The organism is Gemella sp., assembly GCF_057272915.1.
This window is the reverse complement of the sequence record NZ_DBHIUF010000013.1, coordinates 1-49,567: the sequence shown is the minus strand read 5'-3', so window position 1 is coordinate 49,567 and position 49,567 is coordinate 1. Positions and strand designations below refer to the sequence as shown.

The 49,567-nt window shown below is 28.7% G+C and carries 44 protein-coding genes; 25 read left to right on the top strand and 19 right to left on the bottom strand.

Annotated elements, in window-relative coordinates; all coding sequences use genetic code 11:
- The first annotated feature begins 363 nt into the window (after positions 1 to 363).
- The 16 genes from ACO6OL_RS06365 (at position 364) to ACO6OL_RS06290 (ending at position 23,888) form a co-directional block, all read left to right on the top strand.
- Positions 364 to 897 carry a hypothetical protein gene (locus ACO6OL_RS06365; RefSeq protein ID WP_485502532.1) on the top strand — a complete coding sequence of 178 codons (534 nt, stop codon included), beginning with the start codon at positions 364 to 366 and terminating at the stop codon, positions 895 to 897.
- A 203-nt stretch (positions 898 to 1,100) separates the two neighbouring features.
- Positions 1,101 to 1,604 carry a methylated-DNA--[protein]-cysteine S-methyltransferase gene (locus tag ACO6OL_RS06360; RefSeq protein ID WP_485502531.1) on the top strand — a complete coding sequence of 168 codons (504 nt, stop codon included), beginning with the start codon at positions 1,101 to 1,103 and terminating at the stop codon, positions 1,602 to 1,604.
- Positions 1,605 to 1,692: 88 nt separating this feature from the next.
- Positions 1,693 to 2,661: a methionyl-tRNA formyltransferase gene (fmt, locus tag ACO6OL_RS06355; RefSeq protein WP_485502530.1), complete on the top strand. Its 969-nt coding sequence runs from the start codon at positions 1,693 to 1,695 to the stop codon at positions 2,659 to 2,661.
- Positions 2,648 to 3,973: a 16S rRNA (cytosine(967)-C(5))-methyltransferase RsmB gene (rsmB, locus tag ACO6OL_RS06350; protein WP_485502529.1), complete on the top strand. Its 1,326-nt coding sequence runs from the start codon at positions 2,648 to 2,650 to the stop codon at positions 3,971 to 3,973. The genes fmt and rsmB overlap by 14 nt, the downstream gene beginning before the upstream one ends.
- Complete coding sequence (rlmN, locus tag ACO6OL_RS06345; protein WP_485502528.1) at positions 3,967 to 5,100, top strand: dual-specificity RNA methyltransferase RlmN; 1,134 nt, start codon at positions 3,967 to 3,969, stop codon at positions 5,098 to 5,100. Before rsmB ends, rlmN begins: the two co-directional genes overlap by 7 nt.
- Complete coding sequence (locus tag ACO6OL_RS06340) at positions 5,078 to 5,824, top strand: protein phosphatase 2C domain-containing protein (RefSeq protein WP_485502527.1); 747 nt, start codon at positions 5,078 to 5,080, stop codon at positions 5,822 to 5,824. Before rlmN ends, ACO6OL_RS06340 begins: the two co-directional genes overlap by 23 nt.
- Positions 5,814 to 7,700, top strand: coding sequence for a Stk1 family PASTA domain-containing Ser/Thr kinase (pknB, locus tag ACO6OL_RS06335; protein ID WP_485502526.1), 1,887 nt, complete (start codon positions 5,814 to 5,816; stop codon positions 7,698 to 7,700). Before ACO6OL_RS06340 ends, pknB begins: the two co-directional genes overlap by 11 nt.
- Positions 7,701 to 7,844: 144 nt before the next feature.
- On the top strand, positions 7,845 to 9,593 hold the full coding sequence (gene uvrC, locus ACO6OL_RS06330; RefSeq protein ID WP_485502525.1) for an excinuclease ABC subunit UvrC: 1,749 nt from the start codon (positions 7,845 to 7,847) through the stop codon (positions 9,591 to 9,593).
- Between the two features lie 131 nt (positions 9,594 to 9,724).
- The gene (locus tag ACO6OL_RS06325; protein ID WP_485502524.1) at positions 9,725 to 10,639 is read left to right on the top strand and encodes a fumarylacetoacetate hydrolase family protein; all 915 of its coding nucleotides are present in this window, start codon (positions 9,725 to 9,727) and stop codon (positions 10,637 to 10,639) included.
- Positions 10,640 to 10,655: 16 nt separating this feature from the next.
- Complete coding sequence (gene recA, locus ACO6OL_RS06320) at positions 10,656 to 11,795, top strand: recombinase RecA (protein ID WP_314160464.1); 1,140 nt, start codon at positions 10,656 to 10,658, stop codon at positions 11,793 to 11,795.
- 351 nt (positions 11,796 to 12,146) lie between these two features.
- Positions 12,147 to 14,330, top strand: a complete 2,184-nt coding sequence (locus tag ACO6OL_RS06315; RefSeq protein ID WP_485502523.1) for an ATP-dependent helicase — start codon at positions 12,147 to 12,149, stop codon at positions 14,328 to 14,330.
- 6 nt (positions 14,331 to 14,336) lie between these two features.
- The gene (gene ligA, locus ACO6OL_RS06310; RefSeq protein WP_485502522.1) at positions 14,337 to 16,328 is read left to right on the top strand and encodes an NAD-dependent DNA ligase LigA; all 1,992 of its coding nucleotides are present in this window, start codon (positions 14,337 to 14,339) and stop codon (positions 16,326 to 16,328) included.
- Positions 16,328 to 16,603: a LapA family protein gene (locus tag ACO6OL_RS06305; protein WP_314160468.1), complete on the top strand. Its 276-nt coding sequence runs from the start codon at positions 16,328 to 16,330 to the stop codon at positions 16,601 to 16,603. The genes ligA and ACO6OL_RS06305 overlap by 1 nt, the downstream gene beginning before the upstream one ends.
- Before the next feature lie 32 nt (positions 16,604 to 16,635).
- Positions 16,636 to 18,897, top strand: a complete 2,262-nt coding sequence (recJ, locus tag ACO6OL_RS06300) for a single-stranded-DNA-specific exonuclease RecJ (protein ID WP_485502521.1) — start codon at positions 16,636 to 16,638, stop codon at positions 18,895 to 18,897.
- A 21-nt stretch (positions 18,898 to 18,918) separates the two neighbouring features.
- Positions 18,919 to 19,545, top strand: coding sequence for a DsbA family protein (locus ACO6OL_RS06295; RefSeq protein ID WP_485502520.1), 627 nt, complete (start codon positions 18,919 to 18,921; stop codon positions 19,543 to 19,545).
- A gap of 221 nt (positions 19,546 to 19,766) precedes the next feature.
- Positions 19,767 to 23,888, top strand: a complete 4,122-nt coding sequence (locus tag ACO6OL_RS06290; RefSeq protein WP_485502519.1) for a leucine-rich repeat protein — start codon at positions 19,767 to 19,769, stop codon at positions 23,886 to 23,888.
- A 70-nt stretch (positions 23,889 to 23,958) separates the two neighbouring features.
- Here ACO6OL_RS06290 and ACO6OL_RS06285 read toward each other — a convergent pair whose 3' ends face one another.
- Positions 23,959 to 24,438, bottom strand: a complete 480-nt coding sequence (locus ACO6OL_RS06285; RefSeq protein ID WP_314160975.1) for a VanZ family protein — start codon at positions 24,436 to 24,438, stop codon at positions 23,959 to 23,961.
- Between the two features lie 115 nt (positions 24,439 to 24,553).
- Entirely contained in the window at positions 24,554 to 24,925 is a 372-nt protein-coding gene (locus ACO6OL_RS06280) for an iron-sulfur cluster biosynthesis family protein (protein ID WP_485502518.1), read from the bottom strand.
- Between the two features lie 179 nt (positions 24,926 to 25,104).
- Here ACO6OL_RS06280 and ACO6OL_RS06275 point away from each other — a divergent pair, with 179 nt between their 5' ends.
- The 9 genes from ACO6OL_RS06275 (at position 25,105) to ACO6OL_RS06235 (ending at position 34,058) form a co-directional block, all read left to right on the top strand.
- Entirely contained in the window at positions 25,105 to 25,617 is a 513-nt protein-coding gene (locus tag ACO6OL_RS06275) for an adenine phosphoribosyltransferase (protein ID WP_485502517.1), read from the top strand.
- Positions 25,618 to 25,639: 22 nt separating this feature from the next.
- The gene (locus ACO6OL_RS06270; protein WP_485502516.1) at positions 25,640 to 28,507 is read left to right on the top strand and encodes an insulinase family protein; all 2,868 of its coding nucleotides are present in this window, start codon (positions 25,640 to 25,642) and stop codon (positions 28,505 to 28,507) included.
- 12 nt (positions 28,508 to 28,519) lie between these two features.
- Positions 28,520 to 29,164, top strand: a complete 645-nt coding sequence (trmB, locus tag ACO6OL_RS06265; RefSeq protein WP_314160702.1) for a tRNA (guanosine(46)-N7)-methyltransferase TrmB — start codon at positions 28,520 to 28,522, stop codon at positions 29,162 to 29,164.
- Between the two features lie 149 nt (positions 29,165 to 29,313).
- The gene (efp, locus tag ACO6OL_RS06260; protein WP_314084269.1) at positions 29,314 to 29,871 is read left to right on the top strand and encodes an elongation factor P; all 558 of its coding nucleotides are present in this window, start codon (positions 29,314 to 29,316) and stop codon (positions 29,869 to 29,871) included.
- Positions 29,872 to 29,938: 67 nt separating this feature from the next.
- On the top strand, positions 29,939 to 30,481 hold the full coding sequence (locus tag ACO6OL_RS06255; protein WP_485502515.1) for a DUF1697 domain-containing protein: 543 nt from the start codon (positions 29,939 to 29,941) through the stop codon (positions 30,479 to 30,481).
- A 68-nt stretch (positions 30,482 to 30,549) separates the two neighbouring features.
- Positions 30,550 to 31,950: a GntP family permease gene (locus tag ACO6OL_RS06250; protein WP_485502514.1), complete on the top strand. Its 1,401-nt coding sequence runs from the start codon at positions 30,550 to 30,552 to the stop codon at positions 31,948 to 31,950.
- A 117-nt stretch (positions 31,951 to 32,067) separates the two neighbouring features.
- A complete protein-coding gene (gene rpmB, locus ACO6OL_RS06245; RefSeq protein WP_003144993.1) occupies positions 32,068 to 32,256 on the top strand; it encodes a 50S ribosomal protein L28 in 189 nt (62 codons plus the stop codon).
- Between the two features lie 449 nt (positions 32,257 to 32,705).
- Positions 32,706 to 33,752, top strand: a complete 1,047-nt coding sequence (xerS, locus tag ACO6OL_RS06240; protein WP_485502513.1) for a tyrosine recombinase XerS — start codon at positions 32,706 to 32,708, stop codon at positions 33,750 to 33,752.
- 63 nt (positions 33,753 to 33,815) lie between these two features.
- Positions 33,816 to 34,058, top strand: a complete 243-nt coding sequence (locus ACO6OL_RS06235; protein ID WP_485502512.1) for a CBU_0592 family membrane protein — start codon at positions 33,816 to 33,818, stop codon at positions 34,056 to 34,058.
- Positions 34,059 to 34,077: 19 nt separating this feature from the next.
- Here the strand turns inward: ACO6OL_RS06235 and ACO6OL_RS06230 are convergent, their stop codons facing one another.
- The 17 genes from ACO6OL_RS06230 to ACO6OL_RS06150 form a co-directional block, all read right to left on the bottom strand.
- Positions 34,078 to 34,617, bottom strand: a complete 540-nt coding sequence (locus tag ACO6OL_RS06230) for a GrpB family protein (protein WP_485502511.1) — start codon at positions 34,615 to 34,617, stop codon at positions 34,078 to 34,080.
- A 53-nt stretch (positions 34,618 to 34,670) separates the two neighbouring features.
- Complete coding sequence (gene pgsA / locus ACO6OL_RS06225) at positions 34,671 to 35,240, bottom strand: CDP-diacylglycerol--glycerol-3-phosphate 3-phosphatidyltransferase (RefSeq protein WP_314160697.1); 570 nt, start codon at positions 35,238 to 35,240, stop codon at positions 34,671 to 34,673.
- Positions 35,241 to 35,359: 119 nt separating this feature from the next.
- Entirely contained in the window at positions 35,360 to 36,199 is an 840-nt protein-coding gene (locus ACO6OL_RS06220) for a coiled-coil domain-containing protein (protein WP_485502510.1), read from the bottom strand.
- Between the two features lie 71 nt (positions 36,200 to 36,270).
- The gene (locus ACO6OL_RS06215) at positions 36,271 to 38,394 is read right to left on the bottom strand and encodes a DNA translocase FtsK (RefSeq protein WP_485502534.1); all 2,124 of its coding nucleotides are present in this window, start codon (positions 38,392 to 38,394) and stop codon (positions 36,271 to 36,273) included.
- A 211-nt stretch (positions 38,395 to 38,605) separates the two neighbouring features.
- Positions 38,606 to 38,818, bottom strand: a complete 213-nt coding sequence (locus ACO6OL_RS06210; RefSeq protein ID WP_485502509.1) for a ferredoxin — start codon at positions 38,816 to 38,818, stop codon at positions 38,606 to 38,608.
- Positions 38,808 to 39,392 carry an XTP/dITP diphosphatase gene (locus ACO6OL_RS06205; protein ID WP_314160693.1) on the bottom strand — a complete coding sequence of 195 codons (585 nt, stop codon included), beginning with the start codon at positions 39,390 to 39,392 and terminating at the stop codon, positions 38,808 to 38,810. Before ACO6OL_RS06205 ends, ACO6OL_RS06210 begins: the two co-directional genes overlap by 11 nt.
- A 10-nt stretch (positions 39,393 to 39,402) precedes the next feature.
- A complete protein-coding gene (gene racE, locus ACO6OL_RS06200; RefSeq protein WP_485502508.1) occupies positions 39,403 to 40,197 on the bottom strand; it encodes a glutamate racemase in 795 nt (264 codons plus the stop codon).
- Between the two features lie 14 nt (positions 40,198 to 40,211).
- Positions 40,212 to 40,943, bottom strand: coding sequence for a DNA repair protein RecO (gene recO / locus ACO6OL_RS06195; protein ID WP_314160691.1), 732 nt, complete (start codon positions 40,941 to 40,943; stop codon positions 40,212 to 40,214).
- The gene (gene era, locus ACO6OL_RS06190; protein WP_003145523.1) at positions 40,927 to 41,835 is read right to left on the bottom strand and encodes a GTPase Era; all 909 of its coding nucleotides are present in this window, start codon (positions 41,833 to 41,835) and stop codon (positions 40,927 to 40,929) included. Before era ends, recO begins: the two co-directional genes overlap by 17 nt.
- A 2-nt stretch (positions 41,836 to 41,837) precedes the next feature.
- Positions 41,838 to 42,311: an rRNA maturation RNase YbeY gene (ybeY, locus tag ACO6OL_RS06185; protein WP_485481541.1), complete on the bottom strand. Its 474-nt coding sequence runs from the start codon at positions 42,309 to 42,311 to the stop codon at positions 41,838 to 41,840.
- Between the two features lie 77 nt (positions 42,312 to 42,388).
- Positions 42,389 to 42,865 carry a tRNA (uridine(34)/cytosine(34)/5-carboxymethylaminomethyluridine(34)-2'-O)-methyltransferase TrmL gene (gene trmL / locus ACO6OL_RS06180; RefSeq protein WP_485502533.1) on the bottom strand — a complete coding sequence of 159 codons (477 nt, stop codon included), beginning with the start codon at positions 42,863 to 42,865 and terminating at the stop codon, positions 42,389 to 42,391.
- A gap of 3 nt (positions 42,866 to 42,868) precedes the next feature.
- A complete protein-coding gene (gene ffh, locus ACO6OL_RS06175) occupies positions 42,869 to 44,221 on the bottom strand; it encodes a signal recognition particle protein (protein ID WP_485502507.1) in 1,353 nt (450 codons plus the stop codon).
- 10 nt (positions 44,222 to 44,231) lie between these two features.
- Positions 44,232 to 44,555: a YlxM family DNA-binding protein gene (gene ylxM / locus ACO6OL_RS06170; RefSeq protein ID WP_294682646.1), complete on the bottom strand. Its 324-nt coding sequence runs from the start codon at positions 44,553 to 44,555 to the stop codon at positions 44,232 to 44,234.
- Between the two features lie 186 nt (positions 44,556 to 44,741).
- Complete coding sequence (priA, locus tag ACO6OL_RS06165) at positions 44,742 to 47,105, bottom strand: replication restart helicase PriA (RefSeq protein ID WP_485502506.1); 2,364 nt, start codon at positions 47,103 to 47,105, stop codon at positions 44,742 to 44,744.
- 29 nt (positions 47,106 to 47,134) lie between these two features.
- Positions 47,135 to 48,310 carry a bifunctional phosphopantothenoylcysteine decarboxylase/phosphopantothenate--cysteine ligase CoaBC gene (gene coaBC / locus ACO6OL_RS06160; protein WP_485502505.1) on the bottom strand — a complete coding sequence of 392 codons (1,176 nt, stop codon included), beginning with the start codon at positions 48,308 to 48,310 and terminating at the stop codon, positions 47,135 to 47,137.
- Positions 48,311 to 48,344: 34 nt separating this feature from the next.
- Positions 48,345 to 48,668, bottom strand: coding sequence for a DivIVA domain-containing protein (locus tag ACO6OL_RS06155; protein WP_314160233.1), 324 nt, complete (start codon positions 48,666 to 48,668; stop codon positions 48,345 to 48,347).
- 12 nt (positions 48,669 to 48,680) lie between these two features.
- Positions 48,681 to 49,430 carry an RsmE family RNA methyltransferase gene (locus tag ACO6OL_RS06150; protein WP_485502504.1) on the bottom strand — a complete coding sequence of 250 codons (750 nt, stop codon included), beginning with the start codon at positions 49,428 to 49,430 and terminating at the stop codon, positions 48,681 to 48,683.
- Positions 49,431 to 49,567: the final 137 nt, after the last annotated feature.

The following is a 49,567-nucleotide window of genomic DNA, read 5'->3' as shown; positions in this document are numbered from 1 at the left end:
TAATCAGAATGTCATTTATTATAGGTTCGTGTCACAAATGTTTGACAACTCTAGAGAGTCACATCCTATGAAACAGCAGGAAAAGTTGACAAAAAAGAGAGTTTATATTAGAATAGGTTATGAGATAGAAAGAAGCCTTTTTAATCTCCTTTCCAGTCTCGATTCGTTTAAACGTAAATAATCTATAGTGATATAGAGGTGTAATAGAAGCACGTTACACTGCTTGGCAGAGCTTAAGAACTGTTCCTCGGCGACGAGCCTAAGAAGCACAATGAGGAGTTAGTAGATCACCACTTTGACTAATCGTAAGACCTGGTAGAGTCTTTTTCTAACCCGTGCTTAGTTTTATTTCGTGGAGTGAAAATGGATAATGTTGATTTGAAAAAATTGTATGATGACTATAAAAATAATTTTCATAATAATTCTTGTAAAGTAGAGATTAATTATAAAAAATTAAGTGAATTTATAGTCAAATTCAATATTTTAGATTTACATCATTTATTTGGTATACATAAACTTGAAAAAATCAGTGCTAGTAAAACAATAAAACTTTTAGAGAATAATGAGTTAGATTTAATAAAATATAGAAATTATAAAAAAATTAATGAAGTTGTTGATAGAATTAATAATTACAATTTTATTTCAGAAATTTTTATTGAAAAAAAGTATAATTATTGCGTATTAGATAAAGATTTGAATAAAAATACCATGAACTTATCTATTGTATTTTATAAAGAAGATGAGGATAAATATGTGGTATTTGGATTGAGAAAAATCTATAATAATGTATTTGTTCCTACTACTTTATATGAAGGTAGAGGAACTGCAGTATATAAAAGTCGTAGGCAAACAACGATAAATAATATTAAATGGTTAGGGGATGACCAAAAGTCCTAAAATTTAACAAAGTGTATATGAAAACTCGTAGACACAGTGGTTTATTGATATCTAAATTCGCTTTGTAAAAGCTTTTTAGATATCTAATAAACTGTGCGGGGGTAACTCAAAATCTTGTTTTTTAAGAAATCATGATTTTTGAGTCACTCCCTCTTTTTTTGTTATAATAAAAGTATATTAATATATATACAAAGGAGTTTTAAATGTATTATTGTACATATGAAAGTAAAATAGGACTTTTATATTTAATTTCAGATGGTGAAAGTCTTTGTGGATGTTATTTAGAAAATCAAAAATATTTCCCCAATGACATTGATGACTACCAATTGAATGACGAATTAAATGTATTTATAGAGTCTAAAGTCTGGTTAGAAAAATATTTTAATGGTGAAAATCCAAGTATTGATGAAATTCCTTTGAATTTTAATGAAACTGAATTTAGAAATACAGTATGGAAAGTACTCAAAGAAATTCCCTTCGGTGAAGTAATTACATATAGGGATATTGCAGAAATAATTGCAAAGAATAGAGGTATAAAAACTATGTCAGCTCAAGCAGTCGGAGGAGCGGTTGGGCATAATCCATTGCTAATTTTTATTCCATGTCATAGAGTAATAGGGGCAGACGGAAGTTTAACAGGTTATGCTGCTGGTCTTGAAAATAAGAGATTTCTATTAAATCTAGAATCTGATAATAATCATTATTAATTAAAGGATGAAATACCGTCCAACAATAGAAGAATATACGAAAATATGGTATAATTAAATAGATTAAATTCTTTTTTAGGAGAAATAAATGAACGATAAAAAAATAGTATTTATGGGAACTCCAAAGTTTGCTGTTCCTGTTTTAGAAATGTTAATAGAAAATTACGGTGTGGATTTAGTTATTACTCAGCCTGATAAAAAAGTTGGTAGAAAGAAAGTACTAACACCACCTCCAGTAAAAGTTGTAGCTTTAGAGAATAATATTAAAGTATTACAACCCGAAAAAATATCAACAGATGAAGAGACTTATAATACATTAAAAGAGTTGAATCCGGATATTATTATTACCGCAGCATATGGTCAGCTTGTACCTGAAAAGATATTAGAAATTCCAAAACATAAATGTATTAATGTTCATGGGTCATTACTACCAAAATTACGTGGTGGAGCACCTATCCAGTATTCAATACTTGAAGATCACGGGAAAACTGGGATAACAATTATGTATATGGTTAAAAAACTGGATGCCGGAGATATGATTTCAAAAGTAGAGGTTGATATTCTAGATAGTGATAACTACGAAACTCTACATGATAAACTGTCAATCGCAGGGCGTAATTTATTAAATGAAACTCTTCCAAAAATATTTAGTGGTGATATCAGACCAGAAAAGCAAGATGACGCAGAAGCAACATTTGCTCGCAATATCTTAAGAGAAGACGAGAAGATTGACTGGAATACATCAGCTAGAGATGTATTTAACAAAGTTCGTGCATTAGATCCAACACCTGGAGCATTTACTTATTTAGAAGGTAATGTGCTAAAAATTTGGTCAACTGAAGAAGTTAAGCAAGACTTTGAATTTAATTTTGACAAAGTTGGAACTATTATTAAACAAGATAAGAAGAATATCTATATTCTATGTGGTAATAAAACAGTGTTAAAAGTCAATGAACTTCAAGTTTCTGGTAAAAAACGTATGCCGGTAGTTAATTTCTTATCAAATAAAAAAGACTATGTAGGTACCGTATTAGGTGAAGAAAATGAGTGGCACTAATGCTAGACATATTGCTTATGAGGTTCTATATACAATTATCCAAGAAGATGGTTATAGTAATATTACTTTAAATAAATACTTCAATCAATATAAGGTAGAAGAACAAGATAAGAGGTTTATTAGTGAGGTAGTATATGGAACTATAAAAAATAAACTGTATCTTGAACACATTCTTAAATCTTATTCGAAAGGTAGAGTGAAACCTAAGGTTAAAGTTATTTTATTAATGAGTATTTATCAATTACTTTACATGGATAAGACACCAAATTTTGCTGTTATCGATGAAGCTGTTAAATTAAGTAAGAAAATTGCAGGGAATATCACAGGGAAATTTGTTAATGGTATTCTTAGAAATATTGAGCGAAATGCAAGTGACTTAGGACTTAAGTATAAAGATAAAACGGAGCAGTTCCGTATAGAAAATAGTTGTCCTAGTGAATTATATAATATACTTAAAGAACAATACGGAGTTGAAAAAGCTCAGAAAATAGTTGTATCTTTTAATGAAAAGAGCAAAAATAGTATTAGATATAATCCATTAAAAATTACTAAAAAAGAGTTAATAGAAAAATTAGGGGATGCTGTTAGTGAGAGTGAAATCTGTGAAGACAGCCTAGTTTTAAATAAATTAAACTTAGATAGTAGTTTATTTACAAAAGGATACTATATTATCCAAGATGAGGCTAGTGCTCTAGTTGCATCGTCAATTGGTTTGCCATTAGATAAAAAATATAAAATATTAGATACTTGTGCTGCTCCGGGTGGTAAAAGTTTGCATATAGCTAGTAAGTATTTTAATTCTAGTTTAATTTCATGTGATAAATATATACATAAGCTAAAATTAATTGAAGATAATAAAGAGAAGCTTGGAATTACCAATATTGAGGTTAAAGAACAAGATGCTACTCTAAACAATACTTCATTTAATAATAAGTTTGACATAGTAATCTGTGATGTCCCATGTTCAGGAATAGGGGTTATAAAAAATAAACCTGAAATTAAATATAAGATAACAGATGCATATGTTGAAGATATTGCTAAACTTCAATATGATATTTTAAACAATAGCAAACACTATGTAAAACAAGATGGGATTCTTATGTATTCAACTTGTACGATAGATAAGAGAGAAAATATAGAAAATATAGAGAAGTTTTTAAATGAGAACAAAGATTTTAGTTTAGAGAGTATTTCTCTAAATAATAGTATTGTAAAAACGAGAGAAAATGGTGTATTAGAAATACTACCTGATGAGTATAGTTGCGATGGATTTTTTATCGCAAAACTTAAAAAGACGGAGGTAAAATGTTAATTTCAGATTTTAAAGGCTATAAAAAGTCTAGATGGTTAAAAGATTTTGATAAAATGTCTATATATTCTTTAAGACTTGATCAATTAGAAGAATATATTGTAAGTATCGGTGAGAAAAAATTCAGAGCAAAACAAATTTTTGATTGGTTATACAAAAAAAGAATTACAGATTTTTCAGAAATGAAAAATGTTCCTAAGTCTCTACAAGAAAAACTTGCTGAAGAGTTCGAGATTACAACTTTGAAAACAATTATTAAGCAAGAATCGGCTGATGGAACAATGAAATTCCTATTTGAGCTACAAGATAAGTATACTATTGAGAGTGTACTTATGAAAAATAAATACGGTAACTCATTATGTGTAACTACACAAGTAGGTTGTCGAATTGGATGTACATTCTGTGCTTCTACACTTGGTGGTTTAAAACGTAATTTAGAAGCGGGAGAAATCGTTTCTCAAGTATTAAAAGTTCAACAAGAATTAGATAAAAAAGGTGAACGTATCTCAAGTATTGTAATTATGGGTATCGGGGAACCATTTGAAAACTATGATGAAATGATGGATTTCATTAGAATCGTAAATAGTGATGAAAGTTTTAATATAGGTGCTCGTCACATTACTGTTTCAACTTCTGGTATTGTACCGAAAATTTATGATTTTGCGAATGAAAAAGTTCAAATTAACTTTGCGGTATCATTACACGCACCTACAAATGAGTTACGTAGTAAAATAATGCCTGTAAACAGAGCATATAATATAGATAAACTTATGGAAGCATTGAAATATTACCAAGAAACTACAAATCGTCGTATTACATTCGAATATGGTTTAATGGGTAAAGTAAATGATCAAAGAGAACATGCCGAAAAATTATCGGAAATTATTAAAGGTCTAAACTGTCATGTTAACTTAATTCCGATTAACTATGTGCCTGAACGTAACTATGTTAGAACTAGTAAGAGTGATATTTTCGCTTTTGAAAAAGTTCTTAAGAAAAATAAGGTTAATGTAACAATAAGAAGAACACAAGGTGATGATATTGATGCTGCTTGTGGACAACTTCGTGCTAAAGAACGTAAGGATGAGGTAAAAGGAGGAATTCCAGATGCCACTAGTATATTCGTATAATAGTAATAAAGGTAGAAAAGAAAAAAATGAAGATGCAATTAGTGTATCAAAGAACAAACAAGGAGCAGTAATTGCAATTGTCTGTGATGGAGTAGGAAGCCATAGTAACGCAGCATATTCCAGTAACTATATTGTGGCAACTTTAGAAAAAGAATGGCATGATTTAACATTTGCTAATTTTAACAATATGAAAAATTGGTTATATGAGAAAATTGAGCAGTTGAATAAAGAATTGTTCGAAAAATCACAAAGAAAAAATAAGAAAATGGGAACTACGATTGTTACTGTTGGAATTTTTGATAATCAAGTTGTAGTTTATAACATTGGTGATAGTAGCGCATATGGTCTTACTAGGGATAATGAGATGAATGTATTAACTGTAGAAGATTCTTTTGTTGGTGCTTTAATTAGTGCTGGTGCTATAACTGAAGAAGAAGCTAAAAATCATCCGGAGCGTCATGTACTGACACAGGCAATAGCAACTAAAGAAAATATTGATTTGCATACATTTATAGATGATGTGAATAACTATGATTATTTACTATTATGCTCTGATGGTTTAACGAATATGGTAGAAAATGAAGAAATTCAAAATATCGTTAGAAATAATGAATTGACATTTGCTGTTGATGATTTAATCGATAAGTGTGTTAAACGTGGGGGAGTAGACAATATATCAGTAGCAATAATTAAAAATCTAAGGGGTGACAACCATGATAAATAAAATTATATGTAATAGATATAAAATTTTGGATCATCTAGGAACTGGAGGTATGGCTACAGTTTGGCTAGGTTATGATACTATTTTAGATAGACAGGTAGCGATTAAAACATTTAAAATTGATGCGAATGATGAAGATGCGGTAAAAAGATTTAATAGGGAAGCCAAAGCGGTAACTAGCTTGTCTCACCCTAATATTGTTTCTATTTATGATGTAGAAAATGAAGGTGAATTTTATTATCTTATCTTAGAATATGTAGAAGGTATGACATTAAAGGATTATATGATTAAAAATCCTCGTATTCCAATTGAAACAATAGTTCATATTGCTAAACAAATTGCAGCAGGTCTTAGTCATGCACATCAAAATGGGATAATTCATAGAGATATTAAACCTCAAAATATTTTAATGAATGAAAATCTAACATGTAAGATAACTGATTTTGGTATAGCAAGAGCCTATGGTGATACTACTCTTACACAAACAAATCAGATGTTGGGAACTGTTTACTATTTATCACCAGAGCAAGCGCGTGGGAATGTTGCAACAGCTCAAAGTGATATTTATTCATTAGGGATTTTGATTTTTGAAATGATTACAGGTCAAATTCCTTTTAAAGGAGAGTCAGCTGTAGCGATTGCTTTAAAACACCTGCAAGAGGAACTGCCTGATATAGATAAGTATAGAGAAAATGTTCCTCAAAGTGTGAAAAATATCGTTTTACAGGCGACGATGAAAAATCCTAATGAAAGATATATTAGTTCTAAAGAATTATTTGATGATTTAAGTACAGTTCTTAATCCAGAGCGTTTGTATGAAAATAAATATACTGGATTTAAGATACCTACACAACCTGTTCAAAATTATAATCAAACTCAGTACATTGATAGAAAATATAATGATGCTCAATATGATTATCCTGAGGAAAATACGTATGATGAAGATGATTATTACTATGAAGAAGACAATAGAAATAATAATCAGCGTTATCAATCTAAAAAACTCCCAAAAAATAATTATAATAGTGTAAAAAATAGAGATGAAAAAGAAGAGACATCTAAGGCTAAACATATTTTCCTTGCAATTTTAGCTATGGTTACTATCGTTGTTGGTACATTTTTCGTCTATAATTATGTTGTAGGTTCTAATAGTGTATCTGCACCAGATGTCCGAAATAAAACAGTAGAAGAAGCTAAAGTTCTAATTGTTAAAGCTGGTTTAGAAGTTGGAGATATAACTGAAGTAGCAAGTGATGATGTAAAAGAAAAAACTGTTATTGATAGTGATCCTAAAGCAGGTAAAAAAGTTAAAAAAGGTTCAAAAGTTGATTTACGTGTTTCTTCAGGGAAGAAAACAGTAGATATGCCGAATTTTGTAGGTATGGATGAAGAAACTGTTAAGAAAAATGCTTCAAAATTAGGATTTAAAAATATTACAGTAGAAAAAGTGGAAAGTAATAATTATGATACCGGAAAAGTTGTTTCTCAAAATATAAGAGCGGGTTCAGAAATAGTTCCGAAAGATAAAGAGTTAATTATTCAAGTTTCTACTGGTAAAAAGAAAGTGACTATGCCTAATTTAGTAGGCGAAGATAGTGCAACTGTAGAAAGTACTGTAGAATCTTACGGATTTAAGCATGTTACTTATAAAGAGGAGTACTCAGATAAAGATGCTGGAACTGTTATTTCGCAAAGTATTAGAACCGGTTCTAATATAGTACCGAGCGATGAAACTTTAGAAATAATTATTTCTAAAGGAAAAGAACGTACTTCATCTCGTGATGATTCAAGTACTGATTCGAGATCAAACGATAATAGAAGTTCAAGAAATAACTCAACAAGAAATAGTTCTAGTAATAATAGAACTAATAATAACTAATTATTTTCAATAAAAGCACAGAAGAGATATTTATTGGTTTTACACTAAATTTGAAACATAAAAGTGTTTATTCGAATATGTAAATAACCATTTATTTCAACTGTGCTTTTTACAAAATTATAAATTTATTTTATGGTGATTAATATGAATTTAACATTACAAAAAAAGCTAGAATTACTCCCGGATAATCCAGGATGTTATCTATATAAAGATAACATCGGAGAAATTATCTACGTAGGTAAGGCTAAAAATTTAAAAAATAGAGTTAAAAGTTATTTTACAGGGACGCATAATAAAAAAACTCAGACGTTAGTATCTAAGATAGAAGATCTTGAATATATAATCGTTAATTCTGAAAAAGAAGCGTTATTATTAGAAAATAACCTAATTAAAAAATATAGACCTTACTTTAATATTCGATTAAAAGATGATAAAAGTTATCCGTATTTAATGATAACTAAAGAAGAACATCCTAGATTATTAATGACTAGAAAATATAAAAAAAATAATAAAAATATCTATTTTGGACCTTATGTAGATATAAAATCTGCTACAGAGGTTAAGAAGATATTAGATAAAATATATCCATTAAGGAAATGTAATCCAGTCGAAAAAAGACCATGTATGTATTATCAAATTGGAGAGTGTATAGGTCCGTGTGCTAAGAAAATTACTACGGATGACTATAAGATGCAAATTTCTAAAATTAAATCTTTCTTAACCGGTAATACTAAAGAGATATTATCAGATTTGAGAACAAAGATGCAAGAACATATTAAAAATTTGGAATTCGAAGCTGCAGGTCAGATCCATAGTTATATCAAGTCAATAGAGGTTTCTGTCCAAAATCAAGTTGTAGCGGATAGTACTAATATAGACAGAGATTATATAGGATTTTCATTTAACGACGAATATATTTGTATCCAAATATTTTTATCAAGATTAGGTAATATAATTGAGCGTAAGGTTGAATATTTTAATTTGTATGATAGCCCGGAGGAAATTTTATATTCATATTTATTGCAATATTATGCATTAAATAAACTTCCAAAAGAAATATACATTGACGACGTTGATGAGAATTTACTTTCTGATGTAGTGGATTGTAAGATTATAATTCCAAAAAGAGGAAATCATAGAAAAATTTTAGATACTGTAAAAGAAAATGCAACGTATTACTTAAACAATAATTTAGCCATCGAAGAACTTAAAGAGCGAAAACTACAGGTCACACTTAATAATATTGCTGAAAAATTAGGTGTGCAGTCTATAAACAGTATAGATGCTTTTGACAATTCTAATATAATGGGTGTCGATGCAGTATCTGTAAAAGTAAATTTTACTAATGGTAAAAAGAATACTTACAACTATAGAAAATTCAAAATTGATGAATCGATGGGAATTAATGATGTGCAAACTATGAAGGAAGTTCTTTATAGAAATTATAAAGATAAGAAAACAAATACGGAATTATTAATAGTTGATGGTGGAAAGAATCATCTTAATGTTGCTATTGATGTAGTTCATAAAACTTTAGGTTTATCTCAAATTAAAATCATAGGATTAGCAAAAAATGAAAAGCACATTACAGAATATATTATTACTGATGATTATGAAATTATAGAATTTCCAAAAACTTCGGCAGAATATTTATTCTTAAAACAAATACAAGATGAGGTTCATAGATTCGCTATTACATACCATCGGGCAACAAAAAATAAAAATATGTATAAATCTAGTCTTGATGACATTAAAGGAATTGGTAAGGTAAGGAAAAATCTATTACTAAAATCATTTTCTTCGCTTGAGGAGATAAAAACTGCATCGGAAGATAAGTTGTTGAAACTTGGTATTCCGAAAGACGTTATAAACAACCTAAAAGAAAAATTATAAATTATTAAGTTATCCATATTTTCAAAAATAAAATATACGGATAACTTAATTTTTTTGAATAAATATGTAGTAATATTGCTAAAAGTATGATATAATAACTTAAAGAAATTATAAAAGTCGAGGAGGCAACTATGAAATTTTTATCATTCAGTTATAACGATAAAGAATTATATGGAGTAAAAGTAAAACGCGAAGAAAGTGCATGGGACTTAATTAAAGTACTAGAAGATTTCGATAATAGTGAAACTATACCACAAACTTTAAGAGAAGCAATTGAAGTATATGGTGTATCTTTTATAGAAAAAGTTAGAAAAGTACTAAAATTAGTTGAGGAAAGTAGTAATGCAGACAGCTATAAAGTACCATTTAGTAAAATAATTTGGCGTTCACCTATTACAAGAACACCAAAAAATATTCTTTGTGTTGGGCACAACTATGAAGCGCATGTTAATGAGCTTGGTGATGAGTTGGCAAAAACTCCTAAAGATGTTCTTATCTTTACGAAAGCTACAACAGCTTTAGCTGGAAATAATGAAGTAGTGCCATCTCATAGAAATATTACAGATAGCTTAGATTTCGGAGGAGAACTAGCTGTAGTAATAGCAAAACCAGGTAAAAATATATTAAGACCTCTAGTCTTAGATTATATCTTTGGATATACAATAATGAATGATATAACTGCTACTGACTTACAATATAAACATGGACAATTTTTCTTAGGAAAATCACTAGAAAAATCAGCACCAGTTGGACCGTATCTTGTAACTAAAGATGAAGTTGGTTCTCCTGAGTCTATGAATATTGTAACAAAAGTTAATGGTGAAATTAAACAAAATGCAATGACATCTGAAATGCTATTTAGAATCGATGATATCCTTGCAGAAGTTAGTAAAATCGTTCCTTTAGAAGCTGGGGATATCGTTGCTACAGGTACACCAGCAGGGGTTGGTTCTGCTCAAAACCCACCAAAATTCTTACAACCTGGTGATGAAATTAAAATTACTGTTGAAGGAATTGGTACATTAACTACGGTTATTGGAGACTAAGCAGAAAGGAAAAACAATGGCAAAGAAAGCAAAAGATAAACAAGTTACACATATTGAAAAAGATGATTTAAAGGCACGTCAAGCCGCAATTAATGAAGCTATAAAAGTTATCGAAAAAGAATACGGTAAGGGTGCAATTATGGATATTTCATCAGAAAATCCAATTAAAGTGGAGGCAGTATCGTCTGGATCATTAGCAATTGACTCGGCTTTAGGTATAGGCGGATATCCTAAAGGACGTATTGTTGAAGTTTATGGTCCTGAATCATCAGGGAAAACTACAATCGCACTTCACGCAATTGCAGAAGTTCAAAAAACTGGTGGGATCGCTGCATTTATAGATGCTGAGAATGCCCTAGATATTGAATATGCAAAAGCATTGGGTGTTGATTTTACTCCTGGTAAATTCTTCTTATCGCAACCTGACAGTGGTGAACAAGCACTTGATATTGCTGAAAAACTTATCTTATCTGGTGCGATTGATATAATTGTAATTGACTCAGTAGCTGCATTGGTACCAAAAGCAGAGATTGATGGGGTAATGGGAGCTAATCATATTGGATTACAAGCTCGTCTTATGTCGCAAGCACTTCGTAAATTAACTGGTCAAATAAATAAAGCTAATACTATCGCTTTATTTATTAACCAACTTCGTGAAAAAGTAGGAGTAATGTTTGGAAGCCCTGAAGTAACAACAGGTGGACGTGCATTAAAATTCTACTCTACAGTGCGTATAGATGTACGAAAAGGAGAGGCTATTAAAGGTGCTGATAGTGAAATTTTAGGTAACAGAACTAAAATTAAAATTGTTAAAAACAAAGTAGCTCCACCGTTCAAGATTGCTGAAGTAGATATTATGTTTGGCGAAGGAATTTCAAAAATTGGAGAAACTCTTGATTTTGCAGTTGACTTAGATATTATTAATAAATCTGGATCATGGTTCTCGTATAATGGTGAACGTTTAGGTCAAGGACGTGAAAATGTTAAAAAAGTCTTTGAAGAAAATGAAGAACTATATAATGAAATATATGCTCTTGTAAGGGAAGAGATGATGAATAAAACTGGGAAAAAGACTAACTCAGTTGTAGAAGAAGAGTCAAATGATAATATTGATGAACTTGATTTAGGGATAGAAACTTTAGGTGAGGTTGAATAGTAATATATGAATAAAAAATTATTTAAAATTGTATTATGGTTAATGATTTTTTGTATATTAGCAAGTGGATTTATTTCTGCTATAGCAATATTCTTATAATCTATATACAAAGTAAATAAAAGGGGTTGCCCCAAAAGTCATAAATTTTAAAAAAGTTTATATGAGAACTCATGAGCGCAGTGGTTTATTGATCTCTAAATTCGCTTTATAAAAGCTTTTTAGAGATATAATAGACTTTGCGGGGGTGACTCGACAAAATCGATTTCTCCGAAATCACGATTTTTGAGTCACTCCCTTTTATTTTGAAAATGTGATAAAATATTAATTGAGAAAAAAATAGGAGAAATAATAGTGAATTTAGTACAAAATATGAATGATAATCAGCTAAAGGCTATACTAAAAACAGAAGGAGCTGTAATGGTTATAGCCGGGGCTGGTAGTGGGAAGACACGTGTATTAACAAATAGAATAGCTTATTTAATTTCTGAAAAAAACATCTTAGAAAATAATATCTTGGCTATCACTTTTACGAATAAAGCAGCTAAAGAAATGAAAGAAAGAATATACGCTCTTGTTGGGGAAACTTCAAAATATATTTGGATAAATACATTCCACTCTATGTGTGTAAGAATATTACGTCAACACATTGAACTATTAGGCTATAATAAAAACTTCACGATACTTGATACAAGTGAACAAAAAAGTATTATAAAGAATATTATTAAATCTCTAGATTTATCAGAAGATGCATATCAACCTGCTAACGTATTAAAAATAATTTCAAATGCTAAGAATAGTTTAGTTTCAGTAAAAAAAATGAGAGAACAATCTCGCTTTGGTTTTATGAAAAATGTAGCAGAAATATATGCACACTATCAAAGCTATTTAAAGAAAAATAGCGTATTGGACTTTGATGACTTAATGCTTAAAACAATTGTTTTATTTAAAAAATTCCCTGAAGTTTTAGCGATTTATCAAAATCAATTTCAATATATTCATGTTGATGAGTACCAAGATACAAACGTTATTCAATATAGATTAATTAAAATGTTATCAGAAATACATAAAAATGTATGTGTTGTTGGTGATGATGATCAAAGTATTTATAGCTGGCGTGGTGCGTGTAGTGATAATATAATAAACTTTGAAAAAGATTTTGACAATGTTGAATTAGTGTTCCTCGATCAGAACTACCGTTCTAATTCTACAATTCTTGATGCAGCAAATGCAGTTATTAAAAATAATACCGATAGGAAAGAAAAAGCTCTATGGTCTGAAAACAAAGGCGGAGGGAAAATCTCAGTTTACGCAGCCTCTAATGACAAAGACGAAACTGATGATATAGCTAAAAAGATAGTTGAATTGAAAAAGGAAGGTATATCTTATAAAGATATCGCAATTTTATATCGAGCAAACTACCTTTCTCGTCAAATGGAAAATTCTTGTTTATCTTTCGGTATTCCATATAAATTAATTGGTTCTCTTAAGTTCTTACAACGTCAAGAAGTACGTGATTTACTTGCATACTTAAATGTAATTGTAAATAGAGCTGATGAGTTTAGCTTAAGAAGAATCATCAATGTTCCTAAAAGAGGAATTGGTGCTAGCTCAATGGATAAAATTGATAAATATGCTGAACAATACGGTATTTCCTTATTTGAAGCTTTAAAAAATATTGAAGCAGTAGGCGTGTCTAAAAAAATAGTAACCAACATCCAATTACTAACAAATCTGATTGAGAGATATTCAGAAATAGAAAGATATTCAATAGATGAATTAATTATAGGAATTTATAAAGATTCAGGTTATGAAAGCATGTTAAAAGAATCTAATGATCCTTATGCAGAAAGTAGAATTGAAAATATTTCTGAGTTGGTTTCTTCAGCTAAACAATTCTCTAGTATGAATGATAGTCTTATTGATTTTATCTCGGAAATGTCTCTGACATCTGATGCAGATGATGAAAATCAAGAAGATGCAGTAGTTCTATCTACAGTCCATGCTTCTAAAGGATTAGAGTACAAAGTAGTCTTTATAATGGGATTAGAGGAGAATCTATTCCCATCTATCAGAGATGCTGAAAGTAGTGCTGACGAGAAGAATAAGATGGAAGAAGAGCGTCGCTTAGCATATGTTGCTATTACACGAGCAAAAGAAAGATTATTCATGTCGTACGCAAACAGACGAATGCAATTTGGTTCTATCAAGATGAATAAACGTTCTAGGTTCTTAGATGAAGTCCCTAACAAACTGATGCATTTCGAATCTTCATTTGGAGGAAGTTTTGAAAGCACTGATTCAAATATGGATCAGGCTAATAAGTTTATTAGCAGACTTAGTCCAAAAATTAAGATTTCAGAGAAACCTAAGACTTTAGTTAGTACGAATTATGGTGTAGATGACATTGTACTTCATAAAAAATTCGGAGAAGGGAAAGTCTTAGACATATCTGCTGATAGTGTAAAAGTTGAATTTAGTGAGGTTGGTGTAAAAACTTTATTAATTGAGTATGCCAATCTGACAAGAAAGGATTAATAAATTATGAAACAAATTCAAGAAGAAATTTTCAAGCTAGTTTCTTTATTAAACAAATATTCATATGACTATTATGTTGAAGATAATCCGCAAGTTTCTGATACTGAATATGATACTTTATATAAGCAATTAGAAAAACTAGAAGAGAAATATCCTGAATTAATTTTAGAAAATTCTCCTACACAAAGAGTAGGGGACAGAGTACTTGATGAGTTTGAAAAAATTACCCATAAAGTACCAATGTTAAGTTTATCAAATACATTTTCTACAGAGGATTTAAAAGAATTTGATGCTAGAGTGTCAAAATTGGTTCCTAGGGAAAATATTGAGTACATATGTGAATTAAAAATAGATGGTCTTGCAATTTCTATTAACTATGAGAATGGTAAATTAGTTAGTGCTGCTACTCGTGGGGATGGAACTATTGGTGAAGATGTAACTGAAAATATAAAAACTATTTTTTCTATTCCAAAAGCTTTAAAAGATAATAGATCATTTGAGGTTAGGGGGGAGGTTTATCTTCCAAAGAAATCTTTTAATATTCTTAACAAAGAGCGAGAAGCAAATAATGAAGTATTATTTGCCAATCCTCGTAATGCCGCAGCAGGATCTTTAAGACAATTGGATTCAAAAATAACAGCAAAAAGAAGATTATCAGCGTTTATTTATTCAATAGTAGGCGATGATAGCATTGTTTCACAAGAGAATGCATTAAACACAGCAAAGGAATATGATCTTCCTGTAAATCCTAATTTCAAACTTTGTAAAAATATTGATGAAGTAATTGAGTATATTAATTACTGGACAGAAAACAAACAAGATTTACCGTATGATATTGATGGAATTGTTATTAAAGTGAATTCATATAACCTGCAAGAAGAGATAGGTTATACCCAAAAAAGTCCTAGATGGGCTACGGCATACAAGTTTCCTGAAGAAGAGCTTGCTACTAAATTATTAGATGTAGAACTTAGTGTAGGTAGAACAGGGATAATTACACCTGTTGCTATTTTAGATCCAATTTTAATCTCAGGCTCGACAGTATCTAAAGCATCTTTACATAATAAAGATATTATTGATGAACTAGATATTCATATTGGGGATATGGTAGTAGTTAAGAAAGCTGGTGAGATTATTCCTAAGGTAGTTCGTGTTATTAAAGAGTTAAGAGCTGAGGGAACTACAAAATATCAAATGCCATCTACTTGTCCATCTTGCTATCAGGAAACTTATGTGAAAGAAAATGATCCTTTTACAAGATGTAAAAATCCAGATTGTCCTGAGCAAAATATTAGAAGGATAATCCATTTTGCCTCAAGAGAAGCGTTAAATATCGAAGGACTTGGTGATAAAGTGGTAGCGACTTTATATGATAAAGGTATCATCGAGCATACCATCGATTTATTCTCCTTGGATGGAGCTAGATTAATTTCATTGGAGCGTATGGGAGAAAAGTCTGTAGACAATTTATTAAACGCCATTGAGAAATCAAAAGAAAGCTCACTTGATAAAGTAATCTTTGCACTTGGAATACTAAATGTTGGGAAAAAAGCAGGAAAGATACTTGCAGAAAAATATTTGAACCTTTCTAATTTTATGAATGCAACATTAGAAGAACTTGTTAATCTTGATGATGTAGGACAAATTACAGCAGAATCTATTTTAGATTATTTATCAGATGACAATAATATCCAATTTATAAATGATTTGATTAGCGTTGGAATGAATCCTCAATATGAAGTTACTGCAGTCAACTCTGATAATATTTTTTCAGGAAAAACAGTCGTGTTAACTGGTAAGCTTGTTGAATTAACAAGAAATGAAGCGAAAGAATTTTTAGAAAAAAATGGAGCAAAGGTTACTGGAAGTGTCACTTCAAAAACTGATTTAGTTATTGCTGGAGAGAAAGCAGGTTCGAAACTCGCAAAAGCTGAACAACTAGGTATTGAAGTAATTAACGAAGAACAATTTGCTAACATGGTAAGAGAGGTGGAATAATGGATAATAAATTACCGTATAAAGTTTTTGGTATCGTAATTGTGTTCGTATCAATCATTACATTTTTCATCATGAACTATAATTCAGTACCAGTTTCATTTATATTCTTTACTGTTAAATTACCTTTAACAATACTATTCTTCGTATGTTTCTTTATGGGGATAATCGCAGCTAGTTTTTATTGGTATCAAAAATATAAAAGTTTAGCTAAAAAATATGAAAGAACAGAAAAATTATTATTTACTAAAGAAAAATTAGAAGATAACAAAGAATAAAGTAAACTCACTGAACGAAAAGGGGTGAAAAAATGGGGATAAAATATAATTGGATTTATCCTAGTTATGATGAAAATTTTATAAAAGAGTTAGAGTCATATAGTATTTCTAAAAATATAGCTAAAATATTAAATGCTCGTAGTATTACAGACATGACCGTTGTCAAAAAATACTTTTCTGATGAATATGAAGAAGGTTATGATCCATTTTTAATGCATGACATGCAAAAAGCTGTAGATAGGATTAATGAGGCGATTGAAAATGAGGAGAAAATACTTGTTTATGGCGATTATGACGCAGATGGAATTACATCAACAGTCCTATTAGTCGAAACATTAATATCGATGGGAGCAAATGTATCGTCATACATTCCAAATCGTTTTGAAGAGGGATATGGACCAAATAAAGAAGCTTTTACTAAAATAATTAATTCAGGAATTTCTTTAATTATTACGGTTGACAATGGAATTGCAGGAGTAGAAGAGGTTGATTTAGCAAATGAATTGGGCTGTGATGTGATTGTTACTGATCACCATAAAATTCAAGATACTATGCCTAATGCTTATGCTATAATTCATCCTGAGCATCCAGATGGTGATTATCCTTTCAAGAAATTAGCTGGAGTAGGAGTTGCATTTAAACTAGCCCACGCATTATTGGAAATATTTCCAGATTTCTTATTAGATCTAGTTGCAATTGGTACAATTGCAGATATGGTATCTATTACGGATGAAAATAGAATCTTTGTAAAACAAGGTTTAGAGTTGTTAAATGAAGATCCACGAATAGGTCTTAAGATGCTACTTGAATTATCTAGTATTGATACAAAAATTGATGAACAAACAGTTGGTTTTTATATAGCTCCTAAGTTGAATTCTATAGGTAGAATGGATAGTGCAAAATTAGGATTAACTTTTCTAATGGCAGAAGATCCTGTAACAGCAAAATCATTAGCTGAGCAAATTGAACAATACAATATTGAACGAAAAAAAGTTACCGAAGATATTGTAAAAGATGTTATAAATAAAATTGAAACTTCTGATAAAAAAGAAAAGAATGTAATTATGGTATCAGGTAAATATCATGAAGGAGTTCTAGGTATAGTGGCATCTAATATTGTCGAAAGATATCAAAAACCTGTATTTATTATGAATGAGAAGGATGGTGTCCTTAAAGGATCAGCGCGAAGTATTTTTGATTTTAATATTTACGTAGCTATGAATAAAATCTCTGATTTATTCCTTGCATTTGGAGGTCATACACTAGCTGCTGGATTTTCTTTTGATGTGAGTAATTTTGATAAAATTGAAGGATTTTTAGATAATGAATTTGAAGAATTTAAAAAACATAACGAATTAAAATCAAGTAAGAATATTGATATAGTAACTTCACTTGAAGATATTAGTTATCAGTTTTTAAATTCCTTAGACGTATTAAAACCTTATGGTATGGATTTCGAAAAACCTAATGTATTAATAGAAAATGCAATGGTTCTTAATAAAGCATACTTTGGTTCTGAAAAACAATATTTAAGACTTACTATTGCAGATGAGGTTGGAAATTTAGAATGTATTAGCTTTAAAGATGTAGCAGCGTTTGATAAAGTCGAAAAGAATGACATTGTTGATTTGTTATGTACTTTGGATAAAAATAACTTTAATGGACGATCAAAACTACAGGCTCATATTATTGATATAAATATTAAGGAATTTTTATTTGAAGATTTGAGATTTATGAACTATGATATTTCAAAAATTGACAATACTAGTTTAAAATTGTCAAAATATAAGGATGATAAAGCTAATAATTTTTATTTGTACAAAGATATAGATAAACTAGATACTGAGTTTGAATATATTTATTTGCTTGATATACCTAATTCTAAAGATTATTTAGAAAGAATTACGAATTTAAATCCGAAAAAAGTATTTTTAATATGTGAAGAAAGAGAAATACTTTCTGACTTGTATCTTATTGACAAAGATAGACTTATTAAGTTATTTAATTTAATACTTTCGACAAACAATAAGCAAATAAACGTAGCTCAACAATTAGATAAAATATTATCAGTCTTAAAAACAAATGTAGATAGTTTAAAAATTATGATTCAAATTTTTAAAGAGTTAGAGTTAATAACTTTTGTAAATAATACAATAATACTAAATCCAAATTATAAAACTGTTGATTTGAAAAAATCTCCAAGTTTTGTAAAGATGGAAAGTATATTTGAAATGGAAAACTTGCTTTTAAAAGAGAGTATAGTAAATATCGATAAATTATTCAGTAAGAAGTAACTATATAAAAAGGAGAACAAAATGAAAATTTTATACTTTTGGGATGCATACTGTGGTTGGTGCTATGGATTTGATAAAATATTCACTAAGTTTTATGAAAATCATTCAGATGTAGAAATTGAAATAATTTCGGGTGGATTATTCTTTGGAGATAATAGCAAAAAAATCAAAGAATATGGATATTTCCAAGAAGGAAATAAAAAGATATCTGAAATGTATAATGTAGAATTTGGAGAAGAATATAATAAAGTACTTGAAGAAGGTGAAATGATATTAAACTCTGTTCATCCTGCAATAGCTATGGACGTTGTAAAAGAATTTATACCAAATTCAAAATTGTTAAATTTTGCTTATGATATTCAATGCAAATTTTTTATTGAAGGAAAAAGTCTTAGTGAAGTTAAAACATATGTAGAATTATCTGATAAATATGAAATTGATAGTTCTGATTTTGCCTTAAAATTAACTATTGCTTTTAAAAATGCCAATCCTATTCACTCAGATTTTATAAAAACACTGAACTTAGGGATTGAATCTTATCCAACAGCAGTATTAGAAAAAGAGGGCGAATTTTATGATTTAAGAGGTTATGCAACAGAACCTGAGGATATAGAAATACATTTTAACTTAATAACAAAAAGATTTTAAACGGTTATATTAATTATTTTTTCATTGTGTCAATTTTATGGACAAATTTTCCAGAGGTAATCCCTATGAATTCAATGATTTTTAAATCAAATTCATAGAAATTGCCTCTATTTTTTTTATATTTTTGAAATTTTCACTTGTATCTTATTTACTGTTATAGTATAATATGTTTATAATTAAACGATACTGATTATCAGTATAAAATTTATCGGAGGTATTCTATGACAAAAAAATATAATAGCAAATTCATAGCTGGGTTAGCAGTTCCTATCTGTTTAACAATAACTACTACAGGGATATCTAATCCTATATTAAATACAAAGTTAAATATCGCTTATGCTCAAGATGAACAAAGTAATGGATTTAAAGTATATGAGCCTGAAATTGGAGCAAGTGGTTCATTAGAATTTTATGTCGAAGGAAAAGATTCATCAAATGATTTATTTAATAAATATTGGAAAAATGTTGATAAACTATTAATAGACGGAAAAGATTTCGGTTTTAATAATCAAGCATCTGCTTCTAAAAATTATACATTGTATGGCACTACTGTATATATTAATAATAAAGATATAGAAGCTCATTATAATAAGCAAAAGAAACACAAAATTGAATTTATATTTAAAGATGGTTCAAAAGCTGTATATGAAGATGAAGGGTATGTAGATCCAACTACTAAACCAAAATTAATTAATGAAGGTTTAAAAATAACAGAACCACAATTAGATAATGATTCGCTAATATTCTTCTTAGAAGGAACTGATATTTATAAAAATTATTGGTCAAAAGTTTCTAAACTTACAGTAGATGGCAAAGACTTTGGTTTTGATAAACAAAACACAAATAGTAAATTTTATAAACTATATGATGGTCAAGTAACTGCAATAGATAAGGCTATAACAGATCATTATAAAAAACAAGATAAACACAAAATTGAATTTACATTTGAAGATGGTTCAAAAACAACTTATGAAGATACTGGCTATGTAGAACCAAGTAATGATGCTTCGACACCTACAAAAGATGCTTCAACTGATTCTAACAAACCAGCTTCAAATGCTAAATATACTATTTCTAAATTAGATCAAGGTAAAAACTGGAAAGATGAAAAACACTTAACTTTAGAGTTATCTGACACATCTGTTTATGATAATTTTGTTGATGAAATAGCAAGTGTTACTTTAAATGGTACAACTGTAAATAAAGATATATTTAAAGATAAAGTAGAAACATCTAAATATCTTGGTATTAGAATCTTTAACGAGGATTTAGTAAAAGCATTAAAAGATTCAGACAATAAACTAGAAGTTAAACTTGTTGATGGAACTATAATCTCGTATCCAACAGCAACTGATAAAAAAGAAGATACAAAACCTACAGAACCAAAGCAAGAAACACCTACAACTAGTGTTTCATATGCTCAAAAAGATTTAGTTACTAAAGTAGAGAAGAATAAATATGCTGATGAATTAAACATTACTCTAGCTGATGGATTTAAAGCAGAAGATGTTCTTAAAAACACTAAAGAAGTTATTATCAATGGAAAAACTTTCAACAAATCACTGTTTAGTAAAAACTATAATGATCAAATCGTTACTTTCGATGACGGCGGTGAAAGTCTTAAAGCATTTAAAGCTTGGAATTTTGATGGAGAAAATTCAATCATATTTAAAGCGAACGATGATAGTGAAAGTAAAGCATTTACTACTGGTAATAAAGTAGTCGAAGAAAAACCAGCAGATAATAAAACTACAGAAAAACAAGGAGAAAAAACTTATTCACTTACTGACAAGTTAGAAGATGGTGAATATACTTTAGGTTTTAACGCTTTATATGCTGATGGAAGACAAGGAACTTCTATGTTAGAAGGATTCTTTGATAAAAATGTAAAATTAGTAGTTAAAGATGGAAAAATGAGTATTACAATGTTAAATACATTATTTGCTCATGGTTTATATGATTTTGCAATTCAAAACAAGGGTAAATGGGCATCAGGTGTGAAAGAAAACTTTGGTGAGAAGAACTCTGCAGGTCAATATGATAAAGCGTTATTTACTCTTCCTGTAGAAGATTTAGACCAAATACATTTAGGTGGTGTTATTGTTTCTTATATGGGCTCTCTTGAGAGTGATAAAGGAAACTTTGATAAATATACAACCGTAAAACTAAAATTCAAACCTGAAATTAAAAAAGGATGGAATGGATTCGAGTTAGTTGAGAAAAACAATGAAGAACGTAAAAAAAGTGATGATCTACTTCAGAAAAAATTAATTGCTAATGGGGTAGATACTAACAAAGACGGTAAAGTAACAGAAGATGAATTAAAAAACTTTACAGGTGATATCAATATTGGTTCATTAGAAATTGATGGCAAAGTTGATAAGGGTGCAATTTATAATTTAGATTTATTAAAATATATGGGGCCTGGAGTTAAATCATTCTCTTCAGATAGCAATAACTTTGGTGAATTGCCAGAAGACTTATTTAAAAATGCAGTTAATATTGAGAGTATTAACTTAGGAGGAAATGGTGTTACTAAACTACCTGAAAATCTATTTGCTAATAACAAAAAATTAAAAACTCTGAACTTATCTTCAAACAACTTAGGTAATATCCCAGAAAACTTGTTTGCAAATAACCCAGAATTAGAATCTGTTGAATTCAGTCAATCATGGCTATCTACGTTGCCATCTAATGTATTTGCTAACAATAAGAAGCTAAAAACAGTTAGTTTGTCTAATAATAAAATAGTTTCTCTACCTGATGATTTATTTAAAAATAATTCAGCTTTAACATTCTTATCATTCACAGATAATGAACTAACTAAACTTCCTGCTAGTGTTGCTAATTTAACTTCTTTAACACAGTTATATGCAGCTAATAACAAATTATCATCACTACCAGATAATGGAGTTAATTTCACGAAATTATATACTTTATCATTAAATAACAACCATATCTCTAGCTTATCTGATGAATTATGGAAAACTTTAGCTAAAAATAAAGCAACTGTAAGACTAGTAAATAACCAAATTAGTAATATACCATTAGAATTAATTAAAGCAAATGGTAGTCTGCATATCCTTGATATTGCTAATAACAATTTACCAGCAACATTACCGTATAATGATTCCGATACAAAACTATTAGGAATTTCTCCTGAAGTTACGCAAGGGTATTACCCACAAAAACAAGCTATCGAATTGAATGTTGTAGCAAAAGATAATAAGATTACGATTCAACCAAAAGATGAAAAATTAACAATTCTAAATCTTTTACACTGGTATAGAGGTCGTTCTGAGTTTTATGGTGGGGAAGGTATCTTACAAGGTTTAGATAAATATAAAGAATTCCTAAGTAAACAAACTAAACCTATGGCAGAATTACTTAAGAGTGATGATTATGGTCGTAACTGGTATATTGTTACTAAGGTAGAACGTATCCGTGGTAATGAAGTTAAAGAACTTAGTTCAACAAGTGTTTCTAATGAAGATGATAAAAAATTAGAAATTACTGATAATGATATGAAAGCTGGAGATAAATATAGAATTACTAAAACTTTATTCGAGAAAAATGCTACAAATATCGATGATAAAATAGTTGAACTTGTAACGACAGTTGATGCTGATGTTAAAAAAGAAGAACCTAAGGTAGAAGATAAGAAAGATGAGAAGCCTTCTGAACAACCTAAGGTTGAAGAGAAACCTCAAGTGACGCCTGAACAGCCTAAAGTAGAAAAACCTCAAGAATCTCCTTCTGAACAACCAAGTACACCTTCAGTGGATGATAAAAAGAATGTAACTGATACTCTTATTGCTAAATTACCTGGTAATGAAGAAGTTAAAGTTCAATTTAAAGAAAAAGATGTTACTGGTATGAAATTTGTAGCTCAAAATTCTGATGAACAAAAAGTTGAAAAAGTTAAAGAATTAGTCAAAAATCTTGATGAAAAACTAAAAGTAGTAAAAACTCTTGATTTATTCTTTACAGATGATAAAGGAAATGTAATTAATAATAATGGAGAAGCTAGAACAGTTACTGTAGCAGTAATAGCTAATGATAATGAAACATTAGAAGTATACTATGTAAATGGTGATAAGTTACAAAAAGTTAAAAGTACTTACAGTGATGGAAAACTTACATTCTATACAGATCACTTTAGTACATATACTATTGTTTCAAGAGCCAAAGAAGCTAAGAATAATCCTTCACAAAGTGAAGTAGAACAAAGATTCAACAATATACTTCCTAAAACTGGTTTAACTGAAAATAGTGCAGGTGCTGCATTATTAGGTTTACTAGGTGTGATTTTATCTGTATTAGGATTTAGAAGAAAAAGATAATATAAATTAGTTTACTATTATATAAAATAAAAACGATAGATTTTAATTTTAGAATCTATCGTTTTTCGTATTAAATTATAAGATAAAGAATGTCATGAATAATATATCCAGAAAAGAGTATTAATATAACATTCATGTATATTCTTAATTTTTCTCTAAAGATAACTGAGATAATATTGATAATAATTACTCCAATAATCGCTCCTAGAGTGTTATCAATTAAATCTGTTATGTCAGGAAAACCAATAGTTAGCACATATTGTGTAGATTCATATATACAACTCAATATAAAAGCTAATATTATTGCTCTAAAACCAGAAGACTTAGGGTATAACATCTTTATGTAAAAACTAAATGGTATGAAGAAAAGTATATTTAATAGAACTTCCACAATATCAAAATAACTATATGGTATTAAGTTAACTGTTCTCCATGTTATTCCTGGATGAAGTAGAACTCGTGGATGATTTATCCAAGAAAGATTACTATTTTTTAATAAATTCCAATCCATTTTGGCCACTATTACCCATGAAAGTATGAATAAATACACGAAAAATAGAATAAAGGTTAATTTTCTGCTGTTAAGAAAAGATTTCAAATTATTCTCCTTTCATTTTTATTATTTTAGAATATATAGTAACAAAGTTTATTAAAATTAACTTAAATTATAATTTAATAATTAGCTGAACTTGATCAGCAATTATTCCCGCTTCACTTTTCAAATTAAGAGTAAAATTTTTATAGTCAAAAACATTATTTTTATCAAACATCATTTCGTAATATGAAGGGTAAAATACTGAGCCAAGATTTGATTCAACCTGTTTGTCATATTTACTCCACTTAATATTTACATCATTTTTACTCACTATTAACACTCTATACTTATCGTACACTTGACAGTAACAACCACTTATATTTTCATTGTAAGGACTATTTCCATCTGTATAATCTATTATAATATCATATGTATTTCCATCAAACTTATTAATTTCTTTTAAAATATATTCTATCACTGATTCTGAAAATGTAAATTTCATAATTTTGCCTCCGTGTTTAATAATATATACTCTATTTTATCATACTAATAAATCATAAAGATAGTATTTAGGATTACCTCTTTTCAGAACTTATAATAATGGTATTATAAATTGCTTATTTTCTTATTTTATAGTATAATAATTAGGTTAAGAAAACATTTAGGAGAAAATAAAAATAAATGAATTTAGAAAAATACATTTCAATCGTACCAAATTGGCCAAAAGAAGGAATCAGTTTTAAAGATATTACTACTTTAATGGCAGATGGAGAAGCGTACAAATACGCTACAGATCAAATTGTAAATTATGCAAAAGAGAAAAAAGTTGATGTAGTAGTAGGACCAGAAGCTCGTGGTTTCATTATTGGATGTCCTGTATCTTACTCACTGGGTATAGGGTTCGTTCCTGTAAGAAAACCTAATAAATTACCACGTGAAGTTATTTCATACGAATATGATTTAGAATACGGAAGTAACACATTAACAATGCATAAAGATGCAATCAAACCAGGTCAACGTGTTCTAATTACTGATGACTTATTAGCTACAGGTGGAACAATTGAAGCAACTATAAAATTAGTAGAAGAATTAGGAGGAATCGTAGTAGGTATTGCGTTCTTAATCGAATTAGATGGTCTAAACGGTATGGACAAACTACAAGGTTATGACGTTCTTACATTACTAAAAATGTAATCTACTATAATAATTAAATAATATGACATTTGAACTTATAGAAAAGAAATATCTAAAAAATATAAATACAAATGCTTATCTTTATGAGCATACAAAAACTCGCGCGAGATTAGTTTTCTTTGAAAATGATGATATAAATAAAAGTTTTAGCATTAGTTTTAAAACTATCCCTTATAATGATAATGGTATTTTTCATATTTTAGAGCATTCTGTTTTATGTGGTTCAGCGAAATATCCAGTAAAAGAACCTTTTGTAGAACTACTTAAAGGTTCTTTTAATACATTTTTAAATGCAATGACATTTCCTGATAAAACTATGTATCCAGTATCGTCTAAAAATGAGAAAGACTTAGAAATATTGATGGATATATACTTAGATGCAGTATTTAATCCAAACTTAAAAAATAATCCAAATATACTTGCTCAAGAAGGATGGCACTATCATCTTGAAGATAAAGAAGATGAACTAATATACAAAGGTGTAGTTTACAATGAAATGAAAGGTGCTTATTCATCAGTAGATGAAGTACTAGATCAATATGTAACGGAACACTTATTTAGTGATACTTCTTATAAATATTCTTCTGGAGGAAAACCAGAAGCTATCCCTTCAATTTCACAAGAAGAATTTTTAGAGACTTATAATTATAATTATCACCCAAGCAACAGCTATATCTTTTTATATGGTGATTTAAATGTTGAACAATATCTGAATCATATTGATAGTTATCTAAATAATTACGAGTATAAAGAGTATAGCGATTACAACTTAACACGTCAAGAAAACTTTACTGCGGATATTGTTAAACGTACATATTTTAACGAAGATGTAAAAGATAAAGCATATGTAGCTTATAACTATATTCTTGGTGATAGTAATGAGTTTAGTAAAATTGAGAATATCGATATAATAGATGATATTCTTCTTGGAAGTAGTAATACAGAATTTAGAAAATACTTCATTGATAACAATATTTGTGAAGATGTATATAGTTACATTCAAAAAGACCGTAAAGAAACTGTATACTCAATTATCTTTAAATACGTAAGCGATGATAAATTAGAAAGTCTTGATGCAGAATATAAATCTTTATTAAAAGGTATTATTGATAAAGACTTTGATTATGAGCAAGTTCAAGCTTCAATTAACAAAAAGAACTTTTCTATCAAAGAAGAGATTAATAAAACTTCATCACCTAAGGGTGTATCTTATGCTATTAGATTATTAAGAACGTGGTTATATAGCGAAGATAATATATTAGATGCATTTGATTTAGACAACGTAATTTCTCATTTACAAGAAAATTGTATTAATAAACAATATGAAACTCTTGCTAGACAGTTTCTAATTGAAAATAATAAACAAGCTATATTACACTTAATTCCTACATTAGAAAAAGAGAATAAGGAAAAAGATTTAGTTGAATATAAAGCTACTTTATCAGAAACTGAATTAGAAGACATTGTTAAAAACACTATGTTGTTACGAGAATGGCAAAATAGCATTGACAAAAAAGAAGATTTAGAAAAAATCAAAAGTGTTGATGCTAAAGAAGTAGAATTAAAAAATCCATTCGAAGAAACTTTCTTTGAAGAATACAAAGGTATAAGTTATTCGCACTATGATGCTGTTACTAATGGTATTTCGTATTCTAAATTACTATTTGATATAAGTGATTTCGAAGTTGAACAGTTACAATATGCATCAGTATTATCATATTTATTATTTAACTTTAATACAAAAAATAAAACAGAAGCTGAAGTTATAAAAGAAATAGGTGCAAATCTTGGTGGTATTAGCTCTTATGTAGATGTTTTTAGAAAACATAAGAGTGAAGAATGTGAAGTAAAATTCATAATCAGTGCTAAGAATTTAGTAGAAAAAGCTGGAGATTTATCTAAGATTTTAGACGAAACTACACTTAATGTAGATTTTGAAGATAAAGATGCACTATATAATGTTCTCTTAGAAATTAAGTTAATGCTAGAAAGTAGATTTAAAAATTCTGGTCATGCTTTTGTAGCACGTCGTATTAGTGGTTTTTACAATCCTCAAAGTAAACTTGCTTCATATCATGGAGAATATGATTTCTATGAGTTTATAAGCGAATTAGTAAACAAATACGAACAAAATAGTGATAAGATTAAAGAAAAGCTATATACTGTCACAAATCTAATTTTTAATCAAGCTAGATTATTAGTTAACTTTGTCGGTAATAAAGAAGAATATACTAACTTCAAAGAAACTATATCTTCATATTTAACTAAATACCCTAGTGAATTGAATAAGCAAAGCGGTTTTGAAATTAAATTAGAAGAACAAGGTTATTCTGAAGGTTTTTACTTTGATTCACTAGTTCAATACGTTGGCGTGGGTTATAATATAAATGATTACACTGGTACACACTTAGTATTAAGACATATCTTAAGTTTAGATTATTTATGGAATAATGTCCGTGTGAAAAATGGAGCCTATGGTTCTGGAGTAATATTTAATGCTTTTGGTGATTTTAATTTGTGGTCTTATCGTGATCCAAACTTAACAGAAACTCTAGAGATATATTACAATATTAACAACTACGTAGCTAATATTGATGCAGATGAAAAAGATCTTAATAAATATATTATAGGTACACTAAATTCATTAGATGTACTAATGTCACCAAGTGCGCAAGCCGCATATTCATTAAACAAATACATCACTAATTCCCCATTTGAAGTTTATGATAAACTTGTAAATGAGATAAAAAATACAACAGTAGAAGATTTAAGAAAATTAGCAATAGAATTTGAAAATATGAAATCTAAAGCATATACTTGTGTACTAGGTTCAAAAGAAAAAGTATTAGAAAATAAACAATTATTTAATAAAACAATAGAATTAAAATAGAAAGGTGCATGAATGAGAGTTCGAAATAGAGCAGATGCTAGAGAGCGTCTAGAGAATAGTCCAGTTGTATTTTTACAACCTAAGGATAATAAGGGGAAATGGAAAGAAATTTTTGGAAATGATAATCCAATACACTTAGAAATAGGAAGTGGAAAAGGTAAGTTTATTCATACACTTGCTGAAAAACACCCAGAAATTAACTTTATAGCTATGGAAGCACAACCAACTGTCTTAACATTTCTATTAGATAAAGTTGAAGAAACTCATAGAGAAAACTTAAAGCTTATTTCAGGAAATGCTGAAGATCTACTAGAATATTTTGCTGAAGGTGAAGTTGATCAATTATATCTAAACTTCTCTGATCCATGGCCTAAAACAAGACATGAGAAAAGACGCTTAACATTCCATACGTTTTTAGCACGTTATGAAACTATCTTAAATGGAAATAAAACAATAGTTCAAAAAACTGATAACCAAGGTTTATTCGAATACAGTTTAATGAGCTATGCTAAATACGGATTTACTTTTAATAGACTTTCTTTAGATTTAACTAATAGTGTCTATGAAGAAGAGAACGTTCATACTGAGTATGAAGATAAGTTTATTAGAAAAGGTAATAGAATCTACATGGTAGAGGCTGTAAAAGAAAGTAAATAACTTTAGTTTACATAAGTATAATTATGTAAACTAAAATGTTTATTGGTTTTCTTTGTATAAATTACACTAAAATTATTAGTTTATACCTTGATTTTAAAAAAGAATTTATTTATAATAATATTAATACAATTTAAAGGAGAAATACAATAATGATATCAGTTAATGATTTTAAAACTGGAGTTACTATCGAAGTTGATGGAAACATTTGGAAAGTAATGGAATTCCAACACGTTAAACCTGGTAAAGGAGCTGCATTTGTACGTTCTAAATTAAGAAATATGCGTACTGGTGCTGTTAACGATAAAACTTTCAGAGCTGGTGAAAAAGTTGCAAAAGCTCAAATTAACAACCAAAAAATGTCATACCTTTACTCAACTGGTGAAGCATATGTATTTATGGATAACGCTACTTACGAGCAAATCGAAGTACCTGAAGCACAATTAAAATATGAATTAAACTTCTTAAAAGAAAACATGGAAGTTTCAATCTTAATGTTTGGTGATGAAATCTTAGGAATTGACTTACCAACAACAGTAGAACTTACTGTAACTGAAACAGAACCTGGTGTTAAAGGTGATACTGCACAAGGAGCTACTAAAGCTGCTACAGTTGAAACTGGATATACTTTACAAGTACCTCTTTTCGTTAAAGAAGGAGATGTATTAGTTATCAATACTGCTGAAGGTTCTTACGTATCAAGAGCATAATTTAAGAATAATGATAAAACTCTCTATTATTTCGATGATAGAGAGTTTTCTATAAAAGGAGAAACTAATGAAATACGTACTTTTGCTTCGCGGTATTAATGTCGGTGGAAAGAATAAAGTTTCAATGGCTGAGTTAAAAGAGATGATTTCACATTTAGGGTATACTAATGTTATTTCGTATATAAATAGCGGAAATATAATATTTGATACCACTGATAGCATCGATACTGTAAATCAAAACATATCAAAGATATTGAATAGTTATTCATTTAAAATTAATAAAGTAATACTTAGTCAGAGTGAATATCTTGATGAACTTGAAAACTTACCGAGCTGGTGGTTTAACGATTTATATAGAAAAGATGTATTATTCTATACAAATGAAATAGACTATTCACTTATGAGAGCACGTATAGAACAAATGCCTCTACAAGATGAAGCTGTTCATTTTGGTAAATGTGCTGTGTTCTGGGGTAAATACAACGAAACAAGTTACTTAAAAACTTCCTATCATAAGTATTTAATAAAAGAAAGTTTCTATAAGTCTGTTACTATACGAAACTCAAGAACATTTGAAAAAATAGCTTATCTCTTAAAAAATAAATTATAAAGCGTTTACCTTTACTTATCTATACTAATAATGTTATAATTACCTAATGAAAAATTAAGGAGAATATAATGAAATTAGATAAGATATTTATTATCTTAGGATTAATAATCTACTCTTCACTGGCATTTTTTTTAGGAAATTATTCCTATAAATTATTGTTAGTTTTTATTGGTATTAGTGCTCTTATATTTTTAATAACAAAATTACATTTTGAGCCTTTTTTATCAATATTATTAGTAGCTATTATTCTAGGATTATTTTTAGGACTTCCCGCTAATACATTGATAGATTCTATAGAGAAGGGGACTGGATCTCTTCTAGGACATTTGTCATTAATATTAGGTCTAGGAGCAATGTTTGGTAAAATATTGGAAGAATTAGGTGCAGTAGAGATTACGGCAAAGAAAATGATTAGTGTATTTGGAGTCAAGAGAATCCAATTAGGTTTACTTATAGCTGGAATGTGTATAAGTTTTTCTTTATTCTTTGATGTAGCTTTTATTTTAGTAATTCCAATTATTCTTGCAGTAGCAAAGGAGTTAAAACTAGATAAAATATATTTAGCCCTTCCCGCAAGTATAGGGGTTCTAACTATTCATGCTTTATTCCCACCGCACCCTAGTCCGAGTATTATCACTAAAACATTCAATTTAAATATGGCCGAAGTATTTTACTATGGGTTAATTGTTGCTATTCCTACAGCTTTTATTGGCGGTTTACTATTAACTAACTCTAATTTAGTAAAAACAAGAGTTAATTCAGATATTGAAGAAAAGAATATAAGCGTTCTAAAGATTGAAAATCAAACTATGAGTACTACATTTGCTATCTTATTAATGTTATTACCAGTACTTTTAATTACAATTCCTACAATAGCTTTAGCTATACCTAATTTATCAGAAACAATAAAAGCTTTCTTAACAATTATAAGTAACCCAGTTACTGCATTAATAATAAGTTTATTAATAGCTATTATTGAATTAATGATAACAAAAGGTTTAAGAATAAGAAGTATTGTTCCATTACTAAGCCAATCTCTTAAAACAATTGCAGTGGTGTTACTAATTAATGGTGCTGCAGGTGGTTTAAAACAAGTATTAGTTGATTCTAAAGTTACTGATGAAATTATTAGACTGACTAATGGTCTTAATCTATCACCAATCGTTATTAGCTTCTTAGTAGCTGCTATACTAAGAATATCATTAGGTAGTGCTACAATAGCTGCAATAACAACACTTGCTATTGTCGAGCCACTAGTTAGTACTGTAAGTTACTCACCAGTGTTTATAATGTTAAGCATCACAGCAGGAAGTATGTTCTGTTCACATGTGAATGATCCTGGATTTTGGTTATTTAAACAATATCTGAATTTAGACTTTAAAACTACATTTAAGACCTGGACACTAGGAACAACAGTATCTTCTGTCATAGCGTTTATTATAATATTGTTTATAACATCGTTTGCATAAAGAAAATTATTATAAATTAAAGTTTTTACTTGATATTTATGTTAAGGTATGTTATATTATTAATTGTGTATGTAGTAAATGTTATGAATAAACTATTTCCAAAAGGAGGATTAATTCATGGCAAAAGTTTGTTACGTAACTGGACGTAAAGCTCGTTCAGGAAATACTCGTTCACACGCAATGAACGCAAATAAAAGAAAATTCAAAGCTAATCTACAAAAAGTAACAATTTTAGTAGACGGACAACCTAAAAAAGTTTGGGTTTCTGCTAGAGCTTTAAAATCTGGAAAAGTTGAGCGTGTATAATTAAGCGATAAACTTTAAGCTATCTAAGGAAACTTAGATAGCTTTTTACATTAATTTAATAATAAACACTATAAAAATTACAAAATAGGCATTTAAATCAATTCTGAGCGTTTTTAATGCTTTTTGGAATAATTATACAAAAAATAATTCTAGGACGCTTATACGGCGTTTAAATAGGTGATATTTTTTTATAGAGAGCAAAAAAAACACGGTAATTGGTTTTAATATTAAGAAATAAAATATACTATATCATATTTTGATACAAAATTAATAAATAATAATACTTAAAACAAATAGTATGAAAACTATAATAATAAAATTATCAGATTAAAAATATTAGGGGACAAATAAATATTGAAAGAACTAGCTAAATATGATACAATATAATTGTTCGTATAATACATATTATATGTATAATTAATAAATTAAAGGAGAATGTAGTAATACCAATGAATCAACGTGATTATTATAAACAAAAGATTAACAAAATACTTCCAGAGTTTCCTGACTACATAGAAGATTTTATTGATACATATTATGACAATTTATCTCCATTAACTTTGCATAGATATTTAGAAACCTATAAGAACTTTTTAAATTGGACTATCAGAGAAACTATATCTGATGCTGAATTTATTAAAGATGTCAGTCTTTCTACATTAGAAAATATTTCAAAAAAAGAAATGGAAAGTTATTTCAAAAGTCTATCTCGTGAACAAATTAATGGTAAATACCGTAGTCAGACTACTATAAATAACTATAAAGCTGCTATGAGATCACTTTATAAGTTCCTTACAGTAACAAGTGAAACTGAGCAAGGTAAAGCTTATTTCGAAAGAAATGTTATGCTTAAAATACCTATTAATCGAGTTAAAGAAACATTGTCTTCAAGATCAAAGAAAATATCAGAAAAGATATTTTTAGATTCTCAAGACGAAGAATTTTTACAGTATGTTGAGTTTGAATATGAAAAGACTTTGTCTAACCATGGTAAATCATTCTTCTTAAGAGATAAAGCAAGAGACTTAGCTATTCTAACGCTATTTTTAAAGAGTGGTATTCGTGTCAACGAACTTGCTAATTTAAAAGTAAAAGACATAGACTTTCTAAATAGTGAAATCAATGTTATCAGAAAAGGTAATAAGGTAGATACAGTAATAATTACCAAATCTGCTTTAGATAGACTAAATGAATACATTACTTCCCTACCTTTTAAACTTAATAGAGAAGATTATGTATTTATTAGTAAAAACAAAACAGGATTATCAATAAGAGCTATTCAAAAATTAGTAATGAAATATACAGATGCTTTTAATGTCCCAATGTCACCGCATAAATTAAGACACAGTTACGGTACAAAACTAGCTCTAAAAACAAATGGTAATATACCAATAATTATGACACAAATGGGGCATTCTAACAGTGATACATCAATGCTATACATTAATGAATCAAAAAAGATTATTAAGCAAAATATCGATAAACTTGATGATTAGTATTGAATTATATCTTCTATTGAGGTAAAATATAAAAGTTACTAAAAAATTAGGAGGGTAAACATGGGTATTATTGTACAAGTATTAGGATCACTATTAATACTAATAGAATTTGTATTTAGTCAATTAGGAAAACTTAAGACAACTTCACTTAACTATCTATTACTAAATGCCATTGGTGCTCTAATTTTAGGAATAGATGCATTTATCGGAAAACAATGGGGATTTGTTTTACTTGAAGGTGTTTGGTCAATAGTTGCAATTCAAGGATTATTTAAGTACTTCAATAAAAAAGAAGTAAAATAAAGATATAGTTTACATAATGTTATTTATGTAAACTATATCTTTTTATAATATCTTTTATGAATTTTGTTTTTCCTGCAGTATAGCCTTCTCTATCATACTTATATCTTTGTTCTAAATCTAATTTTAATGTTTCATATTGTTTGGCTATTTTTGGATTTTTTATTAAAACATCTCTAAACTTAACTTCTTCAATATCACCTTTTCTTCTTACGTGAAGATGGTAGACTTTAGTTTGAAAACCATCCTCCCCATATCCTTTGACTAGGAAAGCTCTATTGTCTTCTATCCAACGTAGTTCCCATTCTACATTCAGAATATCAATTATACTATCAAAATCATCATCTTTATAGATTTCTAAAATTATATCTATTATATCCTTAGAATAAATATTTGGAATCGCTGTACTTCCAATGTGATAAATACTTACTTTATATTTTTTTAGTTTAGATAATAAATTTATTTTTTCATCTTCATACCAACTTGCCCATTCATTATTACGTTTAACAAGTTTTATAGGGAATTTTCTTTTAAAATCCTCATCTTTTAATATATTATTCATTTATAAAACCACCTCTAAAAAAATGCTAGGATAGGATGAACCTATCACTAACATTATTTGAATACATGTAATGAGTTTTTGAAATACTCGATTCCAGATAGTATCGTTAAAATTACTGATATCCATAAAAGAATATAATCTAGTTTGAAATCTATTATATTAAAAATAGGATTTCCTAATAATATAAGAATTATAGCGATTAATTGACTAATAGTCTTTAGCTTTCCTAAGATACCTGCAGGTATAACTTCACCTTTTTCAACAGCTAAAAGTCTTAAACCAGTTACAGCAAATTCTCTTGCAATTACTACAACTACCATCCAACTGTGCATTAAACCTAATTCAACCATAACTATAAATGCACTACCTACAAGAAGTTTATCTGCTAATGGATCTAAGAATTTACCCATATTTGTAACTAAATTATATTTTCTTGCTAAATAACCATCGATAAAATCGGTAAATGACGCAAATATAAATATTAATGCTGCAATAAAGATATTTAAGGATATATTCCTTCCGCCTAGAATAGACATACTTCCTCCCATATCAACTAATAAGAATACTATAAATACAGGTATTAATATTGTTCTAAATAATGTTATTTTATTCGGTAGATTCATTATTTTTACTTACCCTTCTAACTTAAAATATAAATTTAATTCACTAATAATTATAACATATTCTATAATATGCTACAATAAAAAATACAGGATAAATCTAATTATCCCGTATTTTATAGTTATGCACTTGCATTTGCATTTGAATCAGTATTACCTGGTGTTGTTGTAGGTTGTGTGCTTGGAGTTTCTGATGTTGCTGGAGGCGTTACAGTTGATGTTGATCGAGTATTGCCACCTGCGGGTTCGCTAGTAGTATTGTTATTTGATGGAGTTGCTGGTCTATATGTATAATTTGAATCAGAACCATAAGTACTAGTATTTGAATTATATGATCTTGAATTAGAACTAGTATTAGGTTGACTAACAGGAGCTTCCACTGCATCAGGTGCAGAATGTGTTTCTCTAGATTGTTGAGTTTGATTTGATTCTGCAGACTTAGGAGCCTCAAGAGCTGTTAAAGCATCTTTAATACTTTGAACAACAGTATCGTAATCTTCATTCTTTTCAAATATAATTGATTTTTCTTTATCTAATAAGACCTGTAAATCATTTAATTCTTTTTTAGCTGCTTCTACTTTTTCGTTATTTTTCTTATCATCATCACTTAAAGTAGCGTTCTTTATTTTTTCTTTAATGCTATTTGAAATTTTTTCACGCATTTTTTTAATTGCATCATTATATTCAGATTTTAATTTTTCTTTATTCTCTTTTGAAATTTCATCTTTTTTATCAATCAAAGATTTGAAAATTTCAATTTTTTTATTTAAATCATTCTCTTTATAAAACTTAGAAGTCGTATCTTTGATTAATTTTTCTAACTTAGAATCTTCTTTTTTCTTCTCTACCTTTGGTTTATTATTTAGCGTTTGTTGTTTTTGATACGCATAAGCAGACAAACCAATTACCGCCATAATTACTATAGTTAACAATCCAATTAATAATTTTTTATTTTTTTTCACTTTTATTCACCTCTATTTTATTATTTAGTTTACATAAATTATTTTATGTAAACATATACATAGGAATAACATTATTCATAATCCTCTGCATATTCTTTTTCTAGAAATACTTTTCTAGGTTTACTTCCATCTACAGGTCCAATGTATCCATCTTCTTCTAGCATATCTATTATTCTCGCAGCTCTATTATAACCTATTTTAAACCTTCTTTGCAATAATGAAGCTGAAGCTTTCTGTGTTTTAGCTATAAATAATAGTACCTCTTTGTATAATGGATCTACATCTTCATCAGATGAGCCTCCATTTTGTGAACTTACTTCACTTGGTGTCATATTTGGATCGTATTGTGCTTCAGACTGGCTCTTAACAAAGTCAACAACTTTCTCTACTTCTTCATCAGATAAGAAAGCGCCTTGTATGCGAACCGGCTTGCTAGATTCAGCTGATAAATAAAGCATATCACCTTTACCTAATAATGTTTCTGCACCTGATTTATCAAGGATAGTCCTTGAATCAATACTAGAACTTACTGCAAAGGCAATTCTAGATGGAATATTAGTTTTAATGACACCTGTTATAACATCAACAGAAGGTCTTTGAGTTGCGATTATCATATGTATACCTGCAGCCCTAGCTTTTTGTGCTATACGAGCTATTGATTCTTCTACTTCCTTAGAAGATACCATCATTAAATCTGCCAATTCATCTATTATAACAACTATATATGGTAATTCTTTATAATCTGGGTCTTTAGCTGCTATTCGATTATACCCTTCCATATTTCTTACTCTAGCTCTTGCAAATTCTCTATATCTGTTTTCCATCTCAAGAACTACTTTATGAAGAACATCAGCTGCTTTTACTGGATCTGTAACAACAGAAGTAAGTAAGTGTGGAATACCATCATAAATTGATAGTTCAACCATCTTAGGATCTATCATTATCAATTTAACTTTATCAGGTTTATTTTTTAATAATATACTTGTAATTATCGTATTTACACAAACTGATTTACCACTTCCGGTAGAACCTGCTATTAATAAGTGAGGTGTTTTATCGATTCTAGTGAAAATTGATTCACCTGATACATCTTTACCTAATGCAACAGATAGTGGCGAATTATCTTCATCATTGACAAAAACCTCTTTCATCGTTACTAGTTCATTTACTGTATTAGGTATTTCTATACCTATTAATGATTTACCGGGAATTGGTGCTTCAATACGTACATCTTTAGCTGCTAGATTTAGTGCTATATCATTACTCAAGTTTACTATCTTACTAACCTTAGTTCCTGGGGTTGGTAAGATTTGGAACTGTGTAATCGATGGTCCTACTATTGCTTTAACAATTTTAACCTCTATACCAAAGTTATTAAATGTACTTTGAAGAATTTTTGATTTTTCTACTACATCACCTTTAGTAATAGTTTTCTTCTTAACTGGATTATTAAGTAGTGTTACTGGTGGAAGTTGATAATTATCATATGATTCTTCTGAAACTATTTCATTAACCGTTTCTTCTTCAACAGTAATATGTTCTTTATTTAATTTAGGTTGTTTTCTAGTAGGTCTTTGAATAATTTCCTCATCATAGAATTCTTCATCTTCTTTAAATTCTCTTATATCAACAACTAAATCTTTATCTTTAATTTTATTATATCTCTGTTCATTAGAGTTCTCTCTATTAACATTAGATGAATTATATTCGTCATAGATAATATCATCTTCATCCTGATAGTCATCTAAAGTATTTTCCATATACTCATTTTTATCAAATGCATTAACTATATGATGTTTAATCCTTAAAACTAACTCCCTATGATTAATATTAAAATATAAAAATATAACTGTTATTATAGCTGATATTATCACCAATAATGAACCATAATAAGATAATAAATAAATTAAGAATTTAACAGGGTAATAAGACAATAATCCTCCACCATATGAACTAACTCTATTATTGTAAATATCATTAAAACCTAACAAATTATTATCACTATTGCCAATGTAAATTAACTGAAATAGAAAATCTACTAAAATTAATAATATTACTATAATTGCTGGAGTTTTTACCTTTTTATTCATAATATAATATATTGGCGTTGCAACTATTATTATATAGATAAGATAACTAAAACTTCCGAATATATATTTAAAAAGTGTATCAAAAAATCTACCAATAAATCCCATTTGTAAAACAGCTAAAATTACTATAAGAACAGAAATTACAAAATATAATCCGCGATAGGCTTCTTTAGATAAAACGGGAATAACATTTTTCTTTGGAGCTTTCTTTACACTTGTCTTTTTACCACTAACCTTAGTGGCTTTTTTGTTTTTATTAGTTTTACTTGTTTTTTTTGTACTTTTTGTCTTTTTATTGCTCAATCTTCTCTCCTTTCTAGTCTTCTTCTACAAAAACTGCCTCAGTTGGACAATTAACTTTTGCTTCTAAGACTAAACTATGATACTTTTCAGCAACTTCCTCAGTCATCTTATTATCGTCGATAATACAATACGCTATTCCATCTTCGTCATAATCATATATATCAGGGCATATCGCATTGCAATTACCACAGGCAATACAATCTTCTCGTATTATTTTAGTTTTCATTATTTTCTTCTTTCAAAAAATTAGAAAATTTCTCCAATGATTCTTTTCGATGACTGATACTATTTTTTTCGTCAGAACTAAGTTCTGCAAATGTTTTTTCTAAACTTGGAACATAGAATATAGGATCATATCCAAAGCCATTATTACCTCTTAACTCAGAGATAATTTCACCGTGGCATTCTCCTCTAAAAGTAAATTCTGTCCCATCAGGTTTAACTAAAGCTATAACTGATACAAACTTAGCATTTGATTTTTTACCATCTAATTCAGATAAAACTTTCTCTATATTTTTTGAATCAGTTTGTTCTTTTGAATATCTTGCAGAATAAACTCCAGGACGACCCTCTAATAGTTCAACACTAAGTCCACTATCATCTGCTATTGCAGTTTTTCCTGAGTATTTTGAGATTGTTCTTGCCTTTATTAAAGCATTCTCTTCAAATGTTAATCCATCTTCAATAATCTCATCAGTAAAATTAATATCTTTTAAAGTTAGAATATTATAATCACTCAGTATGCTTTTAATTTCTTCAACTTTATGTGCATTATTTGATGCTAAAATCAATTCTTTCATTTTATCACTCCTATATTTCAACTACTTCTGCATTAATATCTTTCTTTAACCACTTAGAAGCAATACTATTAAAATTATCACTTTCTTGTGAAATAAAGAATCTGTGTTCTTTTTTATTTAGCTTTTTCTGATGTAATTTTGCATATCCTAAAACAGTACTTACTTCGCGTGCTGCTTCTCTTCCTGAAGAAATAACTTTAATATTATTACCATAATAATCTTCTATATCTTTCTTCAATATTGGATAATGCGTACATCCAAGAACTACAGTATCAACGCCTAACGTGTTAGTATTACTTAATGTATCAGATATTAAATTTTTAGTAGCTTCTTTATCAAGATTTCCTTCTGATTCAATAAACGGTACAAAAGCTGGACAAGCTTTATCAAAAACAATAATATCAGAATTGATATTTTCAATTTCTATATCATATACTTTTGAGTTTGCTGTGAACTTTGTTCCTAATACTAGTACTTTGTTATTCTCTGTTGCTTGTATAGCTCGTCTTGCTCCTGGTTGAACAACTCCTATGATAGGGACTTTATATTTACTCTGTAGATAGTCTAGCGCCGCAGCTGTCGCAGTATTACATGCTAAAACAACCAGCTTCACACCTTTATCTATTAAGAATTTCACTGCTCTATCTGTATTTTTTATTATTTCTTCCTTTGTTTTATCACCATAAGGACAATTTTTAACATCACCGAAATAATAGATAGTTTCATTGGGTAACTGTCTCATAATCTCGCGAGCAACGGTTAGTCCACCTACTCCACTATCAAATACTCCTATTGCATTATTCATATATATCCTCTTTCTTAATTAGAACCTAACATTTCCTCGAGTTCTAATATTTTAGTATAAGATTTAGTTTCTATTCCTACAAATTCTTTAAATACCATATTTAAAAATGAGAATAATCGAATTAAATCTTTGTTTTCTATTTCCAAACTTTCCAAAAAGTCAATACTTTTAACAGTCATATAGTATGTAAGTTTCACTAATGAATCACTAAGACCATATACACTATAATCTATATTAAACTTATCAACAAAGCTATTTTTTAAAAAGCTATATCCTACATAAGGCTGATCTGTTTTTTGATATTTAAACATAAAACCCTGACCTTTTAAAATTTGACACAAAAAATATATTAAAACAAGTTTTTCTGAAACATCATTTTCTATATTTTTTAAACATACTTTCAATAACTTATACATATTAAATGTATCATCATTGATTAAATTGACATACTCCAACATATTAGCAACATAGCTATTTTTTAATATGTCATAGACAATATTTGTATACGTATTTTCAATTTCAAGGTTTGTAATTTTGTTCATACCACTAGTAGAAAAAAAATTAATCGACACCTCGTACGGTGTACTCACCTTAATTTTTTTCTTACTTTTATGGACATTTTCATAAAAAAAACTTTCTATATTACCCTGTTCAGTTAAAACATGTAATATTTCATGGTAATCTCTATATCTTATTTTTTTTATTATTATTCCTGTAATAAAATTTCTATTAGTCAAAGATATCATCCCTATAGCCAAGGTCACGAATTTGGTTTGGTTTCGATCTCCAGTTATCGATTACTTTAACCCAAAGCTCTAAAAATACTTTCTCTCCTAGAAGAACCTCTATATCTTTTCTTGCTCTAGAACCAATTTCTTTTATCATTTTACCTTGTTTACCGATAATCATACCTTTTTGTGATTTTCTTTCAACAACAATTGTAGCGATAATATTTTTCTTTTTACCTGGCTGTTTTTCTATTCTATCGATTACAACAGCAATTGAATGAGGAATCTCTTGCTCTGTTAATTGCAATACTTTTTCTCTAATGAATTCTGATATTACAAAATACTCAGGAGAATCAGTAATTACATCATCTGGATACATTTTAAAACTTGGTTGCAAGTATTTTTTTGTTGTATTCAATAGATTATCAACATTTATTGATTTTAATGCTGAAATTGGAACTATCTCTACAAAATCATATAAATCTTTATAAAATTCAATAATCTGAATCAATTGTTCAGGTGAAATTAAATCGATTTTGTTAATTAGTAAAAATGTTGGAACTTTTAATTCCTTAACTATGTTTATTAAGTGTTGATCTCCAGGCCCAAACTTCTCACTCGCATTTATAATTAGGTAAACTATCTCAGATTCTTGAATTGCACTACTAGCAAGTTTCATCATATAATCACCAAGTCTATGTTTTGGCTTGTGAATACCAGGTGTGTCAATAAAGACTATTTGTGAATCATTATCAGTATAAACACCATTTATAATGTTACGTGTCGTTTGTGGTTTATCCGACATTATTGCTATTTTTTGTTTTAATATATTATTTAATAATGTAGATTTACCAGCATTAGGTCTACCTATAATTGTGACAAATCCCGTTTTAATTTGTTCTTCAAACATGCTTATCTCCTTAAACCAAACTTCTCAAGAATCTCATCTTGTTTACCAAACATTTCTTTTTCATCCTCTTCAGTCATGTGATCATAACCTAATAAATGTAAAAATCCGTGTACCGCAAGAAAACCTATTTCTCTATCAAAACTATGTTCATACTCTTTTGCTTGTTCATGAGCAATATCAACACAGATAATTACATCACCAATAGAATTAATCTCATCTTCAAGACCAATAATATCAATTTCATCTTCTACTTCATCATTTAACGCAAAAGAAATAACATCAGTAGGTACATCTTTTCCTCTATAATCACGGTTAATTTCTTGTATTTCTTCTTTACTAACAAATGATAACGACATTTCAGTAATCTCAGTATCAACATTTTCATACTCTGCAGCACATTCTAATAGTTTTAGTAACATATCTTTAGTACTAGCTTCTACTAAGTTATTATCATCTATAATATCAACAAATGTCATGGTTTTCTCCTTATATATTCTTATTTAGAGGGGATAATTCAAGACAAAAACCCTAAATTCTCCCCTCACACACTATACTATTTTAATTTATTAAAATTTTGTTGTCTTAAAGCTTCATAAATTATTAACGCAGCTGTATTAGACAAGTTTAGAGAACGGACATTTTCACTCATTGGAATACGTAGTGCCTGTTCACTATATTTTTCTCTAAATTCCTTTGGTAATCCTTTTGTCTCTCTACCAAAAATGAAATAAATATCCTCATTATCCTCATTCGAAAAATCAAAATCACAATAATTTTTTGTTCCAAATTTAGTTATAAGGTAATAGTGTTTATCATTAGTGGCTTCTAAAAATTCCTCAAAACTATCCCAAACAACTAAATCTAAGTGTTCCCAATAGTCTAACCCTGCTCTTTTTACATGTTTATCATCAATAGAGAATCCTAGCGGTCTTATTAAGTGTAATCTTGTGTTTGTCCCAACACAAGTACGTGCTATATTCCCTGTATTTGCAGGAATTTCTGGTTGGAATAAAACTATATTATTCATAATTAACTAGAATGGAAGTTTGCCACCAAACATTCTTCCAAGACCCTTTCTTTTAGATTTATCATTCATAAGCCCACCGAATTGTTTCATCATTTTTCTCATTTCTTCGAACTGTTTGATAAGTTTATGAACCTCATTAAGAGGACGACCACTACCTTGTGCAATACGTTTTCTACGTGGTATATTTATAATATCAGGATTTTGTCTTTCTTCAATTGTCATTGACTTAATAATAGCCTCGATATAGACAAATTGTTTTTCATCAACAGCATCTAAATTCATATTTTTTAGTTTACCCATTCCTGGAATCATTCCAAGTATGTCTTTAAGACTACCTAATTTTTTAACTTGTTCTAATTGAGTTAAGAAATCTTCAAAAGTAAAACTTTGATTTAGAATTTTTTCCTGCATTTTTTTAGCTTCATCTTCATCGATAGAAGCTTGTGCTTTTTCAATTAATGTAAGTACGTCACCCATACCTAAAATACGTGATGCCATACGTTCTGGGTGGAATAACTCAAGGTCATTCATTTTTTCACCCATACCGACTAACTTAATTGGTTTTCCTGTAATAGACTTAATAGATAGTGCAGCACCACCACGAGTATCACCGTCCAACTTAGTTAGCACTAAACCAGTAATATCAAGTTGCTCGTCAAATGATGTTGCAATATTAACTGCTTCTTGCCCTATCATAGAATCGACAACAAGTAAGATTTCGTCTGGTGTCGTAGCAGCTTTAATATTTTTTAATTCATCCATTAATAGTTCATCGATATGTAAACGCCCTGCTGTATCGATGATTACATAGTTGAAGTAATTTTCCTTAGCAAAAGCTAATCCATCCTTAACAATATCTACTGGATCTTTATCTACATAAAATACTTCGATATCAAGTTGCTTACCTAATGTTTTTAATTGTTGAACTGCAGCAGGTCTATATACGTCAGCTGCGATAAGAAGCGGCTTTTTCTTCATAGACTTTTTAACTTTAAGCGCTAGTTTACCAGCGGTAGTTGTTTTACCTGCACCTTGAAGACCAACCATCATAACAGTAGTAATTTTACCACCTTGGTTTAATTCAACATTAGAGCCCCCTAATAGTTCAACTAATTCTTCGTTTACTATTTTTACAACTTGTTGAGCTGGAGTAAGAGATTTCATAACCTCTGTCCCAACAGCTCTTTCACTGATTTTTTTTACAAATTCTTTTACAACTTTAAAGTTAACGTCAGCTTCTAGTAAAGCTAACCTAACTTCTCGCATCATTTCTTTTACATCCGCTTCTGAAACTTTACCTTTTCCAGTAAGCTTAGCTATTGTATTTTGTAATCTTTCTGATAAGTTCTCAAATGCCATACAAGCTCTCCTAATTTTCTAATTTTATCAATTCTTCAACATACGTTAGTACTTCTGTATCCGTAGTTGATTTCTTTATCTCATTTAGTAAAAACAATCTCTGATTGTTTAATTTTATTAAATTTAACTTCTCTTCAAACTGTTCTAATTCTAATATTGTTCTCTTAATATTATTAGACACGGCTTGTTTTGATATATTATAATTTTCAGAAATCTCTGTCAGTGATAAATCGTTGAAATAGTAATCATCTAAATACTGTTTTTGTTTATCACTTAGTAATTCAGAGTAAAAATCATAGAGTTGTGAAATTTTAATAACCTGTTCTATTTCCACAATCTTCCTCCAGTCATTAAATATAAATCTACATCTCTATATTATACGATAAAATCACGTTTTTTTCAAATTTTTACAGCTATTTATAAAAATATAATCAACCCAAATTTACATTTCTTTGGGTTGATTTATGTACTTATTGAAAATTAATATGCAATACTTAGAATATAATTTTTTTTGAATTATTTACATATAATCTAGTGCTGAATTATCTATAGTAATTGTAATTTTTTCTTTAGAAAAGCTTTCGGCAAAGTAATCATTTATATATTTTAATATCGGATAAAGTTTCTTATAATTCTCATCTTGATATCTTATTGCTATATTGAATTTATATTCATTATTTATTTTATAAAATAAACTCTTATTAGGTCCTAATACTGATAAGTCATTTTGTTTTTTACTAATAAAATCAAATATCATCTTAGCTACACGTTCTGTCTTTTGTTCATCATATCCTTTTATAGTTATAAAAGAGATTTTACAAAACGGTGGATAATCTATTAATTTACGTCTATTTAGTTCATACTTATAAAATTTTTCATAACTATGTTCTATCGCATAATCTAGTATATTACTAGCTATATTAGTTTGAAAGACAACTTCCCCTTCCTTCTCACTACGTCCAGCTCTACCAGCTGTTTGAACTAATAATTGGAATAGTTTCTCATTGGCTTTAAAACTAGGTAGCGCAATCATACTGTCTATTGATAATACACCAACTAAAGTAATATTAGGGAAATCTAATCCTTTTGATATCATCTGAGTACCTAAAAGTATATCAGATTTGTGATTTTTAAAATCAGTAAGTAACCTTTCATACGCCCCTTTTCTACTAGTCGTATCAGAGTCCATCCTTGTTATTCTAACATCTGGTATATTTTGATATAAGTATTCTTCAACTCGTTGTATACCATAATTTCCCGAAACTAATTCAGGGTGTTCACAACATTTAGGTATATTAGAAATTTTCTTTTGATAACCACAAAAATGACAATGCAATGAATTATCATGTTTATGATAGTTTAAACTTATATCACAATTTTCACATTTATATAAATGCCCACATGAAAAGCAACGAATAAAGTTAGTATATCCACGTTTATTCATTAATAAGAGTACTTGTTCCTTCTTCTCTATTTTTTCTTTGATCTTAACAAGCAATTCACTAGCAATCACGTCTTCTTTTTCTTCAACGTGAACTATATTTATCTTTGGTAATTTATTATTAAACCTATGAGTAAGCCTTAATAAATTATTAGGATTATTTTTTTCAAAATTAAAATATAAATCAACAGAAGGTGTAGCACTAGCGTATACAACTGTGCACTTATTATAAATTCCACGTTTTTTCGCTATATCCTTAGCGTCATATCTAGGTGAGTCTGTTTGTTTATAACTGTTTTCGTGCTCTTCATCTATAATAATAATACCTAGATTGTCAAAAGGTGCAAAAACCGCTGATCTAGTACCTAAGCATATCTTAACTTTTCCATCTCTGATTTTTTTCCACTCATTATACTTTTCTTTTGAATTTAATCTAGAGTGTATAACTGCGATATTATCACTAAATACCTTCCTAAATTTCTTTTCAATTTGTGGTGTTAATATAATCTCGGGAACTAAAATGATAGCGTCTTTCCCTTCTTTAAGCACTGATTCTACAAGTTTTATATAAATTTCTGTCTTCCCAGCCCCTGTAACACCATGTAAAAGATACTCATTGAACTTTTCACTATCAAAATTCTCACTAATCCTGTCATAAACTTTTCGTTGGTGTTCACTTAGCTTCGTATTATTTTCTATTATAGACGTATTAATATCTTGCTTGATATCTTCTTCTATAATTTTAATCACATTCTTTTCAAGTAATTTTTTCGTGACAGAATTACCTATTTTTAACTCTTCCTTAACCTTTGATTTTTTTATTTTATCATTAGTAATTAAATAGTCGACTAATTCTTTTTGTTTTTTTGTTAATTTAGAGTCTCTATAATTATCTAATACAAAAAATTCTTCTGTTTCGCTATTATTCTTTTCTTTAATTTTACTTACAAGTTTAATAGCTTTAAGCGAGATTAAGTAGCCGATTTGTTCTACTGTAAATAATTTCTCAAATTTTTTCTTTTCAATTAGCTTATCATTATTAAAGTGTTTAGCATAATCTAGAAGTAATGTAGTATTAGCATCTATTAACTCATAATATTCTACATATTTGTTTTTTAAACTCGTAGGAACTATTGTTTCAATAGCTTGTATTCTTGTACAAAACAATTCATCTGCCATCACCTTTGATAACAAAATCATTTCTTTAGTTAATATAGGAAAATCATCTTTTATCTTTTTTATATACTTAAAACTCTTTGAAGATTGATCTTCAATATTATCTTTTCTAATATTTACTATATAACCTTGAACTACTCTTGTTCCAAATGGCACTTCGACTCTATATCCCACTAAGCTTCTAGTTTTCAACTCATCAGGCACAAGATAATAGAAACTCTGGTTAACATTATGATTATTAACATCAATTATTACCTCAGCATACATAATCTCACCTCCTATTCATCAATCTGCTTCTATTTTGATATCTCGTCAATTATGGCTTTTGCTATATTATTTTTACTATTTTTATCAATTTTTTTAATGTTATCATGCTTATCGATAATATACACTTCATTATCTTCACTACCAAAGCCAATATCTTTTTTTGATATATCATTAGCAACAATATAGTCAAGATTTTTCTTGATTATTTTTTCTTTTGCATATTCTATTAAATTATTTGTTTCTGCAGCAAAACCTATTACTTTTTGATTATCACTCTTATTATCTCCAACATATTTTAGAATATCTTGTGTTCTCTTAAATTCAATCGATAAATTTCCATCTTGTTTTTTTACTTTTTTATCAAAGACTTGTACAGGTGTATAATCTGAAACAGCTGCTGCTTTAATAATAAAATCACAATCTTTGAAATTATTTTTTACCGCTTCAAACATATCATTTGTACTAATAATTTTGACTTTTTTGACTTTATTACTGATACTATCATCGTCTATACTAGATACAAGTATCACTTCTGCTCCTCTTTTAGCACACTCATTAGCAATAGCTATTCCCATTTTACCAGTAGAAGGATTTGTAAGACATCTAAATGGATCTATAAATTCTTTTGTAGGACCTGCTGTTACCAATACCTTTTTATCCTTTAAATCTTTTTCAATTTCTTGGAATAGTGCATTTTCAATTTTCTCTATTGATGGAAATTTTCCTTCTCCTACATCACCACATGCTAATAGCCCACTCTCAGGCTCTACAAAATTAAATCCAAGTTTTATCAATTTATTCATATTTTCTTGAATAATTGGATTTCTATACATAAACGTATTCATCGCAGGAACTATATATACCCTAGAAATATCTCGCACAGCTAACATTAATGAAGAAGCTAAATCATCTGCAATTCCGTTTGAAAATTTTGAAATTGAATTAGCTGTTGCTGGGGCTACGATTATCTTATCAGCCCACTTCGTTAAATCTATATGTTGTATTTCCTTCTCATCTATTTCTTCAAAAGTACTAGTGTACACTCTATTTTTTGTTAAAGTTTGAAAAGGTAATTGCGTTACAAAATTTTCAGCATTCTTTGTAAGTATTACTTTAACATCATTACCTTGCTTAACAAGAGAACTACATAAATCTATTGATTTGTAAGCTGCAATCCCCCCTGAAACTATTAATAAAATATTCATGAAATCCTCCTTTTAAGATTAATTGATAAACTAACTAATATAGGTCATGATCAACATTATTCGATCCAAAAACCGCAGTTTCTAGTTTTGATAATCGTTTTAGTATATCTAAGTTTGTTACTTGAACAGGTTTATCTTCACGACTTGTATTTTTTATAGCTTCAATTTTAATTTTTAAATTTTGATTTTCAATTTCTAACTCTTTCAATCTAGTCATAAGTTTGTCTAGTTTCATGTAGTCTTCAATTATTAAATCTAAATAATCATTAACATCTTCTTCACTATATCCTTTGACTCTACTTTTTTTAAATTCTTTTTCATAAATTTCTTTTGCTGTTAAGTTTAATTCAACACTCATTTTTTAACTCCTCTAATTAAATTCACTAAAATATGCGACACAACTAACAAAATATAGTGGTGCAGTTTCTGCTCTTAGTATTCTTTTACCTAATCCTATCACATCAAATTTATTTTCAGTTAAAAAATCAACTTCTTTTTCAGAAAGTCCACCTTCGCTTCCAAATACTGCTATTACCTCTTTATTACTTAAATCAGAATGCAATAAATTTTTCAAGTTGATATTTTCCTCATTGACTGATTCTTTTTCATATGCTACTACTTTATGATTGAACTTTTCAGAAAAAGTTATTAAATCTTTTAAACTATCTACATATGTAATATCAGGAATTATATTTCTCTTAGATTGTTCTGCAGCTTCTTTAACAATTTTATTCCATCTATTAATCTTAGAATCCACTTTATCTCTTTTTATCTTAGCAATGTTTCTCTCAGAATTAAATAGGACAATATTACTCACACCTAATTCGGTCAACTTTTGCATTAAATATTCTATTTTATCATTTTTCAAAGGTGGTATAGCTACTGTTATTTTAGTTGAAAGTTCATTAGTCCCTACTACTTCTTTATACGGTGTCACTAGAACTTTATCTACATTATTATCAATAATCGTACAAATATATTTAACTTCATTATTAAATACAACATACACCTTATCATCTATTTTTTTTCTCATAATTCTCACAATATGATTACTGTCATCTTTTGACAGCTCATATGTTGATTCAATATTAAATTCTTCATTTAAAAAATACTGTTGCATAAAAACTCCTAATTTTTAATCTTACAATTCATTTTACCTTATTATTGATATTTATTCAATAGTAGCATCCCTAATATAAAAGTGGGTCTATAATAAATACGGTTGATAATAAATATCAGCCGTATTTAAATTTATAA

Coding starts and splice junctions, on each gene's coding strand:
- ACO6OL_RS06365 (WP_485502532.1), top strand. CDS start 364: ATGGATAATGTTGATTTGAAAAAATTGTATGATGACTATAAAAATAAT.
- ACO6OL_RS06360 (WP_485502531.1), top strand. CDS start 1,101: ATGTATTATTGTACATATGAAAGTAAAATAGGACTTTTATATTTAATT.
- fmt (WP_485502530.1), top strand. CDS start 1,693: ATGAACGATAAAAAAATAGTATTTATGGGAACTCCAAAGTTTGCTGTT.
- rsmB (WP_485502529.1), top strand. CDS start 2,648: ATGAGTGGCACTAATGCTAGACATATTGCTTATGAGGTTCTATATACA.
- rlmN (WP_485502528.1), top strand. CDS start 3,967: ATGTTAATTTCAGATTTTAAAGGCTATAAAAAGTCTAGATGGTTAAAA.
- ACO6OL_RS06340 (WP_485502527.1), top strand. CDS start 5,078: ATGCCACTAGTATATTCGTATAATAGTAATAAAGGTAGAAAAGAAAAA.
- pknB (WP_485502526.1), top strand. CDS start 5,814: ATGATAAATAAAATTATATGTAATAGATATAAAATTTTGGATCATCTA.
- uvrC (WP_485502525.1), top strand. CDS start 7,845: ATGAATTTAACATTACAAAAAAAGCTAGAATTACTCCCGGATAATCCA.
- ACO6OL_RS06325 (WP_485502524.1), top strand. CDS start 9,725: ATGAAATTTTTATCATTCAGTTATAACGATAAAGAATTATATGGAGTA.
- recA (WP_314160464.1), top strand. CDS start 10,656: ATGGCAAAGAAAGCAAAAGATAAACAAGTTACACATATTGAAAAAGAT.
- ligA (WP_485502522.1), top strand. CDS start 14,337: ATGAAACAAATTCAAGAAGAAATTTTCAAGCTAGTTTCTTTATTAAAC.
- ACO6OL_RS06305 (WP_314160468.1), top strand. CDS start 16,328: ATGGATAATAAATTACCGTATAAAGTTTTTGGTATCGTAATTGTGTTC.
- recJ (WP_485502521.1), top strand. CDS start 16,636: ATGGGGATAAAATATAATTGGATTTATCCTAGTTATGATGAAAATTTT.
- ACO6OL_RS06295 (WP_485502520.1), top strand. CDS start 18,919: ATGAAAATTTTATACTTTTGGGATGCATACTGTGGTTGGTGCTATGGA.
- ACO6OL_RS06290 (WP_485502519.1), top strand. CDS start 19,767: ATGACAAAAAAATATAATAGCAAATTCATAGCTGGGTTAGCAGTTCCT.
- ACO6OL_RS06280 (WP_485502518.1), bottom strand. CDS start 24,925: ATGAAATTTACATTTTCAGAATCAGTGATAGAATATATTTTAAAAGAA.
- ACO6OL_RS06275 (WP_485502517.1), top strand. CDS start 25,105: ATGAATTTAGAAAAATACATTTCAATCGTACCAAATTGGCCAAAAGAA.
- ACO6OL_RS06270 (WP_485502516.1), top strand. CDS start 25,640: ATGACATTTGAACTTATAGAAAAGAAATATCTAAAAAATATAAATACA.
- trmB (WP_314160702.1), top strand. CDS start 28,520: ATGAGAGTTCGAAATAGAGCAGATGCTAGAGAGCGTCTAGAGAATAGT.
- efp (WP_314084269.1), top strand. CDS start 29,314: ATGATATCAGTTAATGATTTTAAAACTGGAGTTACTATCGAAGTTGAT.
- ACO6OL_RS06255 (WP_485502515.1), top strand. CDS start 29,939: ATGAAATACGTACTTTTGCTTCGCGGTATTAATGTCGGTGGAAAGAAT.
- ACO6OL_RS06250 (WP_485502514.1), top strand. CDS start 30,550: ATGAAATTAGATAAGATATTTATTATCTTAGGATTAATAATCTACTCT.
- rpmB (WP_003144993.1), top strand. CDS start 32,068: ATGGCAAAAGTTTGTTACGTAACTGGACGTAAAGCTCGTTCAGGAAAT.
- xerS (WP_485502513.1), top strand. CDS start 32,706: ATGAATCAACGTGATTATTATAAACAAAAGATTAACAAAATACTTCCA.
- ACO6OL_RS06235 (WP_485502512.1), top strand. CDS start 33,816: ATGGGTATTATTGTACAAGTATTAGGATCACTATTAATACTAATAGAA.
- ACO6OL_RS06230 (WP_485502511.1), bottom strand. CDS start 34,617: ATGAATAATATATTAAAAGATGAGGATTTTAAAAGAAAATTCCCTATA.
- pgsA (WP_314160697.1), bottom strand. CDS start 35,240: ATGAATCTACCGAATAAAATAACATTATTTAGAACAATATTAATACCT.
- ACO6OL_RS06215 (WP_485502534.1), bottom strand. CDS start 38,394: ATGGGATTTATTGGTAGATTTTTTGATACACTTTTTAAATATATATTC.
- ACO6OL_RS06210 (WP_485502509.1), bottom strand. CDS start 38,818: ATGAAAACTAAAATAATACGAGAAGATTGTATTGCCTGTGGTAATTGC.
- ACO6OL_RS06205 (WP_314160693.1), bottom strand. CDS start 39,392: ATGAAAGAATTGATTTTAGCATCAAATAATGCACATAAAGTTGAAGAA.
- racE (WP_485502508.1), bottom strand. CDS start 40,197: ATGAATAATGCAATAGGAGTATTTGATAGTGGAGTAGGTGGACTAACC.
- recO (WP_314160691.1), bottom strand. CDS start 40,943: ATGATATCTTTGACTAATAGAAATTTTATTACAGGAATAATAATAAAA.
- era (WP_003145523.1), bottom strand. CDS start 41,835: ATGTTTGAAGAACAAATTAAAACGGGATTTGTCACAATTATAGGTAGA.
- ybeY (WP_485481541.1), bottom strand. CDS start 42,311: ATGACATTTGTTGATATTATAGATGATAATAACTTAGTAGAAGCTAGT.
- ffh (WP_485502507.1), bottom strand. CDS start 44,221: ATGGCATTTGAGAACTTATCAGAAAGATTACAAAATACAATAGCTAAG.
- priA (WP_485502506.1), bottom strand. CDS start 47,105: ATGTATGCTGAGGTAATAATTGATGTTAATAATCATAATGTTAACCAG.
- coaBC (WP_485502505.1), bottom strand. CDS start 48,310: ATGAATATTTTATTAATAGTTTCAGGGGGGATTGCAGCTTACAAATCA.
- ACO6OL_RS06155 (WP_314160233.1), bottom strand. CDS start 48,668: ATGAGTGTTGAATTAAACTTAACAGCAAAAGAAATTTATGAAAAAGAA.
- ACO6OL_RS06150 (WP_485502504.1), bottom strand. CDS start 49,430: ATGCAACAGTATTTTTTAAATGAAGAATTTAATATTGAATCAACATAT.